General features: G+C 45.2%; 41 protein-coding genes and 1 riboswitch (1 of these 42 running past the window's edge). Of the genes, 15 read left to right on the top strand and 26 right to left on the bottom strand.

From position 1 onward, the window contains the following. Positions 1-671 carry the 3' portion of a 3-deoxy-7-phosphoheptulonate synthase gene (aroF, locus tag E5S67_RS02795; RefSeq protein WP_281363513.1) on the top strand. The gene continues 223 nt to the left of window position 1, outside the view, so only the last 671 of its 894 coding nucleotides appear in the window; its start codon lies off the left edge, out of view; it ends in the stop codon at positions 669-671. Between the two features lie 147 nt (positions 672-818). Beyond that, positions 819-1,019 carry a heavy-metal-associated domain-containing protein gene (locus tag E5S67_RS02790; RefSeq protein WP_172185257.1) on the top strand — a complete coding sequence of 67 codons (201 nt, stop codon included), beginning with the start codon at positions 819-821 and terminating at the stop codon, positions 1,017-1,019. 2 nt (positions 1,020-1,021) lie between these two features. Here E5S67_RS02790 and E5S67_RS02785 read toward each other — a convergent pair whose 3' ends face one another. Further along, the gene (locus E5S67_RS02785) at positions 1,022-1,429 is read right to left on the bottom strand and encodes an ArsR/SmtB family transcription factor (protein ID WP_172185255.1); all 408 of its coding nucleotides are present in this window, start codon (positions 1,427-1,429) and stop codon (positions 1,022-1,024) included. Between the two features lie 145 nt (positions 1,430-1,574). Between E5S67_RS02785 and E5S67_RS02780 the strand changes: the two genes are divergently transcribed. Together E5S67_RS02780 and E5S67_RS02775 are read left to right on the top strand one after the other, a co-directional pair. Further along, complete coding sequence (locus E5S67_RS02780) at positions 1,575-1,742, top strand: metallothionein (RefSeq protein ID WP_172185253.1); 168 nt, start codon at positions 1,575-1,577, stop codon at positions 1,740-1,742. 289 nt (positions 1,743-2,031) lie between these two features. Then, on the top strand, positions 2,032-2,292 hold the full coding sequence (locus E5S67_RS02775; protein WP_172185251.1) for a DUF7219 family protein: 261 nt from the start codon (positions 2,032-2,034) through the stop codon (positions 2,290-2,292). A 109-nt stretch (positions 2,293-2,401) separates the two neighbouring features. On the opposite strand, the gene E5S67_RS02770 is transcribed toward E5S67_RS02775, so the two are convergent. Beyond that, a complete protein-coding gene (locus E5S67_RS02770; RefSeq protein ID WP_172185249.1) occupies positions 2,402-3,451 on the bottom strand; it encodes a metal ABC transporter solute-binding protein, Zn/Mn family in 1,050 nt (349 codons plus the stop codon). Between the two features lie 90 nt (positions 3,452-3,541). On the opposite strand from E5S67_RS02770, the gene E5S67_RS02765 reads away from it, so the two are divergent. Both E5S67_RS02765 and E5S67_RS02760 read left to right on the top strand, forming a co-directional pair. Further along, positions 3,542-4,261 (top strand): metal ABC transporter ATP-binding protein, encoded by a 720-nt coding sequence (locus E5S67_RS02765; protein ID WP_172185247.1) that lies wholly within the window; start codon positions 3,542-3,544, stop codon positions 4,259-4,261. Between the two features lie 96 nt (positions 4,262-4,357). Then, a complete protein-coding gene (locus tag E5S67_RS02760) occupies positions 4,358-5,194 on the top strand; it encodes a metal ABC transporter permease (RefSeq protein ID WP_172185245.1) in 837 nt (278 codons plus the stop codon). Between the two features lie 268 nt (positions 5,195-5,462). Here the strand turns inward: E5S67_RS02760 and E5S67_RS02755 are convergent, their stop codons facing one another. The 4 genes from E5S67_RS02755 to E5S67_RS02740 form a co-directional block, all read right to left on the bottom strand. Beyond that, the gene (locus E5S67_RS02755) at positions 5,463-6,545 is read right to left on the bottom strand and encodes a WD40 repeat domain-containing protein (RefSeq protein WP_172185243.1); all 1,083 of its coding nucleotides are present in this window, start codon (positions 6,543-6,545) and stop codon (positions 5,463-5,465) included. Continuing rightward, positions 6,533-7,504 carry a CobW family GTP-binding protein gene (locus tag E5S67_RS02750; RefSeq protein WP_172185241.1) on the bottom strand — a complete coding sequence of 324 codons (972 nt, stop codon included), beginning with the start codon at positions 7,502-7,504 and terminating at the stop codon, positions 6,533-6,535. Before E5S67_RS02750 ends, E5S67_RS02755 begins: the two co-directional genes overlap by 13 nt. Before the next feature lie 182 nt (positions 7,505-7,686). Beyond that, positions 7,687-8,721, bottom strand: a complete 1,035-nt coding sequence (cobW, locus tag E5S67_RS02745) for a cobalamin biosynthesis protein CobW (RefSeq protein ID WP_172185239.1) — start codon at positions 8,719-8,721, stop codon at positions 7,687-7,689. Positions 8,722-8,911: 190 nt separating this feature from the next. Further along, the gene (locus tag E5S67_RS02740) at positions 8,912-9,322 is read right to left on the bottom strand and encodes a DUF1636 family protein (RefSeq protein ID WP_339382891.1); all 411 of its coding nucleotides are present in this window, start codon (positions 9,320-9,322) and stop codon (positions 8,912-8,914) included. A gap of 22 nt (positions 9,323-9,344) precedes the next feature. After that, a riboswitch (cobalamin riboswitch) is annotated at positions 9,345-9,491 on the bottom strand. Positions 9,492-9,756: 265 nt separating this feature from the next. Between E5S67_RS02740 and E5S67_RS02735 the strand changes: the two genes are divergently transcribed. Further along, the gene (locus E5S67_RS02735) at positions 9,757-11,802 is read left to right on the top strand and encodes a serine/threonine protein kinase (protein ID WP_172185237.1); all 2,046 of its coding nucleotides are present in this window, start codon (positions 9,757-9,759) and stop codon (positions 11,800-11,802) included. 323 nt (positions 11,803-12,125) lie between these two features. Beyond that, the gene (locus E5S67_RS02730) at positions 12,126-13,400 is read left to right on the top strand and encodes a serine/threonine protein kinase (protein WP_172185235.1); all 1,275 of its coding nucleotides are present in this window, start codon (positions 12,126-12,128) and stop codon (positions 13,398-13,400) included. A gap of 19 nt (positions 13,401-13,419) precedes the next feature. Here E5S67_RS02730 and E5S67_RS02725 read toward each other — a convergent pair whose 3' ends face one another. The 3 genes from E5S67_RS02725 to cynS form a co-directional block, all read right to left on the bottom strand. Further along, on the bottom strand, positions 13,420-14,010 hold the full coding sequence (locus E5S67_RS02725) for a type IV pilin-like G/H family protein (protein WP_246276597.1): 591 nt from the start codon (positions 14,008-14,010) through the stop codon (positions 13,420-13,422). Between the two features lie 70 nt (positions 14,011-14,080). Then, positions 14,081-15,463, bottom strand: coding sequence for an ATP-dependent protease ATP-binding subunit ClpX (clpX, locus tag E5S67_RS02720; RefSeq protein ID WP_172185233.1), 1,383 nt, complete (start codon positions 15,461-15,463; stop codon positions 14,081-14,083). Between the two features lie 375 nt (positions 15,464-15,838). Further along, positions 15,839-16,282 (bottom strand): cyanase, encoded by a 444-nt coding sequence (cynS, locus tag E5S67_RS02715; protein ID WP_172185231.1) that lies wholly within the window; start codon positions 16,280-16,282, stop codon positions 15,839-15,841. A gap of 434 nt (positions 16,283-16,716) precedes the next feature. Here cynS and E5S67_RS02710 point away from each other — a divergent pair, with 434 nt between their 5' ends. The 4 genes from E5S67_RS02710 (at position 16,717) to E5S67_RS02695 (ending at position 22,839) form a co-directional block, all read left to right on the top strand. Further along, positions 16,717-17,061 (top strand): slr1659 superfamily regulator, encoded by a 345-nt coding sequence (locus E5S67_RS02710; protein ID WP_172185229.1) that lies wholly within the window; start codon positions 16,717-16,719, stop codon positions 17,059-17,061. A 150-nt stretch (positions 17,062-17,211) separates the two neighbouring features. Continuing rightward, positions 17,212-19,350 carry a PAS domain-containing sensor histidine kinase gene (locus E5S67_RS02705; RefSeq protein ID WP_172185227.1) on the top strand — a complete coding sequence of 713 codons (2,139 nt, stop codon included), beginning with the start codon at positions 17,212-17,214 and terminating at the stop codon, positions 19,348-19,350. Positions 19,351-19,847: 497 nt separating this feature from the next. Next, positions 19,848-20,123 (top strand): hypothetical protein, encoded by a 276-nt coding sequence (locus tag E5S67_RS32185; protein ID WP_216670154.1) that lies wholly within the window; start codon positions 19,848-19,850, stop codon positions 20,121-20,123. Positions 20,124-20,253: 130 nt separating this feature from the next. After that, positions 20,254-22,839, top strand: coding sequence for a PAS domain S-box protein (locus E5S67_RS02695; RefSeq protein ID WP_172185223.1), 2,586 nt, complete (start codon positions 20,254-20,256; stop codon positions 22,837-22,839). 93 nt (positions 22,840-22,932) lie between these two features. Here the strand turns inward: E5S67_RS02695 and E5S67_RS02690 are convergent, their stop codons facing one another. Next, positions 22,933-23,394: a VOC family protein gene (locus E5S67_RS02690; RefSeq protein ID WP_172185221.1), complete on the bottom strand. Its 462-nt coding sequence runs from the start codon at positions 23,392-23,394 to the stop codon at positions 22,933-22,935. 200 nt (positions 23,395-23,594) lie between these two features. On the opposite strand from E5S67_RS02690, the gene E5S67_RS02685 reads away from it, so the two are divergent. Next, positions 23,595-23,822, top strand: coding sequence for a hypothetical protein (locus E5S67_RS02685; protein WP_172185219.1), 228 nt, complete (start codon positions 23,595-23,597; stop codon positions 23,820-23,822). Positions 23,823-23,876: 54 nt separating this feature from the next. On the opposite strand, the gene E5S67_RS02680 is transcribed toward E5S67_RS02685, so the two are convergent. From E5S67_RS02680 to E5S67_RS02630, 11 genes are all read right to left on the bottom strand, one after another. After that, on the bottom strand, positions 23,877-24,362 hold the full coding sequence (locus tag E5S67_RS02680) for a glutathione peroxidase (protein ID WP_172185217.1): 486 nt from the start codon (positions 24,360-24,362) through the stop codon (positions 23,877-23,879). A gap of 291 nt (positions 24,363-24,653) precedes the next feature. Then, complete coding sequence (locus E5S67_RS02675; protein WP_172185215.1) at positions 24,654-25,547, bottom strand: PRC-barrel domain-containing protein; 894 nt, start codon at positions 25,545-25,547, stop codon at positions 24,654-24,656. A gap of 213 nt (positions 25,548-25,760) precedes the next feature. Next, positions 25,761-26,615 carry a DUF2382 domain-containing protein gene (locus tag E5S67_RS02670; protein WP_172185213.1) on the bottom strand — a complete coding sequence of 285 codons (855 nt, stop codon included), beginning with the start codon at positions 26,613-26,615 and terminating at the stop codon, positions 25,761-25,763. A gap of 457 nt (positions 26,616-27,072) precedes the next feature. Then, a complete protein-coding gene (locus E5S67_RS02665) occupies positions 27,073-27,531 on the bottom strand; it encodes a DUF1499 domain-containing protein (RefSeq protein WP_246276596.1) in 459 nt (152 codons plus the stop codon). A gap of 125 nt (positions 27,532-27,656) precedes the next feature. Continuing rightward, positions 27,657-29,315, bottom strand: coding sequence for an adenylate/guanylate cyclase domain-containing protein (locus tag E5S67_RS02660; RefSeq protein ID WP_172185211.1), 1,659 nt, complete (start codon positions 29,313-29,315; stop codon positions 27,657-27,659). Beyond that, positions 29,290-31,860, bottom strand: a complete 2,571-nt coding sequence (locus tag E5S67_RS02655; RefSeq protein ID WP_172185209.1) for a response regulator — start codon at positions 31,858-31,860, stop codon at positions 29,290-29,292. Before E5S67_RS02655 ends, E5S67_RS02660 begins: the two co-directional genes overlap by 26 nt. Further along, positions 31,857-32,249, bottom strand: a complete 393-nt coding sequence (locus E5S67_RS02650) for a response regulator (protein ID WP_172185207.1) — start codon at positions 32,247-32,249, stop codon at positions 31,857-31,859. The genes E5S67_RS02655 and E5S67_RS02650 overlap by 4 nt, the downstream gene beginning before the upstream one ends. A 311-nt stretch (positions 32,250-32,560) precedes the next feature. Further along, a complete protein-coding gene (locus tag E5S67_RS02645; protein WP_172185205.1) occupies positions 32,561-33,985 on the bottom strand; it encodes a hybrid sensor histidine kinase/response regulator in 1,425 nt (474 codons plus the stop codon). Between the two features lie 7 nt (positions 33,986-33,992). Continuing rightward, positions 33,993-37,937, bottom strand: coding sequence for a PAS domain S-box protein (locus E5S67_RS02640; RefSeq protein ID WP_172185203.1), 3,945 nt, complete (start codon positions 37,935-37,937; stop codon positions 33,993-33,995). Between the two features lie 561 nt (positions 37,938-38,498). Further along, positions 38,499-41,267 (bottom strand): family 10 glycosylhydrolase, encoded by a 2,769-nt coding sequence (locus tag E5S67_RS02635; RefSeq protein WP_216670152.1) that lies wholly within the window; start codon positions 41,265-41,267, stop codon positions 38,499-38,501. Positions 41,268-41,616: 349 nt separating this feature from the next. After that, positions 41,617-44,355, bottom strand: coding sequence for a DEAD/DEAH box helicase (locus E5S67_RS02630; protein WP_172185201.1), 2,739 nt, complete (start codon positions 44,353-44,355; stop codon positions 41,617-41,619). On the opposite strand from E5S67_RS02630, the gene E5S67_RS02625 reads away from it, so the two are divergent. Together E5S67_RS02625 and E5S67_RS02620 are read left to right on the top strand one after the other, a co-directional pair. Continuing rightward, entirely contained in the window at positions 44,345-44,506 is a 162-nt protein-coding gene (locus E5S67_RS02625) for a hypothetical protein (RefSeq protein WP_172185199.1), read from the top strand. The genes E5S67_RS02630 and E5S67_RS02625 overlap by 11 nt on opposite strands. Before the next feature lie 71 nt (positions 44,507-44,577). Continuing rightward, positions 44,578-45,711 carry a succinylglutamate desuccinylase/aspartoacylase family protein gene (locus tag E5S67_RS02620; protein ID WP_172185197.1) on the top strand — a complete coding sequence of 378 codons (1,134 nt, stop codon included), beginning with the start codon at positions 44,578-44,580 and terminating at the stop codon, positions 45,709-45,711. A 69-nt stretch (positions 45,712-45,780) separates the two neighbouring features. On the opposite strand, the gene E5S67_RS02615 is transcribed toward E5S67_RS02620, so the two are convergent. From E5S67_RS02615 to E5S67_RS02595, 5 genes are all read right to left on the bottom strand, one after another. Then, complete coding sequence (locus tag E5S67_RS02615; RefSeq protein WP_172185194.1) at positions 45,781-45,993, bottom strand: protein kinase family protein; 213 nt, start codon at positions 45,991-45,993, stop codon at positions 45,781-45,783. Between the two features lie 197 nt (positions 45,994-46,190). Further along, on the bottom strand, positions 46,191-46,589 hold the full coding sequence (locus E5S67_RS02610; RefSeq protein ID WP_172185192.1) for an endonuclease domain-containing protein: 399 nt from the start codon (positions 46,587-46,589) through the stop codon (positions 46,191-46,193). 107 nt (positions 46,590-46,696) lie between these two features. After that, the gene (locus tag E5S67_RS02605) at positions 46,697-48,829 is read right to left on the bottom strand and encodes a phosphodiester glycosidase family protein (protein ID WP_172185190.1); all 2,133 of its coding nucleotides are present in this window, start codon (positions 48,827-48,829) and stop codon (positions 46,697-46,699) included. A 115-nt stretch (positions 48,830-48,944) separates the two neighbouring features. Continuing rightward, positions 48,945-54,401, bottom strand: coding sequence for a trifunctional serine/threonine-protein kinase/ATP-binding protein/sensor histidine kinase (locus tag E5S67_RS02600; protein ID WP_172185188.1), 5,457 nt, complete (start codon positions 54,399-54,401; stop codon positions 48,945-48,947). A gap of 325 nt (positions 54,402-54,726) precedes the next feature. Then, positions 54,727-57,671: ATP-binding protein (locus tag E5S67_RS02595; protein WP_172185186.1), on the bottom strand; the 2,945-nt coding region annotated here is incomplete at its 5' end.

The following is a 57,671-nucleotide window of genomic DNA, read 5'->3' as shown; positions in this document are numbered from 1 at the left end:
TGCGGGGCGGAGTTTACAAACCCCGCACTTCTCCCTATTCTTTCCAAGGCATGGGAATTGAGGGACTCGAAATTTTAGCCGATGTCAGCCGGCGTTACGGTTTACCGGTGGTGACAGAGGTAATGTCGATCGCCCAAATCGAGCCAGTTGTCACCTATGCTGATATGCTGCAAATAGGCAGTCGCAATATGCAAAACTTCGAGTTACTAAAGGCGATCGGTCAAGCCGGAAAACCAGTCCTGCTAAAACGCGGCTTGTCAGCCACAATTGAAGAATTTGTGATGGCCGCCGAATACATTCTCAGTCACGGAAATCCTGATGTAGTTCTGTGCGAAAGAGGCATCCGCAGCTTCGACAATTACACCCGGAATGTATTAGATTTGGGTGCAGTCGCAGCGCTGAAACAGTTAACTCACTTGCCAGTAATTGTAGACCCTTCTCACGCAGTCGGCAAGCGAGAATTAGTCGCACCACTAGCCAAAGCAGCGGTTGCTTGCGGTGCTGACGGATTAATTGTTGAGTGTCACCCGCAACCGGAAAAATCGGTTTCTGACGCGCGGCAAGCTCTTTCTTTAGCGGATATGGTAGATTTAGTTGTTAGTTTGCGACCTGTAGCCGCCGCCGTTGGGCGGTGCGTACCGGATACTAAGTCATTAGTCATCAGTCATTAGTCATCAGTCATTAATCATTAGTCTGCGCCTGAGGAGTTACTTTTTGTAGCGTCAGAATTTATTCTGGCGCACTTTTGCTTGGAAAGCGAAATTAGATTAAAATAAAAGCACAATCAATACTGTCATCTACAATATTTGGCTTTTATTATGGCACTCCTACTCAAAGTTCCGTCGATCGTCTGTACTGGCTGCGGTGATACAATTACCAAAGCCATCCAAACTGTTGAATCCGATGCTTCTGTCAAGGTGGATATAGCGGCTAAAACTGTCAGCGTTGAAGCCAAAGCTTCTGATGAGTCTATTAAACAAGCTGTTGTCGCTACGGGCCACACCATCGAAGGAGAATAATATTAGGCTTCGTCTAAGTGTTCGGCGACTGCTTGGTAAAGTTCCAAAACGTGGCGATCGAGTAAACTATAAAAAACTTGTCTCCCAACCTTGCGGTAACTTACCAACCGCATCGCCCGCAATGCCCGCAACTGGTGCGATACTGCTGACTCGCTCATACTCAACGCCGCAGCCAAGTCGCACACGCACAGTTCTTGTTTTGCCAATACCGACAGCAGCCGCAGGCGGTTCGCATCTCCCAAAAGACTGAAAAACTCTGCCATCCGCTGCGCTTTTGCAGTGTTGAGAACGTGTTCTTGGATGTCCCCGGCGCGCAAACAGTCAACTAGGTGCGGTCGATCGCACGTTGGTGTATCGTTTTGTTCGTGAGACTGAGTTATCGCTCCGTTAACAGCAGAGTTGGGTGACATCTTTTCCAGGCTTGTTTTAATTCTCATTTTCATTTTAGTGCGATGGCAAACGTTTTGTAACAAAACTTTTACATTTCCTATACTTATATCTGAATATGTGTTCATATATAAGTATAGACAAACAACCCCACCAGGAGAATCTAAAATGACTACTGCCACCCAAACAAAATGTGCCTGTCCTTCTTGCCTGTGCGTTGTCAACCTCAGTGACGCCATTGAAAAAGACGCCAAACAATACTGTTCCAGTGCTTGCGCTGACGGCCACCCCAACGGCAGCGGCTGCGGCCACACCGGCTGCGAGTGCCACAAATAAATATTCGGCTTCAGAAAAGGTTAATCAACCGCTCTAAAATCTATCTAAAGGGAGATGCGAACCTCGCATTTCCCAATTTTTTGGCTGTTAGGTTAAAGAAAAGTTAAAATAAAGCTAGCTTAAGGTTAAGACTGTATTAATAGACTAAATACAGAGCGAAAAAGCACAATTGCTACTTACGCAATACAATAGAAGCAAGTTAAAGCCGCGATACTAAGTACAAATAGTGCTATTAACAGCAGAGACCGAAACAAAAGTTGCATACCAAAAGTTAAATTAGGAGGGGGCAATGAAAGAGCGGGAAGATTTTTTACATCCTCGCAATCGCTACTACGGTGATTTCACGCCAGAAAACTTGGCGTTTAATGCCAACTTGCAGGAGTTTGCTCAAAAAATCACTTATATTTGCTCGCTAGAAACTGGGGGAAAAATTAGTTCTGAGAAAGCCTATAAAGATATTAAGGCGCTTTGGAAAGACTTAAAATCCTCTAAGAAGCAATTGGGAATTGGGCAAAAACCCCCCAGCACCGATGGGGAAGATTCACCTTAAAGTCATCGAAGCAAACGCAGCGATCGCCATCGAAAACCCCTGCGAGGGCGAGTGCTGCATTGTGCTGCGTACCCAGTAAATGTAAGGTGCTTGCTGCACCCTACGAAGTCTATGGTTTGGGAGTTGGTGTTGCTTGTCCTGAGAAGGGAGTACAATTGCCGCCGAGGCCAGAAGTAATCGCGCAAGTATTAGTTTTTAGCATTCCCTCATAGGTATCAGCACCGGTGCCGGAGCCTCCCAACTCGTCGCTGTAAAGTTCCTTGTCCGAAATTTTGACATTTGCCTCCCTCGCCACAGTCTCCATCAACTTATGATTAGTTGTGGTTTCGACAAAAATTGTCGGCACTCCTGCAGTCTTCATTTCTGAGGACAATTCCGCAATTCTGGCGGCTGTGGGCTGTTCCTCTGTTGTCACACCCTGCAAAGCTCCAGCAATCTCCAAACCGTAAGCATCGGCATAGTAAGTCAGAGCATCGTGAGTTGTTACTAACTTGCGTTTTTGAGCTGGAATTGTCGCAATTTGAGCTTTTATCCAAGTATCTATTTTTTGCAACTCATCTGTTAAGCTTGCTGCATTTTTGGTATAAAGTTGAGCATTGCTGGGGGAAACTTTCCTCAATTCATCCCGAATTGTTTCTACCATACGGATGCCATTTTGAGGGTTATGCCAAACGTGAGGGTCAGGAATTTTTTCGCCTTCTGCATGGGATTTGTTTTCCGCTTTCTCTTCACCGTGTTCGTGCTCGTGTTCGCCCGTCAGCGGTTTGGGAACTGCGAGTTCGTGTACGGCGATTTTGGGCGCGGAATTACTGCTGGATTGAATTAACTTAATGATGCTGGGTTCGTGGTTGTAGCCGCCGTATAAAATCAGATTTGCTGTTTCAATCGCTTTGCGGTCTTCCGGCTTGGTTTGATAGGCGTGGGGGTCGTCTCCCGGCTTGATGAGACAGATGGTGTCGATCGAACTTTGAGCAATTTCTTTAGTTATGTCGCAGATAACGCCAGTCGTGGCGACGACTTTGGGCAAGTTGGCGGCGGGACTCTGTGGCCTGCCATTGCTTGCGTTCTGCTCTCCACTGCACCCAACCAGTCCGCAGCCGATTGCCAAAACAGTCGCACCGCACAATCTGCTGGTTTTTCCAGCCAACTTCTTTAACATTTTTACCTTTGGAACGATAATCGTTATTGCTTTTTCGAGTTATCCTATTCTAGTAGCTACGAACAAGAATCGTTCTCAAAATCTCGAATTATGCTAGAAGTGCAAGACTTGGCTGTCAATTATCGCGGAATTTCGGCCCTCAACAGCGTGAATTTCCATTTAGAATCCGGGCAATTAACTGGTGTGTTCGGCCCCAACGGCGCGGGAAAAAGCACGATGGTGAAAGCGATGCTGGGATTGATCCCGGCCTGTCGGGGTTTGGTGAAATATCAGGGGCGGCTGCTGAAGCAACAGTTGTCGCGGGTGGCTTATGTGCCGCAGCGATCGCAAATTGACTGGGATTATCCGATTACGGTGTGGAATGCGGTGATGATGGCGCGAACTGTCCAGACTGGTTGGTTTCGCAGTCCCTCGAAGCAGTCGCAAGAATTGGTCAAAGCTGCTTTGCTGCGGGTGGGAATGTGGGATTTGCGCGATCGGCAAATTGGCGAACTGTCTGGCGGACAGCAGCAGCGGATTTTCTTAGCAAGGTCGATCGCCCAACAAGCCGATTTATTCTTCTTCGACGAGCCTTTTAACGCGATCGACAAAGCAACAGAAGAAATTATTTTCGATATTTTTGCCGAACTCAAAGCCGAAAATAAAACATTGCTAGTAATCAGCCACGATTTAGGCGAAACTTTAAAACAGTACGACAATTTATTATTGCTCAACAAGCAGTTAATTGCCACGGGTTCCTGCCGGGAAGTGCTCACCGCAGCCAATATTCAAAAAGCCTATGGATACGATTTAAGTTTAGTGGCTGCCTAAGCAAAAAAAGATTTATCTTTAAAGCTGATTGTGGCACAGGCGTCCCGCCTGTGCAGTTGATTGTGCTTTAAAAAATCCTATTATTGATGTAATTCAATGTTAAACCTACTAATTGAGCCACTACAATTCGAGTTCATGCGAAATGCGATCGCCGTCGGCGTTTTGCTAGGAATTCTCTGCGCCGTTGTCGGCTCTTATTTAATTGTACAGCAAATGGGAATGATGGTTGACATGATTGCCCATTCAGTATTAGCAGGATTGCCAGTAGCTTTTTCTTTAGGTTTCAATATTTCGATCGGCGCGTTTATATCGGGAATTATCAGCGCGGTAATTATGGCGTGGATTCAATCGCAATCGCGCCTCAAAATTGATGCCGTCATGGCATTAATTCTATCTACATTTTTAGCAATTAGCATCACCTTGATTAGCCTCTTGCGAACCACCAAATTAGACCTAGACGGTTTTCTGTTCGGAAATATCTTGTCAGTTGCACCTGCTGACGTGCAGCAGACTTTTGTCATAACTTTGGTAATTTTGGTGGCGGTTAAACTCCTTTATAAAGAACTGCTATTCTATACTTTTGACCCGCTGGGGGCGCAAGCGTCCGGTTTGCCTGTAAACTGGATTTATTTCGGGATGATTTCGGCAATTACGCTGACGATTGTTGCGAGTTTGCAAACTGTGGGGGCGCTGTTAGTAATTTCGCTGTTAATCGGACCCGGAATTACGGCGTATTTGTTGGTAAAAGAGCTGCATTTAATGATGGGATTGGGATCAATTATTGGGATTACAGCTAGCGTAACTGGTATGTATTTCAGCTATTATTTGAATATGCCATCTGGTGCGGCAATTGTATTAGTTGTTTTTGGGTTGTTTTTAGTGGCTTTGCTGTTCAGTCCCAGTCAAGGGATTTTGACAAGAAAGAGAGGATAACACCCCTGGATGCACACACTCTATTTGTTGTGGGTTTTTTACGCTTACTTACCCAAAAAGTAATTTAACGCCCTACTTATAGTAATCTAGGATTTTGTAAAGAGCAAGTTCAGTCCTGGACGCACTTCGACGCTTAGAAACCGGGTTTTTTACTTGATGCGGTCTGCAACGAAGTAGACGCTCGAAAAACCCGGTTTCTGGGCATCCGTGGGTAAGTCCTAAAGTTTTCAATTGTATATGTTTTGGTCAAACGGGTGCGTATGCGAACTTAGCGCCGCCCGAAGCCTTTGCCGCGCATAGACTTTGACCAAACAAGCAATTCGCCACCACCACCGCCAGCGGCGAGAAACTGACCATCGGGATGCCATGCGAGACAGGAAAAACCGCCCTCTGCACCTTCTAGAATTTGCAGCAATTGTTCTGCTTCGTCCCACAAACAAACTTGACCGTCTGCGGCTGCGGAAGCTAATAAAAATGTGGAAGGTTGAAAGGCGATCGCATTTACAACTTTTTCATGCACCTCTAACCCCCAAGAATCCCAACCGATACTTTCATCAGCGTGTTTTTCCCACACTGAAATACCTTCAGAACTCGCAGCTGCTAACAAAGGCGCACCCAAGGAATTAGTTTTATCCGACCAAGCTAACTGCCGAACTTTCCCCGGAAAACCCTGCATTACCCAGGGTTCAAAATTGCCCCATTCATTAACAATTAGAGTATTGTCCATATTGCCGCAAGCTAAAAATTCCCCTTGTGGCGACCAAGCAATTGCACCTGTTGCAGAGGGTACTGATAAAATTTCCGGGTCTTCGTCCCAGTCTTCGCCATGCCAAACTTTGACCCCTTGATAGCCGCTAACTGCCAGATATTGAACCATAGGGTGCCATGCTAAATCGAGGATAGATGATGAGTCGAAATTCAGCGTTACTTCAACAACATTATCCTCAGCATTCCATACTTGAACGTAGCGGCCCATACTGAAAGCTAACTGATTGCAGTTGGGACTCCAAGCTAACTTATCAACCCAGACGCGCTGGTTATCCAAATCAGCAATTAATTCCCCAGAATTAACGCGCCAAATTCGCACTTTTCCATCTTGTCCGCTAGCAGCTAGAAATTGACTGTCACGGGAAAAAGACAAGCAATCGGCTGATTTACCCGTGGCAGTTTGTAGCGTTTGCAAGGACAATTCATTAACTGCCCCTACTGCCGCCAGCACCACTTCGCCCGCAGCAGAACAGATTGCTAAAGTTGTGCCATCCGGCGACCAAGTAACAGCAGTTACGTAGTCAGACAGCATGGCTTCGGCATGAAACTCCAGGGTTAGTTCGCTACTTTTTAAACCAGACATTTACGAAAATCCTCTCGCAATTGATTTTCGTTTAAAGTGCGACCGATGAATACAAGCTCGTTTTTCGGAGTTTCGGTGGCTTTCCAAGGTCTATCCGGTCTGCCATCAAACACCATGTGTACTCCTTGGAAAACAAATCGCTTGTTGTCTCCGGCGACATTCAAAATGCCTTTTGTCCGAAAGATATTCGGCCCTTGAGTCCGCAACAATTCCTCAATCCAATCGCTGAATTTGTTGCGGTCAATAGCGCCGGATTCTACTATGGCTACGGAAGTAACTGTTTCGTCGTGTTCGTGAGTGTGTTCGCCCAAAAAGTCTGGTTCGATTTCTAATGCCCGGTTCAAATCAAAGGCTTTGACGCCCAACAAAGCCTCCATTGCTAATTCAGCGTTGCGGGTGCGGTAAATTTTTGCCATTGCATTCATCGCGCGAATTCGCTTTTCTAATTCTGCCAATTCTTCCTCAGTCACCAAATCAGTTTTGTTGAGTAAAACTACATCAGCGAAGGCAATTTGTTCTTGAGCTTCGTCTGCGTCCCAGTGCTGCCAGATGTGCTTGGCATCGACTACGGTGACAACTGCGTCTAGCAGCAATTTGTCCCGCATATCTTCGTCTACAAAAAATGTTTGAATTACGGGTGCTGGGTCGGCTAAACCAGTGGTTTCGATGACTATGTGATCGAATTTGTCGCGCCGCTTCATTAAGTTACCGATAATCCGAATTAAATCGCCTCGGACTGTACAGCAAATGCAGCCGTTGTTCATCTCAAAAATTTCTTCGTCGGCATCAATTATCAGTTGGTTGTCGATGCCTACTTCGCCGAATTCGTTGACAATGACTGCAACTTTTTTGCCGTGTTCCTCTGTTAAAATCCGGTTGAGTAGCGTAGTTTTGCCTGCACCCAGATAGCCTGTGAGAACGGTAACAGGAACTGATTCGATCGCCCCAGCAGTCACCATACTTGACCTCGATTATTGTACAATGATAACCATTATCGCTATTCTATACCAAACTTGCTGGCAGCGGTCACAATATTAAATAATGTTAATAAATTGTTCGTGAGAGCTTGGAGGAGCGAGTTTTACCAATAATATTTGCTGCAATTCAAAATATCCATCAACCCGCCCCTCTGAGATGACAATTAATTGTTAATCATAGCTGCAATTCGATCGCGCTCTAACTCTCGACCGATCAACACTAATTTAGTTTGGCGGAGTTCGGAAGGTTGCCAAGGACGATCGTAAAAATATTCTATCCGCGAACCCACACCTTGCAACACCATCCTCATCGGTTTCTTGGGAACTGCCACAAACCCTTTAATCCGATAGATTTCTTCCTGCTGCATCAAGGATTGCAGTTTTTTCACCAAAGCTTCAGGTTCAAATTCGCGATCGGCAATAAAGAAAGTCGAGTTAATATCATCATCATGTTCGTGTTCCTCCTCAGTGTCGTGGTGACTCGGGCGAGACTCCAAATCATCCTCAACCGCCGCATTAAATCCCATTAGCACATCGGGGTTAATTTCGCCACCTTTGCAGGGCACAATTTTCACACTCGGACGCAACTCTTGTTGCAACCAGCTTTGGACTTTCTTGTGAGTTTCCGCATCTACGCGATCGACCTTCGTTAAAAGTACCATATCGGCACAGGCTAACTGGTCTTCAAACAATTCCTCGATCGGAGTTTCATGATCTAAACTAGAATCAGCTTGTCGCTGTGCCATCAAAGCATCGATATCACCGACAAAAGTACCGCTAGCAACAGCTTCGCAATCGACAACAGCAACTACACCGTCCACTGTAGCACCGGTGCGAATTTCCGGCCAGCGAAAAGCTTGAATTAAAGGTTTAGGAAGTGCGAGGCCCGAAGTCTCAATTAAGATACAATCAATTTGTTCTCTGCGCTTCAACAGTTCCTGCATAGTCGGCAAGAATTCCTCTTGAACAGTGCAGCAAAGACAACCATTTGTTAGTTCTACAATATTGCTGCTGACATTTTCTTCTTCGTCGCAAACTTGGCAATCGCGCAGCAGTTCTCCGTCAATTCCGATTTCGCCAAATTCGTTAACCAGAACAGCAATGCGGCGACCTTGATTATTTTGCAATAAGTGGCGAATTAAGGTAGTTTTGCCGCTACCTAGAAAACCAGTGATGACAGTAACAGGAATTTTGTGCATTGATAATTTTGTGCTTATTTGGTGATGGGATATCTCGTTCCCAGGCCGAGCCTGGGAATACCGATCTATAAGCTCTGCCTCGTTGGAATAAAGGAGCGCTTTTAATACGAGGCAGAGCTTTTGCGTATGCGTTACCAGGCAAAGCCTAGGAACGAGAAGGGAAAAACTAAAGTCCTTACTACAAACCTATCTAATTTGGTAGTGGTGGAATCTTTGCTAAAACGCCTTTTTTCAGAGCTTGAGGACGCTCAGACCAAGGCAACAAACCGTCCGGTTTGGCATAGTATTGACCCGCGCATTCGAGTACCGCCTCGACGCTTTCCGACTCATTTGCTGGTAAATCGCCAAACAGATAAGTGTACTTTCCAACAGCAGCAAAAGACACCGCACAAGAGTGACTGCAAGCACTCATGCACTCAACTTCCAGAATGTCAAACTCATCGCAAAATTCCCAATCTTTAGCGAGTTTCGATAAGTCTTCCATAAATTGTTGACCGCCGCTTTTGCCTTCGCGTTTGCCGTTTTTCCAAACACTAGCGCAAGCAGTGCAAACAAACAGACTGTGCTTTGTGCGTACAGCCCTGTTAATTCCATCCATCATCCGTACCTCGCAGATGCGTTCAAAAGTGAGTTAGATATCGGCGGGCATTCTGACTTGAGAAACCACAAGGGTTTCATTACAGTTGCGGGACAGCGCCGGACTTGCACCGAACTTTCCCCGTTTCCTCTAGCGGCTGCTCCCCGCTAAAACCGATCGCGAAATCACATCATACCGCACTTGCCGCCTTTTTGGAAAAAAGTTATTTTGGTAATGTCGATCCATCCGAAAAAAAATAACTCTTTGTGGAACAGGCATCTTGCCTGTTGCTGACAGGATATAACCCACAAAAAAATAACTCTTTGTGGAACAGGCAAGATGCCTGTTGCTGACAGGATAGAAACCCATAAAAAAAAAATCACTGTTTGTGGAACAGGCATCTTGCCTGTTAATGACGGGCTAGAAGCCCATCCCACAAAAACATTACTACAAACTATATGAACGCCTTCCCCGATTTTTCCACTCACGGCTATCAAATTGAAAAAGAACTCGGACACAACAGTCTCGGCGGCCGAGTTACGTACTTAGCGAAAAATACGAATACTCAAAAATTAGTTGTAATTAAGCAATTTCAATTTGCCAAATTAGGTGCTAGCTGGGCAGAATACGAAGCTTACGAACAAGAAATTAAAGTTTTGCAAAAACTGGATTTTCCTGGCATTCCCCGCTATCTCGATTCTTTTCAAACTGACAGCGGTTTCTGCATGGTGCAGGAATACAAAAATGCCGAATCTGCTGTCGCGCGGACTTTTTCGCCGCCGGATATCAAGCAAATTGCGATCGCAACTTTAGAGATTTTAGTTAACCTGCAATCTCAGAAACCGCCGATAATTCACCGCGACATTAAGCCAGAAAACTTGTTAATAGATGACGAACTCAATGTTTATTTAGTAGACTTCGGTTTTGCTCGGCTAGGAGGTGGAAATATCGCGGCTAGCAGCGTCGTCAAAGGCACGATGGGATTCATGCCGCCGGAACAAATGTTCAACCGAAAATTAACCAAAGCATCCGACCTTTACGGCTTGGGGATAACGCTGATTTGCTTGTTAACTGGTACGAAATCTGCGGATGTCGGTAATTTAGTCGATGCCAATTATGGCATTCATTTCCGGCATTTAGTACCGCCATTGCAGCAGGGTTGGATGAATTGGTTGGAGAGGATGGTAGCGCCGAGATTGCAAGACAGATATCCATCGGCTGCGGATGCTTTAACTGCGCTACAATCTTTGGATGTCAGCAGTTTGCCGAAAGTGAGAATTGAGCGCGATCGCATTCAATTCACAGCTACTGAATATGGAGAAATCTTAACACAAACTATTGCAATTAGCAACCCAATTCCCGATACAATGCTTTGTGGCAGGTGGGAAGTAGCCCCGCATCCGAACGATCCGCCCCACACGCCCTACGACCACTCTTGGATCTCCTTTGAACCCGAGGCATTTGAAAGCAATAATATCGAGTGTACAATCGCCGTCGATACGAGCAAATTGCTGGAAAGTCAAACTTACAACCGCCAAATCATCTTGCGCGCAAATTCTGAACCAGAAACTCATACAATAGAATTGCAAGTCACAACAGCCCCGCTGCCCGTACCGCAGAAAACTAATTTTTTGTCGGTATTCAGGCTGACTTTTATGTGGTGTTTGATTTTACCACCAACTTGTATGTACGGTTTGCTGTTAATAGTTTTGATACTTTTCTTGAGTGAAATTCCTAATTTCCTCTCTTCGCCGGGTGGCTTCTTTTGGCATTTTGGGACTACTACTATCATGCTTCCCATCAGTGTTACGAGTGGCTTCTTAGGATTTTCAGTCGCCGAAATCGCCATTGCAGCCAAATTAAACAAATATGATTTTAATTGGTTTTTAGCTTTATGTGGAGGGTTAATAGGATTGATATTTTATAGTGTTATTAGCAGCAGATTAACCAGTATTCTTTTTGATATCGCGCAGGGTACGATCGATTATAAATTAATGAGCTTTGTGTATGCTGGGTCAGTGCTGGCTTCGCTCGCAGTAACTTTATTGGGAGCCTTAATACTAGGAAGGATTACAAATGTGACGCTCAAAAAGGTTACGATAGTAGCAGTTATTATGCTGCTTTTATCATTTTCATTGTATGCTGATAGCTTCATAGTCTTCTGGATTCTAACGCTGGCATTCCTGATTTACAAGATAGTCAATTCGGTATTTAACAAGCTGATTGACCAGCAGATAGCCAGACAAATTCTTGAAGTAGATGCTACCAAAAGAGCTTTTCTTACTGCCGGATTTTGTATGAGTTTGTCAGTAGCATTTCTAAACTTTTTAAACTTAGAATCTGAATTAGCATGGGTTGAACCCAGAGAAATATTAGTTGTAGGAGGAACGATAATGACATCTCTAGCCGTCACTGGAATTCCGTTAATTGACTCGCTCGTTTTTAAACCAAAAAGAATGCTTGCCAAATATCGCAAATCCCGACCAAATTTAATTAAACCGTAAAAACTTGTTCGCAGCAAGGACTTTCAACCTCAATGACTGAAGCCCTCACTAAAAACCTTACCAAACATTAAGAGTCTGCATTCCTGCCTGTTGTTTGCGGATTGTTTCGAGAGTTCGCTTTAAATCCAACTCTTAAAAACCTCGCTATTAACTACCACAATTCTCAACCACTAACTATAGCAATCCTAAATCATTTGTGTAATTATTGTAGGGGCAAACCCCCCGTGGTTGCCCCATAAGGCCGGGGTAGGCACGGGGGCACTACCCCTACATCTTTTTACGACTCATTTAGGATTGCTATATCAACTATCAACTATTTACCTATGAATGCTTTTCCTGACTTTTCCAACTACGGCTATCAAATAACCCGCGAACTCGGACACAATCGCGCTGGCGGTAGAGTTACTTATCTTGCTACCGAAATTAATACCAAACGTTCCGTCGCCGTCAAACAATTTCAATTTGCCCAAACAGGCGCTAATTGGGCTCAATATCAAGCGTGCGAACAAGAAATTCAGATTTTGCGAGAACTCGACTATCCTAGCATTCCCCGCTATTTAGATTCCTTCCCAACTGCATCGGGTTTCTGCATGGTGCAAGAATACAAAAATGCCCCTTCCTTGGCAAATTCTAACCGCTGGAAGCCCCAACAAATCAAGCAAATTGCTATCTCTGTTTTAGAAATACTCAAATACCTGCAAAATCGGGTTCCGCCAGTCATCCACAGAGATTTAAAACCCGAAAATATCTTAGTAAATGACCGGATGAATGTCAGCCTTGTCGATTTCGGATTTGCTAGAATCGGCGGGGGAGAAGTGGCCGCCAGCAGCGTTGTTAAAGGCACTTTGGGCTTTATGCCGCCAGAACAAATGTTCAACCGCCAGCTAACTGTTGCATCGGATTTATACAGTCTCGGCGCGACGCTAATTTGCTTGCTAATCGGCATCAATTCTACCGAAATTGGCAGTTTGATGGACGATACCGGGCGGATTAATTTTAAACATCGCTTGCCGCAGCTAACTCCAGAGTTTCTTGACTGGCTGCAAAAAATGGTGGAACCTAATTTCAAACACCGCTATCCTTCGGCGGATGCTGCCCTCAATGCTTTGATTCCCCTAGAGGTAGTTCAGCAGCGTAACAAGTCAAAACTCGCACTGATATCAGTCGGATTATTAACAGCAATTGCTGCTATTTTTATTCCTTTGCTCTGGAAATTTCCCCAACCTCAAACAGCAGTCGATCTCCAACCAGTAATCAACGCAAAAAAGTTAAATCCTCAGACTCAAGTGATGTTAACTGACGAACTAGAATCGACAAAAACTAGATATTTTTGGTCTTTGAAGCAAAACAAAAAAGTCTATTTTGCTGTAAGTGCTGCTAACTTGCCAGAAGGAGAATATAGAACTTATTGTAAGGTTGTCAACCCTCAAGGACTGTTCGCAGCCCAGAGTCAATCTTATTTAAAAACGACGGGCGAGCGATTAAATACTTGGTGCTGGTACAATTTTAAACAAGATGACAAACCTGGCAATTGGCAGTTTCAATTTTACTTAGACGGTCAAAAAGTGACGCAAAATAGTTTCAAGGTCTTACCTTAACCTTGTTCCGGGCTGGCAGTTAATTTTTTAGCCATAACCTTGTTCCGGGCTGGCAGTGAATTTTTTTGCCGTCAAAAGTTGGCGAACTCCAAATTTCTGCATAACTTGCGTTCTTCCGATCGCTCTCGCATATAGCACTAATAGTTCTTATTAGATTGCTACCCTTTTCTTTGTAAGCAAATACTGCGCCAGTGTAGGATTTCCCGGGGGGGCTCCTGTCAGTAGGTTTGGCGAGCGCGAGCGCGAGCGCGCTTTCAAATTGTGCTGGTTGGCGGTGATTGTGCCTAGTTTGAACCGGGCCCATTGATGAGACGATCGTGTAATGATAGTTCTTGGTGTGTTCTTTCATTCCAAGACCCAATTCTGCAATGGAATCGCTAAATTGACCGTACTCTGCATAGTAATGGAGCTGCACTTTATTGATGGCACTAATATATTGTGGGTTTTCTGAATATTTATTATCGCTTGACGGGGCGATCATATTGAGTTTGAAATCGTAAAAACACGCTATTATGCCAGCCATAACCGCGCTGTAAATTCCAATCCTCGGCAGCAAACTGGATACTGGCAATCTCGATTTTTTACTGGCTTTAGCTACATTGACTGACATTTTTTAAGCTGCCATAAAGTAAATTTGCCAAGCTTGTAGGGTGCGCCACAAGCACCCTACAGATTACAAATTATGCAGTTTCGTGCTGTTTGTGCCAAGCGGGATGCCACAGCAATTCAGCAGTCGATCGCTTCTCGACCATTTCAGGAGTAATCATACAGTGAGCCACATCCTTGCGAGAAGGCAACTCGTACATCACATCGAGCATTAACTCCTCTAAAATGCTGCGGAGAGCTCGGGCGCCAGTTTTGCGGCGGTAGGCTTCCTGGGCGATCGCCCGCAGAGCTTCCGGCTGGAATTCTAATTCCACGCTGTCCATCTTCAACAGCTTTTGATACTGCTTCACCAGCGCATTCCGGGGCTCGGTCAATATCTGCATCAAAGCTGCTTCATCCAGCGGCGAAATCACCGTCACCACCGGAATCCGCCCGACAAACTCAGGAATCAAACCAAACTTGACTAAATCGTCAGGCTGTACCTGCTGCAAAATATCAGCAGCCCGCTTATCCTTAGCCGGCAAAGTTGAGTTGCTGTCGCTTTCTGTTGGCTGAATAAAGCCCAAGGATTTTTTACCCAAACGCTGTTCAACTATTTTTTCCAAACCGACAAAAGCACCGCCGCAAATAAATAGAATTTTGCTCGTGTCAACTTGAATAAAATCTTGGTAAGGATGTTTGCGGCCTCCTTGCGGGGGCACGTTAACCACCGTTCCTTCCAACATTTTTAGCAGCGCTTGCTGCACTCCTTCTCCTGATACATCCCTGGTAATCGAAGTATTTTCGCTTTTGCGAGCAATCTTGTCAATTTCATCAATATAAATAATGCCGCGCTGCGCCGATTCGACATCAAAATCCGACATTTGCAACAGCCGCAGCAAAATATTTTCTACATCGTCGCCGACATATCCAGCTTCTGTCAGCGTCGTCGCATCGGCTACCGCAAACGGGACTTCCAGCATTTGCGCCAAACTTTGCGCTAACAAAGTTTTGCCACAACCTGTCGGCCCGACTAGCAGGATGTTGGATTTTTGCAGTTCTACATCGCTGTCAGGGGAAGACTTGTCGCTATCTTTAGCTTGGTCAACGCTCAAGCGCTTGTAGTGGTTGTAAACTGCTACAGAAAGGACTTTTTTTGCTGAATGCTGGCCGATAACGTGGTTGTCTAAATGCTGCTTGATTTCTGTCGGTTTCGGAATTTGACCTAAAACAATTTTCGATTTATTCGATCGACCCGGACGCCGCGTTCCTTGTCCCTGAGACTCTCGCACCTCTGATTGGGGAATCTGTTGACCAATTGTTTTACTGGAGTCAAAGAACTCCTCCTCTAAAATTTCATTGCACAGTTCCACGCATTCATCGCAAATGTAGACCCCGGGCCCAGCTATTAACTTGCGGACGTACTCTTGCGACTTGCCGCAAAAGGAGCATCTCAGATGGGAGTCATATTTTGACATATTTGCCTCTTACTTTACGGTTGCGGTTGCTTGTTTCTACTGGGGAAGTTGCCGCGGGATCGACCTTAGCTCTGCCCTAGAAAGGTTTCCCGATCGGACACCCAAGCCAGTCAGTCGATTTTAGATTTTAGATTTTAGATTTTAGATTTACTCCACAGATGAATTTTGGAGCTGAACTATGGTCTAAAATTTGGGGCTCTGCACGACTTAAGTCGGGGGCTTGTCTCCGTTTTTTTGGCGGAGTCAAGCTTCGCGATCTCTATTTCTAAGTTAACACTTTTGAGGCCTTAGTCATTAGTCATTAGTCATTAGTCATTAGTCATTCGACCAAATGTTGATTTTTTAATTTTCACTTGAAGGTAAAGCAAGACTGGCTTACCATTTTTTGTATGCCAAAAATTTTCCCGACATAATTATTTTCACTCGATCGCCTTTTGGGTCTGCTTCTTTCTCGACATCCAATGTAAAGTCGATCGCGCTCATAATCCCGTCACCAAATTTTTCCTGTATCACTGCTTTGAGCGGCATCCCGTAAACCTGCATAATTTCATAGAAACGATAAATCAGAGGATCGACCGGAACCGAGGCCTCCAAAGAACCTTTTAACGGAGGTTCGCAGAGAACCGCAGCCGTCTCGCCATCTAGTCCCAAAGCCGAGACAATTTTCTCTGCTTCATCTTCAGATGTGGTTGCTTGACGGTAAATAACCGCGGCAATCCAAACTTCGTCGCGCCCCAAAAGTTTTTCCAAATCTGCAAAACTAATTCCCTTAGCTTTTTTAGCAGCCAAAAGCTTTTCTGTAATTTGTGAAATTGCCATTAAATATTCTCCTACTCACTGCTGGGTTAGATGTGAAATTTTTCTCACATTTTGGTAAATTTGTCAATACTAAATTGAGAAAAAGAACAGAATTGATAACTCGGAACTTCAGCAAAAGCTGGTTTCCTACAGCCCCACAACTCCTAAAATTTTAGATTGAATAATTGAATAATTGGCAATGACTAATGACTACCAGGGTAGAGAGCTAGTCAACAGTTGCATTCTTTTTTCCAACTGGTATCACAACTGATAAATCCCAAAATAACTCATAACTGCCCTGTGGCAATGCTACAGTTAGCAGTATATGTAATACAAGTTACACCAGCAAAGGCATTCGGCAAACGGCCGAATTTTTATCGTGCTAGCCTGAACATCAATCCTCGCTCCCGCAGCCAAAGCCCCTTTACCGCTAACAACCCACAACCGAGAAAAGTATGGAGATTAAGACCAAAGATTACACGCTCAGCTACGATGGCGATACCCAAACAGTGACCTGCAGCGGCTCGTTCCGACTCAGCCAGGTGGAAGAATACGCGCCGATCGTCGATCTGCTCAACGAAGTGGCTGAATCCTCGCCAAACACTGTTACTCTAGACTTGCGAAAGCTAGAATTTTTAAATAGTTCGGGAATTAATATTGTCTCAAAATTTATTATCAAAGTGCGCCAGCAAAAAAATATTCAAATCGCCATAAAAGGCTCTAAACAGATCCACTGGCAGAAAAAATCCCTGAAGAACTTGCAACGGCTGATGCCTTCCTTGCACTTAGAATTGGAATAGTATAGAAAAAGGTAAAAAAGATGAACCCCAAGCTAAGTCCGGGAACCAGGATGAGGGTGGCTGAAGTTAATGGGAATAAGTCATAGTTAAGCTAGCACAAAACCGTAAAAGAATTCAAAATAAACTAAAAATTACCAATTTTCAATTGCTATGCAGGAAGAACCATCGACAGAACAGCTACTTTTTGACGTTCAGCGGCTGAGTGCAGAACTTGAAAACTTGAAGCGCGAAAAGACTGACCTAGAAATTATGCTGGAGACTACCACCGAACATTCGGATACGATGGAAGCTCACTTGCTGAGCAAAGCTGAGTTGGCACTGCGTTCAAGCGAAGAGCAGTTTCGGACGATCGCCTCGGCAACTCCCGTTCCGGTATTGGTTTCTCGCCTCTGTGACGGCTTAATTCTGTATGCGAACCCTCAATTGGCTTCTCTCCTGAACCTACCCCTAGAAAAATTGATCGGTAGCAGCACTCTAGACTTTTACTTAAACCCCAGCGATCGCCCAAAGGTACTTGAGGCAATTGCTAAAGACGGACACCTCCAAAACTACGAACTGCACTGCAAAAAGTCAGACGGCACCCCTTTCTGGGTGATGATCTCGGTTGAGCCGCTGCTGTTTAACGGTCAGCAGACGGCATTGTGCGCCTTGTACGACCTCACCCAGCGCAAGGAAGCAGAACAAACTCTCCAAGAGAGCGAAAAGCGGCTCCGCCGCCAGAGTTTGGCTTTGTTGCAGCTAGGTCGGCAGAGGACTCTCAACAGCGGTGCGCTGAATGTGGGAATTCGCGAAATTACTGAGGCTGCCGCCCGCACTTTGGATGTGGAAAAAGTCAGCGTCTGGCTTTACAACCCTGGAAGATTTGGAACTCGCTACCCGATCGATCCTCAGCTAAATTTTACCGAGAGATCGCTCGCCCACAACCAAACAGAATCAACCGATACAGAGACTGCCGCCCCAGAGGAAAACGAGTCGGTCAATCGTTCTAAATTTACAATCCCCAACCTCAAATTAGTTTGTCTGGACTTGTACGATCGCACCCGCGAGAATCATTTGAGCCACCAGTCCATATCGGCAAGCGATTTAAAATTTTCAACTTTAGATGTTGAAGGCGACGCACCGGGCGAAAATGTGCGATCGGACAAAGCTTTAGAACCTCTGCCAAAGACTCAAAACTCTCTAAAAACAAATTTCTCCCACTTATCTTCGGTAGCCGAACATTCCGCTGTGGTGCCAGATGCCAGCAAGCCAAATTCATCCATCTTAAATGTAGCAATTAGGCTCGGCGGCCAGATCGTCGGTATCCTCTCTCTCGAACATATCGGCGCGCCCCGCCAGTGGGCTCTGGAGGAGCGCACATTCGCCGATTCTTTGGCAAATTTGGTAGCGCTGGCGATCGAAGGATTTGAGCGCCAGCGGGCTCAGGAAGCACTCTCCAAAGCCAAAGCGCAGCTAGAAATGACCGTCGATCAGCGTACCGCTCAACTCACCGCCGCCAATAAACTGCTCCGCATCGAAATTGCAGAGCGCAAAAGAACCGAAATAGCTTTGCAAGAAGCCTTACACAAAGCTGAAGCAGCTTCGAGAGCTAAAAGCACTTTTTTAGCCAATATGAGCCACGAGCTACGGACGCCGCTCAACGCGATTATCGGTTACAGCGAAATGCTACAAGAAGAAGCACTGGAATCGGGACTCGAAGAGATACTTCCGGATACCCAAAAAATTTATAACGCCGGCAAACACTTGCTGACTTTAATTAACGATATTCTCGACCTTTCTAAGATCGAAGCGGGTCGGATGGAGCTTTACTTAGAAAATTTTGACCTCGGCAATTTAATAGAAGAAGTCGTTGCAACTTTGCACCCTTTGGTCGAAAAAAATCACAATGAATTGCAAGTTTCTTGCTCTCCCAATTTGGGAGTGATGTATGCAGATTTGACTAAAGTCCGGCAAATTCTGTTCAATTTGCTCTCGAATGCCTTGAAGTTTACCGAAGGTGGAACCGTGCTGTTGAGCGCGACTCGCGAATCAGCAGGCGGCAGCGATTCGGTTTATTTGCAGGTATCCGATACGGGGATTGGGATGTCGGCAGAACAGCAGCATGGTTTGTTTCAACCTTTTATTCAAGGGGATGCTTCGACTACTCGCAAGTACGGCGGCACCGGTTTAGGATTAGCCATTAGCCGCTTGTTTTGCCAGATGATGGGCGGCGATATCACTGTTGAGAGTCAGTTTGGTGTTGGCTCTACTTTTACTGTTCAATTAAAGGCAAAAGTTAATATTAGTTAGAATGAAGTTATACAACGGATTGTGTACGGGATTTAACCGATTTAAGGAAAGGAAGAGATGGAATAATTCCCGATTACTAATTCCCTCATTATCAATTCGCCATTACCAATTACCAATTCCCTTTTTAATTGTGACACAGATCGCGATCGACGTCTGTTGCCGATCACACAGTAACATTTTTTCCCAGCCTAGAATACCTGTATTATCCCAAAGTTTTCCCGCAGGCAGGATCTCGCGCCTCGCTGCATTCACAAGTCGCACCTCAACCTGATTAAGGGGGTGAGGGGTTGCTTGCAGAAAGGCATTTTGGTAAAAGTAATGCTATGGTCGGCAACCAGTAGAAGGCAAAAGTTAACAGGAAATCAGGAATTATCAAAAGTCTCTGGGCACAGAAACACAATTCTGGTTTTTGCCTTCATACTGCTGTTTATACTGGCGAGATAGCACTGCTGCTGAAAGCAGTGCGCAAGTTCTGAGAATCAAAGGAGTGCATCTACATGATTAAACCTTGCAGTCAACCGCTAAAAATAAATCCTTTCACTTGTTATCGCGATCCCGTTACAGGCAGGTGGACTACTGTAGTTACAAATGTTCAGAATGCTTGCGAAACAGACTCTAGTTTGACAGCAAAAGCCGAAGGCGAAAACGAAGGTAAAGCACAAAGGCTCGTTTCTGGTTCTCCTGCTGTCTCGCTGCCGAAAAAAGGCATTTCCTTCTCCTTGTCTCCGTTTAAAAACCGTTCAAAAAAATCTGCTGTTACTCTCAGCAGGTAGGTATAGCAGGGGTCTAATCTAGTTTCCACGGTTAGTCCCCGGCGATCGCCAAACAAAAAAAACGAACTTATCCCTAGCCTAAATTGCCAAAAAGCGATATACTGCCAGCAAACTTTCTTCTTCAACATCCGTGAAGTATTTGCTCGATCGCTGCGTCCAATTTGTATGGACAGACCGACCAATTCGCCAGCGGGGAACAGTCATCGTTACTATCCCCGTGATTTGTCTGTTTGCTTCGCTGATAGCAATTGCATGGCTCCGGGATAGCAGCCTACAGATCAGAAAGCGAGCAAATATTAATAAGGAAATACTTGAAGAAACTAACCGCTTGTTAACAATCGTGGTGGATGCAGAAACGGGCATTCGGGGTTACGGGTTGACAAAGCGCCGCGAATTTATATCACCCTACTTAGAAGCAAAGAAGAGTTTGCCTCTGCTGCTGGCTAAACTCGAGGTTATGGTTCGAGACAATCAACTGCAAGCTCAGCGATTTAAAGAAATTAAACAAAGTACCCAACAGCAAATAAATGTCTTGCAAAACACTTTGAATAAGCTCGACAGTTCGGCAACAAGGGTGCAGTCGCCGGAAACAATTCAGGTGTTCGTTCAAGGTAAATTGAAGATGGATCGACTGCGCGAAAAAATTAATGCGTTTGCTGATGCGCGCGAAGCCTACCAGAAATCTTTAGAGGGGCAAATACGGGAGTTGATAGATTGCACTAATTTCGTGCAATTAGCTGGTTTGGTTTTCGGCTGTTTGGGTGCAGGGGCTTCTTGGTATTTATTTGATAGTTTAGAGAAGGAATTGAGGAAGCGGCAAGCTGGCTTGGAAGAAAGTAAAAGTCGCATTCAAGCTGTGGTAGACAATGCGGCTGACGGTATTATTACTTTGGACGCACAGGGAAATATTGAGTCTTTTAATAAGGCAGCAGAAAAAATTTTTGGGGAGAAAGCCGATCGCATAATTGGCTCGAACCTTCGGCGGCTGATAGCTCAACCGGAGCCGGACAGCAGCGCGGGGGATTATTCGATCGAATATTTTGTGTTAAATCCCGATACTAAGCTGAAGACTTACCAGCAAGAAACAGTTGGACTTCGCAGCGACGGAACCAAGTTTCCGATGGAGTTGGCTGTCAGCGAAATGCGTCTGGAAAATCAATACTTGTTTATTGCGGTTTGCCGCGATGCCAGAGGAAGGAAAGAAGCTGAGGAAACTCTGCGCAAGCAAGCGCAAATGCTGGATTTAGCGAACGATACGATCGCGGTGCTCGACTTGAACGGCGCGATTTCTTATTGGAATTTGGGAGCGAAGTGGCTCTACGGGTGGCGGAAGTCGCAAGCAGTAGGAAAAAATATTCACGAGCTTTTGCAAACAGAATGGACGCAACCTTTCGAGGCAATTCAAAAAGTGTTTTTCGAGCGGGGTTCTTGGCAAGGGGAACTGGTACGCACCAAGGCAGACGGGACAAAAATAACCGTGGCCAGCCGGTGGACTTTGCAGCGCGACGATCGAGATAAACCTGTGGCTATTTTGGAAATCAGCAACGATATTAGCGATCGCAAGCGCTCAGAAATTGCTTTAGCCCAAAGCGCCCAGCGGTTTCGCGCTACTTTTGAGCAGGCGGCAGTCGGCATGGCCCAAAAGACTGTCGAAGGCAAATTTCTGTTAGTCAATCAAAAACTTTGCGAGATTTTGGGCTACACCCGCCAAGAATTGATGGAAAAAAGATTTCAGGAGATTACTTGGCCGGAGGATTTGGCAAGCGAACTGGAAATTTTGCGCCAATTGTTAGCAGGAGAAGTTGAACATTATGGTATGGAAAAGCGCTACGTCCGCAAAGATGGAGAGTTGGTGTGGACAAACTTAACGGTTTCGGTGCTGCGAGAACAAGATGGCAGTCCATTTCTGATGGGTGTGGTAGAAGATATTAGGGAACGCAAACAAGCTGAGGAATCGCTGCGGTTGCGCGCTGAAGAATTGACTTGGACGGCGCAGATGCTGGCTAAAACGACGAATGTTTTGAGAAAGCGGAATCAAGAATTAGACCAGTTTGCTTATGTAGTTTCTCACGATTTGAAAGCGCCGCTGAGGGCGATCGCAAATCTCAGCAGTTGGATAGAAGAAGACCTCAGCGACTCGATGACAGAGGATACTCTGCACCAAATGAACCTGCTGCGCGGCAGAGTTCACCGCATGGAAGGTTTGATTGAGGGACTGCTGCAATATTCCCGCGTCGGACGCATTCAAGTGTCTTCAGAAATTGTACAAGTTGAAAAGTTATTAGCAGAAATTATTGATTCGTTGGCGCCGCCGCCTGGATTTGAGGTTAAAATTGAACCGGGAATGCCAATTTTTGTGACCGAAAAATTGCCGTTACAGCAGGTTTTTTCTAATTTAATTAGCAACGCCATCAAGCACAATCGATGTGAATCCGGTCACGTAAAAATATCGGTTAAAGAGTTAGATGATTTTTACGAGTTTTCTGTAGAGGATGACGGGCCGGGGATTGCTCCTGAATATCACGATAAAGTTTTTGTAATTTTTCAGACCTTGGAAGCTCGGGATAAAGTTGAAAATACTGGCATTGGTTTGTCGCTGGTGAAGAAAATTGTCGAAGGTCAAGGGGGTACTATTTCCCTAGAATCTGCCGAAGGTAAAGGAGCAACTTTTCGGTTTACTTGGCCGAAGCAATCTATTAGCAAAGACGGAAAATAAAACAACTCTAAACCTAGGCTGCGCGCGGAACACCCCGATCGAAATAGTAAATGTATGGTGCGCACGGCTCACCGCCAGCCCGATAGCGACTGTTTAAGCTGCATCACAACGGATTTCAATGATAAATCCATCAGGATCGTAAAAGTAAATGCCGCGTCCTGTAGCGCGAGTGACGGGGCCGCTGTCGATCGCAATTTGATTTGACTTTAGCACTTCCAGAGCGCGATCGAACAAATCCGGCTCGATATCGAAGGCTAAGTGGTTGGCGCGAGTAAAAGCCTTCTCCGGGTCAGGGTTTGGCGGTTCCAAGTCTGGCTGCCAAAATAGGTCAATCACAGTGCCGTCTGGGGTGACGAAATTAGCGACTTTACCAGCGGCTACCATTTCTGTTAAAGTTGCGGGGATTTCTGCACCTGTGAGTTCGTGCAAACCGAGAATTGTACCGTAGAAGTAGCGGGAAGCTTTCATGTCGCGCACGTTTAAAGCGATATGGTGAACGCGCCGCAAGTTCCCCGGCTTCAGGACAATTTTGACGGTGTTTTCGGTAGTTTGCATGATAGTCAATTGCGAATGTTAAAATTGAATGCTGTTATATTTATTCAGATCGTGTCCTGAAAAATAACGGTTTTAAGTTGGTAGTTAGGACTTCATTCCTCAGATTTCTATGAGGACTTCACTCCTCACTACAAACACTTTTATTATGTGCGATCGCACATAATATCAATTCTGGTTATTTTTCTTTAGGGAACGATGCCATGCCTACAAATAGCATTGCCAACCCGCCTGCAAGAATTGCAAAGGCAAGTAAACCTACAACTAAATCTAATCCCGATGTATTTTCCATTAAATTAAACCGTTCTCCAATTAAATCCAATCATGGGTATTTGTTAATTGCTGAGTGCTTCCAAACAATGGGGAAGAGAAGAAAAAAAGAAGCTCTAAACTTAGAAAAGAAGCATATTAAGTTTTTCCCTCTTCCCTAAACATCCATCCGTTAAATCCGTTAAATCCTATAGACTGCTTCGTCGCCGAACTTCTTATTTTGCCAATTCTCGCTCGATCGCAGCGATCAATTCTGGCGAATCTGGGCCCACGCTGCTGCGGAATCTGGCAACCACTTCACCCTCTTTGCTAACTAAGAATTTCTCAAAATTCCAGGAAACCTCACCCTTGGGTTCGACTGCACTCGTAAGCTTGGCGTACAGCGGGTGCTGCTGACTGCCTTTAGCGCGTACCTTGTCAAATAATTCAAAGCTGACGCCGTATTTTGTAGTACAGAAATTGACGATTTCTGAATTACTTCCCGGTTCTTGAGCTCCGAAGTCGTTGCAGGGAAATCCTAAAACGCGGAGTCCAGCCGCGCCGTACTTCTGGCTCAATTCTTCGAGTCCTTTGTATTGAGGTGTATAGCCACATTGGGAAGCTACGTTAACTATCAAGAGTACCTTGCCAGCGTACTCTCCTAGCTGCTTGTCTGCGCCTGCGATCGTTTTTACTTGAATGTCGGAGATTGTGCTGGGCATTTTCAAATACTTTTAAATTTGACCAGCATAATTTTACCGCAATTGGGTACAATTTTGTCTGGATGCCGATCGCTAAAAATTTAAATATCCCGGCCGGGCCGAGTTTACGGATCTCGGGCTTAATATTATAGATATTGGTGAACCCGCCCCTACCAAAATTACGGTTAATTTACCGAACACGATCTTAGTAGATGCGGGAAAAATTTGTCCGCAGAAACGATCGCCACAATCCGCTATGAGATTTAAGTTTCTCGCTAATAGCTAAAATCCACACCGAAAAGGACGAATAGTTTAACTCTCTGAGTGGTGTTCCGTCATCCATTTTTGGTAAGTATCCTCAAGTTGCTTGTCTTCCAGAACGAGTTCTAGGCGGACTTTGACGCAACCGTGGCGGGGTTGAGAGGCGATCGAATTTAAGATTTTGCTAGCTTTCTGCACAGAGGTAAATTCAGCCTTAACTGTCGGTTCCTGGCGATCGCTCTTAATCTCCGTCAAATCTATACCGGTGATGTTTCCCTCGCCCAAATCTATTTCTGCCAACACCTTCGGATCGTCGCCGACTTGTTCGACAATCAGCTTTTCCCACTGGATAGGCACTTGTACCATCCGAGTTTCAATTTCTTTGCGCACGATGACTTCGCCGACTTTCCGCTTGCTGCGATTGATCACCAATCGTTCTTCTAGCAGGCGAATTACTTCTCGATCGACAATATCCAAGTTTTCCTCATCCTCAGCGATCTCCAAATTTTCATCTGTGCGATCGGCATCTGTTAGATTCGACATAACTGTTGAGGGATTCGTTAACTCGCTGTTGTTAAATTCATTATGCGATTCTGAGGCATTTTCTAAAGACTCGCGTCCGCCATTTGCCGAAGCAGGCGGCAGCATATCGACTTGATCCGAATTAATACTTACAAACAGCGCTTTTTGGTGATAATCTACTTTTTTTAGCAGCTTAATACTTAGTAAAAAAGTGCGCGTATTTTCGCTGCCTAGCCCTGCTACCACAAAGTTCAACTGACCGTTAGGATCAAAATAGACATCTTTAACTTTGCCTACCAAGTGACCTTGGTTGTCTTTGACTGTAAAACTTTTTAGCTTAGTTCTGACTTTTTCCGGAACCCGGTTGAGACGGGCAATTGATTTGGCCGCTGCTATCTTTTCTGCTGAGGCTTGACCGTTCATTTTTTAAAATTTCCTGAAACTTTTCTGCTTGGGGATTTCTCTTAGGAATTGCTCAAGGCGGGAAAAGTGCATAAAGTTTGCCAAAACTAGACAATTTTTGTACTCCACCCGCCCCGTTCTATAGGAATTGCGCGATGCCACAAATCTCACCTGCGCAGTGCCAGAATTATGTGATTCATGCGCAATTCCTATGCAATACCTGTTGCGGTTGGTTTAGATATCTTTATTATCTACAACCGCAGTTCCGTCGCTCTTAACGTCTAATTCTTCACGACGCAAGGTTTCTTCGCCCTCAACCGTGCTGCGAACCACTTCTTTTCTGACGTTGACTTCTTCCCGCACGAAAGCTTCCTTGTGAATGTCGGCGGTTTCTTCGTAGACTTCCATGCGTGCAACTTCCCCTGATTGGAAGTCAGCGTCACCGACTGAAACTACTCGACCCGCTTCTACGGGCGTTACTCGCTCGATTACCACTCGTTCTTTTTCAACTGGTACTGAAGCTCGCGCTGTTTCAGTTTCCACGCGCTTGCCAACTGCTACTTCGCCTGTCTTTGCGCGGTGTTTGTTAGCAATCAAGCGTTCTTCATAAAGCTTGAGATTTTGGTGCTGCTGTTCGTTGGTTTCGTAGAGGGGGCGGTCGATATCGTAGCTGTAGCTGCTGCGATCGTAGCTAGCAGGAGTTGCAGTGCTTGCAGCGGTAGTATCTTGATTGCGGTAAACGCCTCTTACCTGTTCTTCGCGATCGTAATCTACTGCTTCTAATTCATTGTAAGCCGGCAATTGTTCTGCTTGAGCTTTGCTCCGAAGGCCTGTTGCGTACACGCGACGGGCTCCGTAGTCGAAGCGAGCAGAGCCGATTGGCAGCAATACTTTTTTGCCAAAAATCCAAATACCGGTATCAATTACCAGATAGCGGAAACGCCCCGTGTCATCAACCAAAGCGTCATAAACGGTGCCTACTTTTTCATCAGAGTCGCCAGCATAAACATCAAATCCTTTGATGTCGTCTCCCGCAAAGATTTCTTCCTGATAATTAGGATAAAATTCTGCTAATCTTTGAAGTGCCATGTGTTTTTTCCTCTTCGCTCTACTTAAATTAATAGTAGAAATTAATTCGTTCAGTTCCCTCTCCCTAAAGTCAGAAGTGTATAATTTAGGGCCTTTAATACTATAGGAATACTACGGCATCTCTTTTTCTGTGCTAGCGCGCTCAGCTATTTTTAAGGTTGTAAATTCCTCTAGATGCAAATAGTAGCTGTTGGCAGACTCAGCATTACAGCAGTTTACATTAAACATGACTGACGCAGAAAACAGGTTTCTTATACCAATTCTGACAAGTAGTGCTACATATAGATGGTACGCGAGCATCTGTAGGGACATAGCAATAGGGTGTCCCGATCGCGAGCTGCTACTGTTAATAATTGTTAAGTAGATGGTTACAAATGAACATTACATAATGAGCTACAAAAATCAAAGCCCCTCATCTTGCAGGAGAGGGGCTTCGGGAAAGCTAAAAATTTGAAGTTCAGAGGTGATTTAGTTGAGTTCTGATAGTTTCTATCCTTTTGCGGTTAACTCCTAAATCTGACTCTCCCAGACGCGAAGCCGATCGCACGTGGATGACTTTTGCTGCATCATCTACCAAAAATTCAACGTCATCAACAAACCCCATCAAAGCACTGGTGAACTCCGCATAGAGGTAATTATCCGTTGCCGTGATAATTTTAGTTTTTCCCAAAGACTCGATCGCCCCTTTGAGCTTGGCCATCGCTTCAGCAGGGGACGAAGTGTATGCCAAAGGCTCAATTTTGTGTTCCGCATCTTGACTGAAGCTGCTGACGCAGTTGGGGGAACTCGGACACGCTGCAAGTTTTCCTGACACAATCCCGATATTGGCAGGTCTTTTTCCAGCAAACACTGTTTTTTCTCCGGGTATAGCGATAAAAGTAGCGATCGACAGTACCGCTACTGCTAGCAATGACATTAAAATAACTAGGACTCTTTTCAATGCTGTCGGCGATTTTGTTTCAACTCTTTGCAAAGGATTAGCCCTCCTGAAAGTGCAAATTTAATTTAATTTAGATATTAATTGAAATTAACCTCTAAAAATCACAAAAATTTACTTTGTGCTTCAATCAACCAGTAAGTCAGAATTCTTCCTTTACCTTTAACCGGGATATGACCCCGTTCTTCAAAAACAAACTGCTCTTTCAAGCGCTCGTAAGTCTGCACCGTCACTTGAATTTTACCCGGCAATCCGTTCGACTCCATCCGCGAAGCAACATTAACAGTATCCCCCCACAAATCATAGCTAAATTTGCTAATCCCAATAATCCCCGCCACCACCGAACCGCTGTGAATTCCAATCCGCAATTGAAAATTTTCTCCCATTTTGACATTAAACCTCCTCAAAGCTGCCTGCATCTCCAAAGCTAAAAGTGCGATCGCCTCAGAGTGATCTTCCCGCGGCGTCGGCAAACCCCCAACCACCATGTAAGCATCCCCAATAGTCTTAATCTTTTCCAACCCGTGCAACTCCGACAACCGATCGAATTCCGAGAAAATTCCGTTCAAAATTTCTACCAACTGGGTCGGACTTTTGTGAGAAGAAAACTCTGTAAAACCCACCAAATCAGCAAACAATACGCTCACCTCATCAAAATGATCGGCTATCAACTTTCGCTCTTTTTGCAAGCGCTCGGCAATAGGTTTAGGTAAAATATTCAGCAGCAATTTCTCTGTTTGCTCTTGCTGCAATTTCAGCGCTGCCTCAGCTTGTTTCCGCTGAATCAGCGAACCGAGCTGCGTAGCAACCGCGCTCACTAATTCCAACAACCGCGGCTGACCTTTCAGAACTTTCTCGCGATAAAAAATCAAAATAGCTAACACTTGGTTGTCCGCCAAAATCGGCACTCCAAAAGCCGCTTTTAATCCCACATTCACCGCGATTTCCGATCGCAAAAAAACTTGTTCCGGTGCAGTAGAAACATCCTCGATCCATTCACACTGCTGCGACTGCCAAATCCTCCCCGGGAGTCCCACACCGGGAGCAAAAATTAACTGCCAACTTTTTTCTCGGAATTCCGCAAAACTCAAGTCGCTGATGTACCTGCCTGTAGCGCATTTTAAAAAGCCGTCACTGCAAGGAATCCAAGCTTCGCCCAGATTCCATTCAATAGTTTTGCAAATTAAACCTAAAATCACATCTATAGCAGACTCAAAATCCTCAGATTTGCTAATAGCTTGAGTAGCCTTCAGCAGCAATCTTGTTTCCATTTCAACCTGGCGGCGCTCAGCGATTTCCTGGTGCAACTGGAAGTTTTGATCGGTCAATTTTTGATTTTTTTCTTGCAATTGCATTTGCAATGAACGCACAGTAAGTTGATTGCTCACTCGCGCCAATACTTCTTTCACCTGAAAAGGTTTTGTGATATAATCTGCTCCGCCGACTTCAAAAGCTTTTGCCTTATTTATTCCTTCTTCTAGCGCGCTGAGAAAAATGATGGGAATTTCCCTAAATTGCGGATCTGATTTTAGTTTTTGACAGAGTTCGTAGCCGTCAATATCCGGCATCATAATATCTAGTAAAATCAAATCGGGTGCGCTAGATTCAATCGCATCTAGGGCAGAAAAACCATTAGTAACAGGTCGAACTTTATAGCCGTTTTTTTGCAGAATTCTAATCAACAAACGCAGATTATCTGGCGTATCGTCAACTACTAAAATATCTGCTTGATAGTTTTCAGTTTGTTCCGCCTCGATCTGCATTATCTGATTCCTCCGTCTCGGTAATTACATTGAAAATTTTCTGGTAATCAAAATTATCGAGATGACCCTGGAGGATTTCGGCAAATTCAGGATGAGCATCCCTTATTCCCTCGATTGTCCTGGAAATTAAGTCAAAATCAGCACTGCGGATTACCTGCTTAATGTTGTTTATCCATTCTGCGGGAAGTTTGGGCAAACAAGCAAGCCCAGCATTAGAGGGGGAAGCAGATAGATTATTTCGATCGCCTGTTGAGATAAAGTCCGTTGAGTTAGAGTAGACATACTTCACCCCCAAATGCTTGTTGAGGGTATCAAATATATCTTTTTTGCAGAAAGGTTTGCTAATAAAATCGTCGCAGCCGACCAATAAAGCAAACGATCGCCTTCCTTCAATTGTACTAGCTGTCAAAGCAATAATCTTGGGAATTGGGGATTCAGGATCGGAAATATTCATTTCCCCATTTTTTTGCAGTTCTTGCTCTCTCTGCTGTATACTCGCCTTAATTTTTTTAGTAGCTTCATAGCCGTCCATTACTGGCATTCGCACATCCATCAAAATTAAGTGCGGGTGCCAATTTCCCCACATTTCTATTGCTTCGCGGCCGTTAGTGGCTTGTTGCAGCCCGAAACCCAAGGGAGAAAGCATTTTGACTAAAAGTTGGCGGTTGTCTTCGCGATCGTCCACAATTAAAATCCGGTAGCACGGTTGATTAGGTTCCAACCCAGTAACTTCGCGGTTAATTTGCAGGGCTGGAATATCAGCATCATAAACCGCATCGACTGGAATTTCAAATTTAAAAGTAGTGCCGAGTTCCAGTTGACTCTCTACGACGATTTCTCCTCCCATCAGGCGGACAAATTGACGGCTTATATTTAATCCTAAACCCGTGCCTTTATGATTTTTTTGACCGGAAGCTGTTTGCACAAATGCCTTAAAAATATTGTCCAGTTCTTCCGGAGCAATGCCAACTCCTGTATCTTCTATTTTAAACTGAAGGAAAAAACCCGGACCAGTTAAATCCTCAGCCTCTTCCTTCAAATCAACTGTTTCACAATTACTCCGAGTTCTCGAAAAATCGCGAATACTTATTGTGGTGTCAAAGCAAGCTATGGGAGTTTCTAATAAATTAATAAATTCCGAATTCTCTAACTTTGTAACTTTTAAAATAATTTTGCCTGATTGCGTAAATTGAATCGCATTACTGAGAAGATTAATCAGCACTTGCCGCAGTTTAATATCATCGGTTCGCACGTACTGGGGAACGTCTGGATCGCGCTGGAAAAGCAACTGCAATTCTTGATTTTGTGCCCGCAGTTGAAACATATCTTGCAAATCCTCAAGCAAGCGGTAGAGATCGAAAATTTTCGGGTCGATCGTCATCCGCCCCGCTTCGATTTTTGACAAGTCTAAGACTTCATTAATCAATGTCAGCAAGTGTTCGCCACTACGGCGAATAATTCTCATATTTTCTCGGTTTTCGAGAGTAAGATTCGGGCTGGGCTCCATGATTTGCGCAAAGCCGAGTATGGAATTGAGAGGTGTGCGCAACTCGTGGCTCATATTGGCAAGAAACGTGCTTTTAGCTGTGTTTGCGGCTTCAGCAGCTTGTTTTGCTTGTTGCAGTTGTTCTGTGCGTTCGTCAATTTGAGCTTCTAAGGTGCGCTGGTAATCTGCTAGTATTTTTTCGGCTTGTTTGCGATCGCTAATATCTTGAAAAGCTGCGATCGCATAAGCAACATTTCCGCTAGCGTCAAAAATCGGCGTGGTATTGATCTCGATCGCAATTATTTTGCCATCTTGACGGATTTCTACATCGTCAACCTTGACAAATTCTCCTTTCAGTGCGCGCAAAATTGGCAGATTATCCGGCGGGTAAAGCTCATCAGTATTGGCAACATAAAGTTGATAAGTTGCAGCTAATTGTTCCGCAGTGCTTTCCGCGATAGTGTTTGCACCCAGCAATTCCTGCGCTGTCTGGTTGAAATAGGCGATCGAGCCGTCGGGATTGTAAACAGATACCCCCACTGGCAAAGCTTCTAAAAATTGACTCAGGCGGCTTTCACTCGCAGACAGGGCCTCATTTACTAGCTTTAACTCCTCGTTTACTGCTTGCCGTTTCAGAATTTCATCTGTTAACTTTTGGTCTTGCAAGTAACTGTGAACTGCTTCTACTACCGTTAATTTTAAGTCCTCATTTTGCCAAGGTTTAGGGATATAACGGTACAATTTAGCATACTTGATAGCATTGCTCAAAGCTTCCAAATCTGCTTGTCCTGTCAGCATAATCGTCAGCGTCTCCGGCGAGCTTTCGTGAATTTTTCGGAGCAGTTCGTCCCCTTTAATATCCGGCATGATATAATCGGAAAGCACCAAAGCAATCTCGTATTCATCCGCCTGCAAATCTGCCAGCAACTCTAAAGCATCAGCGCCCCCTTCAGCCGTTTCAATAATACACCGATCGCCGATCGCCTTTTTTAGTTCAATCTTTAAACTGTTCAAAACATCAGGTTCATCATCAATACAAACAATCACAGGTTTTTTCATAACTTAGCCAGCCCAGATTTTATAATCTTTATTAAGTCTTTGCTTTGCCACGGCTTGTACAAACAACAGTATAAATCTGCTTCTTCTACTGCCCGCTGAAGTGCCGCTGCATCAGCTTGTCCCGTCAACATCACCTTAATAATTTTAGGATATTTTTGGTGAACTTTAATTAAAAGTTCGTCACCTTTAATTCCGGGCATCAGCCAATCAGAAACAACCACAATTACTTGAGCTTCTTCTTGAAAATCATCAAGTAAATCTAAAGCTTCATCACCGCTTTCAGCTAATTCATAAAAGTAATCATTTTTAAATTCATTTTTTAGCTGCATCTTGAGAGTATTCAAGATATCTGGTTCATCGTCAACGCAAAGAATTACAGGCTTATTCATCTTTTCCTCTCTGCTTTAATTTTAGTGGTTTACCGACATGACTTGCTTCTACCTTATTGATTTCGGGCGAGGATAGAGGATATCTGTCACCTATCTTATACCATTTTAGATTTTAGATTTTAGATTTTAGATGCGGAACGACTAATTTCATAAGGGTTGGGAACTTGCCTACAGTTACATTTTTTTTTAAAGTGATATTATTTTAATAGGACTTCCGAACAGAAACTCGGTTTATCGCCCTAAATCTTATCTTTGCCAGAGAGACAGCCAGGAGTTTCATCGGGAATCAGCCCACTACAAATAATTTTTGTTTAATAGATAGGCAGCGAGACTGTAAAAGTTGTCTGCCCCGGTACAGAAGCTACAGCAATTGTGCCTTCGTGTTTTTCAACAATTTTTCTCACAATATCCAATCCCAAACCGCTACCTTCGCCCGCAGATTTAGTCGTAAAAAATGGCTGAAAAATTTTGGGAATAACTTCGGGGGGAATGCCTTTGCCGTTATCAGTAAATTTGAGGAAAATATTTGCCTCTTCCTGCTGAGTTTTAATTGTCAAAATACCTTTATAATCCATCGCTTGCAGGGCATTGTGAACGAGATTTGTCCAAACTTGATTTAAGTCATCTGGATAGCACATAATTTTGGGTAAATCTCCATAATTTTTAACTACTTCTATACCGTGTTTCAGTTGATTTTGATAAAGCGTTAACACAGTTTCAATGCCGTCGTGCAAGTTCGCCTGGACTTTTTCTTGTTTGCTATCGAAATGAGCGTAGGTTTTCAAGGCAAATACTACTTTGCCCGACTTTGCTGTCGCTCTTTGGATCAGGCTAATACTTTTTTTAAAGCTAGCAAACTGGTAAGCAGTATTTAAAACTACTTCCCAATCCGGCAATTTAAAAAGTGGCAACAAGTTTTCTATGTTTTCGTAGATTTCCATGTCAACTAAAGTATCGGCAATGTCTTCGGGGTTTTCAACAGATTCTGCCATCAGAACCCCCGTCAACTTCTGCTTGAATTTCCGTTTCTCTTTGCTGGTAAATAAAGTTTCTTGATGGGTAGCTCTATACAGCAAAGTTAAAAAATAAGCTTGGCTTCCTTCAGAAAGGTTTTGAAAAATTTGAGGCATTTTTTCTAAAAAATCGTCTCCAAAATTAGCTATGTTATTAATAGACGAACCTATAATGCCCAGTGGGGTATTGATTTCGTGGGCAATGCCGGCAATCAGTTGTCCGAGTGCAGCCATTTTTTCCGATTGAACCAAATGCTCTTGGGTGGCTTGCAATTGGTGGAGCGCAATTGCTAAATCTTGATTTTTTTCTTGCAAAGTTTGTTGCAGCGAACAAATTTTTAAATGAGTTTCTATTCTGGCTAAAACTTCTTCAACCTGAAACGGTTTAGTAATAAAGTCAACTCCGCCAACGCCAAAAGCTTTAACTTTATCCATCACGTCGTTAATGGCACTGATGAAAATCACCGGAACGTCTTTTGTGACTTCAGAATCTTTGAGCTGCTGACAAACTTCATAACCGTCCATCTCCGGCATCATAATATCCAGCAGCACTATATCCGGGGGTATTTTTTGGGCTGCAGACAATGCTAGCTTGCCGTTGGGAACCGGGCGAACTTGATAGCCTTTTTCGCTCAAAATCCCTGTCAGCAGCCGCAGGTTTTCTGGAGTGTCGTCCACTACTAAAATATTAGCTCGATTGGTGTTCGGTAAAGTAGAAGTCATCGGGTATTTACTGGTTCTCGCTGATCTCGATTATGTTCAAAATTCTGTCATATTCAAAATTATTAATGCAATCTTGAAGCGTGTCCGCAAGAGAGGAGTTGACAGTGCGGATTTGTGCGATCGAACTGGCGATCGCGTCCATGTCCACACTCAAAATATTTTGCTTTAATTGGGCTATCCAGTCTGGAGAAAGAGAGGCAAAAGCCTCCGGTGTCAGCACCTCCTGACTTGACTCCCCTATACCTGCCCCACTGACTACGCTTGGATCTTCATAAATATAGCGTACTCCTAAATGTTTTCCCATTGCCACAAAAATATCCTCCTCTCGGAATGGTTTCCGCATAAAATCATCGCAACCAGCCGAAAGAATCACCGCCCGTTCTTCCTCCAAAACGCTAGCAGTCAGGGCAACAATCGCCGTTGCTTGCCCGCCAGTTGTAGTTTTAATTTGTTTCGTTGCCTCGTAGCCATCCATCACGGGCATTCTCATGTCCATCCAAATCAGATGCGGTTCCCACTCCATAAAAATATCCACCGCTTCTTTACCGTTATTAGCTTCTCTTAACTCAAATCCTAGTGGACTGAGAAGTTTTACCAACAGTTGGCGGTTCAAAGGTTTGTCGTCCACAATTAGCAAGCGATAACTTGGCTGATCCGGTTCGAGGGCAACGACTCGACGTTGAGTTTTTTTGCTTTCAATATCACCAGCTTCAACCAGATGAACTTGGATATCAAACTGAAATACTGCACCCTTTCCGAGGTTGCTGGCAACAGTAATTTCACCTCCCATTAATTGCACGAACTGGCGGCTAATCGCTAAACCTAAACCCGTTCCTTCCTGAGAATCTTTACCTGTTTTTGTCTGCACGAATGCTTCAAACAACTGATGGATTTCATCAGGAGCAATGCCTGCACCCGTATCTTGAACTTCAAAATGTAGCGAGTAGCGATCGGGCAATCGATCGCGGCTATTTTTGTCTACACCCCGCCTTCCTCCTTTGATTTGCACCGAGACTCCGCCTTGTGAAGTGAATTTAATTGCATTGTTGAGCAAATTAATTAAAACTTGGCGCAATTTCACTTCATCGGTACAAATATAATGGGGCACTTCCGCGCCTCGCTCGAACACTAATTGCAAGCCTTTTTCCTCAGATTTGAGAGCAAACATATCTTCTAAATCGTCGAGCAGTCTGTACAAATCGAAGTTTTTTTCATAGAGAGTAGTGCGTCCAGCTTCGATTTTTGACAAATCTAAAACTTGGTTAATTAAAGCCAGCAAATGTTCGCCGCTGCGCAGGATAATTGCGACATCTTCTTGATTTTCAGGAGACAGAGTTTTACTGCGCATCATGACTTGAGCAAAGCCGATGACCGCGTTCAGGGGCGATCGCAATTCGTGGCTCATATTGGCGAGAAACGTACTCTTAGCTTTGTTTGCTGCTTCCGCCGCTTCTTTCGCCTGCTGCATTTTGATTTCCGCTTGTTTGTTATCAGTAATGTCTTTAATAAAACCTTCGTAGTAAAGTAGATTTCCTGCTTCATCGCAGACAGCGCGACAATTTTCGGAAATCCAGATTATGCTGCCATTTTTGCGGTAGATTTCCGATTCAAAGTTTGATAGTATCCCGTACTCGTCGATCAGCGCTGCAAATTCGTCGCGGCGGTTGGGCTTCACGTAAAGCTGGTTCTTGAAATTGGGCTGTGCTGCTATTAATTCTGCGGGCGATTCGTAACCGTAAAGCTGAGCTAAACCGGGGTTAGCGCTGATGTATTTCCCGTCACTAGCAGTTTGAAAGATTCCATTCAAAGCATTTTCATAAATGTTGCGGTACTTTTCTTCTGCTTCCCGGAGGGCAGTTTCTGCTTGTTGGCGATCGGTAATATCGCTAGAAATCGACAAAAAACAAGCTTCTCCGTCAATATCGATGGTTTCTATCGACAGCAGCGCCGTTCTTTCTGTACCCTTTCTATTGCGAAACCTCAGTTCGTAATTGTGAATTGCTGTTTTGTCTTTTAACATTTGAATCATGCGATCGCGCTCTCCCAAACTCGCCCAGAAATTGAGCTGCACCGCTGTTTTACCGATAATTTCTTCCTGACTGTAGCCCATCATCCGGCAAAAACTATCATTAACTTCTAAGTGGCAGCCGTCACAGATTCTCGTGATCGTAATCGCATTCGGACTAGAACGAAAAGCTTTAGAAAATTTTTCTTTTGCTTTGGCAAGATCGGCGGTGCGTTCCGCAACTTGCACGGCTAAATTGTGGTTGTATTCCCTTAATAATTTCTCCGCTAGTTTGCGTTTTGTAATATCTTGGAAAGCGCACATTCCGTAAATAATATTTCCTTGGGCGTCGTAAATAGGAGTTCCCCAAATTTGCAGGGGAACAGTTTTGTTATTGGATGAGATTTCAATGTCATCAACAGTGACACTTTGGCCCTGCAAAGCATTTAAAATTGGGTCGCGTTCCGCCGGGTAAATTTCCTGAGTTCCAGCTAAATAAACTCGGTATAATTGGCGCAAGCTTTCGGCATCGGCTGCCACAATTCCTTGAGATAAAAGTTTTTCTCCTGTAGGGTTAATGTAGTGAGGTTGACCGTTTGGCTCTGCAATAAAAATGCCTAGCGGTACTGCATCGAGAAATTGTTTAACTCGGCTTTCGCTTTCCGATAGGGAAGTAAATGAATGCTGCAATTGCTCTGCCATGCTGTTAAAAGCAGCAGCAAGTTCTCCGAGTTCATCTTCGCGACTCAGAGCGAGCTTTGTATCCCATTCATTCCGCGCCAAAGCTTTCGCCGCCGCATTCAATCTTAAAATCGGCTGAACTACCCATTTAGCAGTAAAAATTCCCAGAATTGCCGCTCCAATCAAAGCTGCAACCGACAACAAAAAAGTCGTGCGCGTGTTGAGGTTAATTTGCTCCATAAAATCGGACTCGGGTACAACTACTACAATCAGCCAATCCAACCCTCGATCGTCTTTAAAAGGAGCTACCTGAATAAAATTTTTCTTGCCGTCAACATCAAAAGTAAGCTGTTGAGAATTAGAGATTTTAGCTAAGTTATCGTAGGATTTCTCTAAATACTGTGTGGTTTGGCGAATTACCGGATTCTCGCTTTTTGAAGCTTTGATGCGTCTTGTTTCTTTACCTTCCACCACGAATTCTTGACTCGCCGTTGAAGTGGCAATTAACATCCCCGATCGCTCCATCACAAAAGTTTGCCCCGACTTGCCAATTTTGAGGCTGACGAGAAATTCTTTGATTCGGGAAAACAGCAAATCGCTGCCAGCTACTCCTAACAATTTGCCACCGTCATCGTAGATAGGCAAAGCAGCAGTAATTGCCAGTTCCCTCGTCAAAAAATCCGTATAAATTTGACTCCAAATAGGTTTTTTTGCCGCTGCCGCTGCTATGTACCAAGGGCGAACTCGCGGGTCGTAAATATCGGGTGAAATTTCCACTAATTGAACGCGGTTTCCCTGAGAATCAGCAGTATATCGAGCTAATTTATTGCCAGTAGAGCTGTCAGCAGCCGATATCAAAATCTGGGCTTTAGTGCGGATTGCTCCCGAGTGGTCTCCATTTTCTGTGGCTGTGTAAATGATGCTGATCGAATCAAAATATTGAATTTGTTGGAGGAAATGATGTTCTAGTTTTTGCTTTTCTTCTAGGTTCAACTGTCCCAATTTTATCGCTTGAAGGTTCAGGTGATTGACAATATGGGGAATTGACATATAATTTTCAATACGGTCTTTGATGCGATCGCTAATTTCTCCCCGCAACTGAGCGGCCACATCGTTGACCGCCCGCTGACCGTTTTGGAACGACAGCCAACCTACAACTCCTACGATGCCGACAATTTGCACTAAAAAAGGAACTACTAGCACAGTTTGTAATGGAACTTTGCCGATAATTCTGGTAACAAAGCGATTGAGCTGTGTAGGAAACATATTCATTCTATGGCAATTATCAAGTGAGTGAGGTACAGATTTGTAATCGTAACTGGTAATTAGTAATTGGTAATTGATAAGTGTTAAAAGGCGGAGTTTATTTGTTTGGAGTGCGTGACCTCAGAAACCCGGTTTCTTTCTGGATTTCTCGTTATTTAACCAGAACTTTTTCGTAGAAACCGGGTTCATAGCCCAAGTTTATTAGGCTTATTGCATAAATTTTTGGTATTGAAAAATAAAGCGCAGATCCAACGCAGATGCAACGCAGAGGCATTTCAAGATAGGAGAGCGCATACCTGCAATTCAAGTCTATTGTGGTTGTTCGAGCGGACATGATAAAGCGCTTCCCTGAAAAGTGCTTGATCGTGTACACCGCCTACTTATTCCAGGCAAGGGAAATTACTATGAGCGCAGGACTGAGATTGTAAGTTACTGACAACAGTACAGGTATGAATTTAAATTACTATAGCGTATTTCTGCGGAAAGGGAGAGTACGTGAAGCGAAGCTATCCCGTAGGGAATCGCCCTATCCACAGCCGCGCGCACCATAAAAACCTGCATTTACCTGCGATTCAACTCCATCCTTTCGCCGTAACGTAACAGCATATCCAAACTCTCCAAACGATTTTGCCAAGTTTGAACTTGATAGCTATTTTCTGCAGAATGCAAGCGCATCGAAGATTGAAATTGAGATTGAAAACTTCTTAACAATCTTTTAGCAGTTGCTAAACTTTCCGTTGAAGGATTTGCCGCCAATTTGCTCAAAGCTTGCGCCAATTCATCCGATCGACTTTCCAAAACTTTCAGTTCAGATTCCGACACCCGCAACTGATTGTTCGCCAACAAAAAACTCCATTCCTGCTTGAGAGCAGTATAGCGCGAAGCCGCCGCCGCAAACGGCTGCCGGTAAGGAATCGGCTCCGCAGCAGAAGTGGAACGCACCGGCCGGCCTTGAGTGCGGTTAAAAAACCCCTGCATCGCGCTGCTGATACTTTCCACCGCAAAAATAGCATAACCCCCAGTCGGCAAATCGCGTAAAGCTTGAATTTGGTCGATCGCCACAACTTCCGGGAGAGTCAATAACTTAACCGACGGAGAAATCAAAGCCGAACCGAGAATTTGTTCCTTTACCAGCGGTTCGGTGATGCGCTGAAGTCGGTTCGTATCCAAAGCATAAGTCATCGGCACAATCAAATCTACAATGCCCTGACGAGCCCAAACTTCCCAATTTTGCTGAATTTTGTAAATCCGCTGACTTTCCGGGTGCGGAAACACCGCCACCGACAGAATTGTGCGCGGATAATTCTGCCGCAAAAGCTGAGAAACTTCAGCTACAAAAGTATTAATTTGATTAGTTTTAAACTCAACCCACTGCCGCCACAAACTGCCGTCCCTGGGGGAAATATTCACCGGATCGGCACCAGTCAACTGCCTAAATTGCTGCCTCGCCGCAATACCGTAACCGTAAGTAAAATTCGCATTGTCATCTTGAAAAGGATAGCGAATATAGTCTAATTGTACCCCATCTACTTTGTAGTTGTTGGCAATTTCGCTGACAATTTGCAGCACATAATTCCGCGCTTCCGGGTTAGCAGGATCGAGATAAAATTTACCATCGTTAGGATGTTGCGTGCGTCCTTTATTGTCAATATTGGCCCACTGTGGATGAGCGGAAAGCACCGGCCCGGGATAAGAACTAGGCTTGCCAATTAAAGTATTGTGGCGCTTATTTCCTGTAGCAAAAACCCAAACCCAAGCGTGCAGTTCCATGCCTCGCTCGTGGGCTAATTTAACTGCAGATGCCAGCGGGTCCCAGCCAACAGTCAGGGGATTTTGTTGCGGTGCAACTTGACTCGGATAAATCGTATATCCGGCATTCAAAGTTTCAAAGAAAACGGTGTTGATACCGGCGGCGGCGAGCCGATCGAACACTGCGGCCAAACCCTGCTCAGATCGCGCTGCGACGATCGTACCGCGATCGAGCCAAACCGCCCGAATTTCAGCCCCAACGCGCTGCCCTTCCTTCGGGTAATTTTGCCACAGCAACTGTCGCGCTTCCACCCACTGCTTTCTAGCCTCCGCATAGTTTTGCTCTTGCAGCAGTTGGTCAAAAGTTTGCAAAACCTGCCGCGCTTGGGCGATCGCCCGCGCCGTTGCCCCTTGCAGAACAGGCGGGCGGCTGGCTGCCGGGCCGCCGGCACTGTTGCTTGCAGCCACCAGTTGAGGGGGGGTAGCAGCATTGAGATTGACGGCGGTATTGGCTGAATTAGCTGCTGTCAGGGCGCTTTCAAACCTGCCGAGGAGGTTGGTGAGTTCTTGGCGCATCAAATAGGCTTCAATGCTGACGATCGGCTTATTGGAATTTGCCTGCACGTCCAAACCCGCCGGCGCAGATTGATCGGAAGGGTCTGTAAAAGTTGCAGGTACTGGATCGGAAAGCGCACCCGAGGGAGAAAGTCCGCTCAGCGGGATACTGCGCGGCGAACCAGGCGTGTTTCTAGTGACTCTGGAGGGGGGATTTGGTAGCGGAGTCGCGGCAGCAGTGGGCGGCGCTACAGGCTGCGAAGCGATTGTGCCTCCCCAGCGGGCGATCGAGGCTTGCAGCCAAGCCTTATCTACATTTGCCGAACCGTCGCTACCCCAGCGCCAGCCGAGATATGTAGCGCGATCCGTGGCGATGGCTGCGGAGGAACCGGAACTATCTTTCCAAGTAGCAATAGTTTGACTGTTCGCATCGGCAGGAATCAAGACACCGCCTTGGACTGAGGCATTTTTTTGTTCTGGTGGCACCCAACTGCTAGAAGTAGTACAAGCCAGATCCCGACAGCGGCTGCGCGGTTGCGGGGTCGCCGGTTGGGTTAACGGAAAAGCCCAATAGGCCCCGAGGAGCGATCGCAAAGATTGGCGCACCAAGGCCGGGGAACTGCGGCCGACGGGGCCCGAAGCAATCAAGCGGCCGCCCTGGGAGGCCCAAGCTTCTAAAACTTTAATTTGTGCCGGAGTCAAAGTTTCAATGTTGGGCAAAAACAGCACGTTAACGCCTGCTAAATCCGCCGCATTTTTGATTTCTTCGAGATTGATTGGTTTGTAAGCAATGCCGCTTTCCCAGAGGCGCGTGGTAATCTTCACCCAGTCGGGAGAATTCTCGGAACTGCGAACAACGCCCAGAACTACTTCTGCGAAACTCGGAGAGGGAAATAGGATAAAGAGATTGAGTAATGTACTAGCTAGAGTTCCAATTAAGACTCTTTGCAAGAAAGTGAAAAAGCGAATTTTTTGAACCTGGGAGCAGGCATCAGGCAGTTGTTCGGGCTTATTGATTTGTTGCATAAATATGAGAATTACTCACCACACCGCTAAATAAAAATTCAATAACAATTAAGAGCGATCGAGCGATTTTAGATTTTAGATTTTAGATTTTAGATTTGGGATTTGGGATTTGGGATTTAAATCTGGGTCTATTCCTCATGACAGTTGACAGGTGACTGTTTGGAAATTTGAACAATACCGATGTAACCGGAAACGATTTTAGATTAAAACCTGGGTGCATTTGGGTTGAAAAACCCCAAATACAATTTAGATGCCGCACAGCTTACAGCCAACAGTCAACTGTCAACTGTCAACAGCCAACTGTCAACAGCCAACTGTCAACTGTCAACTGTCAACTGTCAACACTTTTCTAAGTTGCAGCTTCATTCACCGGAAATCTATCGATTAACTGCATCGCCCGACAAGCATTCCTCCGCAAAGAATCCGAAACATGAGGAACATGAGGAATCTGAGACAAGAAATCCAAAGTCCGGCGCAAAATCCGCACCACATCCCCTTCATCCAAACTCGTATGGCTAATCAGTTCCAGCCATTCAACCCCCAGAGCCCACTGCTCGACCAAAGTCACTAAATCCCGTTCCAGCCAAATCGGGATTACAGCTTCGTGGCGGTACTGAACTTGAAACAATCGGCGGCGCAGGCCTTTTTGCAGATTGTCCAAAGGTGCCAAAACTTCCGGCGACAGCGAGTAGTGAGTCCAACTGTCCGGCCTGGAAACTTCTGTAACTAAGGCCGCGCAAGCAGCAGCGAGGTGGTGGGGGTCGAGTTCGTCAAACTCCGCAGACATCAGGGACAAACCCAGCCACAGTTCGTTATCGCCGCGAATGGCGGCGCAAGCTTGGCCCAAGATTGTGGGTACCAACCTGTCGGAGGATTCATCTCGGTTTCCAGTTGCCGAAACTACTCTTTCCAAGCAGCCGAAATTCAGCAAGATGTCGATTAAGTTGAGAAATTGCTCCCAGTAGCGAGCTCGCTGCTTTTCTAACTCTTGTTCGCTTTTGCGGATTTCTTTTTTCAATTCTTCCCGGCGGCGCTGGCGTTTGAGCAAAGTACCGGGATTGCCCCATTCTAGAACCGGGTGAATTTCTAGCTGAGCTTCTAGGGCTGCGATTTTCTGCTGTTGCTCGATCGCCTCTGGGCTCGGTTCCGGTGTCGGCAATTCTGGGATCGATGCAGCAATTGAAGCAGTTTCTTCATTTGCCAAGCGGCACTGGCCGAGTCTCAGGGGCATTTCCGACGGCGGGTTCAAGGTATCTGCAACGGTCAAGCGGGGTAATTCGGCGTGCAGGGTAGCGACATCGCTAATGGCGACGACATACCAGCGGTTATCTTTGCCCAAACACACCAAATTTGGTGCTTGGCCGGAACCTGCGATTTTGGCAACCAATACGGCGGGTACAGGATTTGTGTGCGATCGTTTGGCTGTCGGAACGTGCTTGCCTTTGAGACTCATAACAGTGCCGAGCACTGCAAAAGCCACAGCTACGGACATCTCCTTAAATCTGGCTTCTTCAGCTTGCTGCAATAAAGTTTTCAGCAAACGTTTATCTTCTTTGAGTCTTCCCTGCAATTTTTCGTAATGGGCGAGGTGTTTTTCTAGGGTGGAGACATTTCCTCCGGCCGCCAGGGACTCTTCCAGCACCTCCAATTCTGTTTGCAATCGGTCTAATTCTTCTTGCTGCGGCTGCAAGTACAAGGTAGATAGGTATTGACCGAAACTCCGCTCTACCAACTCTTGAGCTTCGTCGAGAGTGTGAGTTTGCAGCAAATTCAGCACCATGCCGTAGCTGGGAGTAAACTGACTGGCGAGGGGGTCGGCTTTGGCTGTTGCCAAATACGAGGCTTCTTTTGCGCCTTCAAAGCGCGTCTGAACTGCGACGACGTGCCCCAGCTTGTCCATGCCCCGCCGACCCGCCCGACCGGCCATTTGCAGGAATTCTGAAGCGTTGAGCAGTCGGTGTCCCTTGTCGGTGCGCTTGGACAGGGTGGAAATGACTGTGGTGCGGGCGGGCATATTAATCCCGGCTGCTAGGGTTTCGGTGGCAAATACGACTTTAATCAAACCTCTGCCAAAGAGTTCTTCTACTAAGCCTTTCCAAGCGGGCAAAATGCCTGCGTGGTGGGCGGCGATGCCTTTTAAAAGTGCTTCTTTTTGACCGAAGCGTTCTGCTTCTGGGTTTCGCTGTAAAAAATCGTCAATGATGCGTTTGAGTTCGGCTGTTTCGGCTTCGTTAACCAGGGAGAAATTGCCGACTTCTGCGACTGCTTGGTCGCACCCGCGACGGCTGAAGATGAAGTAAATTGCTGGTAGCATATCTCGATCGTCCAACCGGGCCAAAACATCGGTCAAACTCGGAGTGGGGATGCTGCCTCTTTCTACTTTTTGCTGCTTCTTTTTGGGGACTAACCGGACATTCGCTCTTTTGCCAGTCTCGTCTAGCAGGGGAAATATCCCTTTTTGGTTGGCGAAGTGGAATTGCAGCGGCACTGGCCGAAAGTCTGAGTAGACGAGCTCTGTGGGCCCGTGGACTTTGTTAATCCAGTCTGTGAGTTGCTCGCTATTGGCAACGGTTGCTGAGAGGGCGAGCAGTTGAATTTCGCTCGAACAGTAGATGATCGATTCTTCCCAGACGGTACCGCGCTGGCGATCGTTCATGTAGTGACACTCGTCGAGCACCACGGTTTCGACTCCGGTGAGGGAAGTGCCGACTTCTCCGATCGGCGTACCGTAGAGCATATTCCGAAATATTTCGGTAGTCATCACCAAAATCGGCGCATCTCGATTGACGGAGATGTCGCCCGTGAGCAAACCTACGTTGTTGTCTCCAAATTGATTGCGGAAGTCGCGCAGCTTTTGGTTAGAGAGAGCTTTGAGGGGAGTGGTGTAGAAGACGCGCCGCCTCCTGGAGAGTGCTTGATGGATGGCGTATTCCCCGATTAACGTTTTCCCAGAGCCTGTGGGAGCGCACACGACAACGGATTTACCTGCATCGAGGGCGGCGATCGCCTCTCTCTGAAAGTTATCTAGCTCGAAGGGAAATATGGTCTTCAGATCCAGCTCTGGGCGGTTCTGGGCAGTGTCTGGCACAAGGATTATTATCAGGTTTCAGGGTAAGTATGCTGAAATCTTGCTAAAAGCAAATCAGCAGAGGACTGTACTGATTTTAAACCTTCGCCACCAAATCGGCTATGAAGGAATAAGTCTGTTGGCAGTTGGCAGTTGGCAGTTGGCAGAATAAAGAAAAAATTTTTGCCTTCTTCCCTCTTGCTTCTTCTCTCTTCCTCCTTCCTTTTTCCCTCTTCCTTCTCTATGATTCCAGTTATTTCGACTATTCCTGTGGTGCAGCTTGCTTCGGGCGATCGGCTTTCACTGCAAGTCTATCAGTTCCAAGGTGCGATTCCGGGCAAAAAAGCTTATCTCCAATCTAACCTCCACGGCGCTGAGATTAGCGGTAATGCGGTGATTTACCAATTAATTGAGTTTTTAATGTCTTTGGACAGCAGCCAGTTAAGCGGGGAAATTTGGCTGGTTCCTGTTTGCAATCCTGTGGGTGTCAGTCAGCGATCGCACCATTTTTCCCCTGGTCGCTACAATCTTTATGATGGGGTAAATTGGAACCGGATTTTCTGGGATTTTGAAAAGCAAGGTGAAGATATTCTGGGTTTTGCTAAGTCTCACCTCCATCTCGATGCCGATACTGTCAAAGCTAATTACAGAAAAGCGATTGCTTTGAGTTTTGCGAAAGAGTTGGCAAAAATTAACGCTCCTAGCTGCCGCCCCTACAGCGAACTTTACCGATATCAGCTACAATCTTTGTATTTGGATGCTGACTATGTGCTGGACTTGCACAGTTCTACGAATCAAAGTTTAGATTACCTTTACTGTTTTAATTCCCGCGAGGATAGTGCGAAAGCTTTTTTGCTCGATCGCGCAATCTTGATGAACGAGTACGACGGCGATGCTTTTGACGAGGCGTTTCTCAAGCCTTGGCTGGCTTTGGAGAAGGTTTTGGCAGAATTGGGAAGTGCGCTCAAATTTGACGTGGAAGCTTGGACTTTAGAATTAGGTTCGGGGATGGAAATGAATCCCGAGTCGGTGGCGAATGGCTTGCGGGGCATCAAAAATTACTTAGCAAGTAAGGGTTTATTGAAAATAGATGGATTTCCCCTCCCGGAATCTGCGAATCATCAAGTTATTTTCACCCCAAAGAATTCGGTAATAAAATACTACGCGCCGGCGGGTGGGATGATTCAAAATCGAGTGCAATTGGGGAGTTATGTCAAAAAGGACGATCGGCTTTATCAAATTATCAGCTTTAATAAGAATGGAGAATTTCCGAGTTTGGTTGATGTTTGTGCTGAGTCGGATGTTTTCATTTTTGATGTTTCGACAAATCAGTCAGTAAATCAAGGAGAGTATGTGTTGTCTGTGATGGCAGAGTGAGAATACCAAGAAACCGGGTTTCTTCAAGAAACCCGGTTTCTGAAAACCTATTGCTAGTCGAACCATAATTTACGATATACTATTGAATAGGGCTTGTTTAAATTGCGCTGCACTTTTATAATAAATTTCAGGATTGTCAATTAAAGCGCGATCGATAACTTTGGCTAGCGGTTGAGGAATGGCAGAAGTGCGATCGTCCACAGGAACCCCATCATTTTGTAAAACCGTCAAAAACTGGTCTTGACCCTGCAAATTGCGCGGGGAATATCCCGTTATCATCACATACAAACAAGCCGCTAGATTTGGGATTATAGAAACTTTTACTCCCCCCCTGAGCAAGAAGGGGCTAACTCTTACTCCCCCCTGAGCAAGGGGCTAACTCTTACTCCCCCCCTTAGCAAGGGGGGGCTGGGGGGGGTAAAATACCCGATGTTCTCAACGATTGAATCTAATCTACCTTTCTAACTCTTACTCCCCCCTTAGCAAGGGGGGGTGGGGGGTAAAACACCCGAAGTTCTTAGCGATTTAATCCCCTCTACAATAAGCTCTAAAACCCCATCCAAATTATGATAAACATCCTCATTAGTAAACCTCAAAAATTTAATTCTTGCCGACTCAATAAAGGCCTGCCTTTCTGCATCATATTCTACAGCGCCCTCCACAAAATGGCTGTCACCATCAACTTCTAATGCTAACTTGATTTCCGGTGAGTAGAAATCTAGCACAAATGCTGCTACACTATATTGTCTGCGAAATTTACAATTTTCAAGCCGTCTGTTTCTAATGTGTTCCCATAGTCGCTTTTCAGCTTCTGTCATTTCTGTGCGAAGCTTCTGTCGCTTGAATTTTTCTGAGGTTATGTTGTAGAGCTTTGTCATTGTTATATAGGATTTTTTTGTTGGTCTTTTGGTTCTTTAACCCCCCCAACCCCCCCTTGCTAAGGGGGGGCTAAGAGTTTTTTGAGTTTGTTCGGTGGTGGTACGGTTTATGGTTGAATGAAAATACCGATCGCATTATGAACTCTCGCAGCAGTTGACGGAGGCCGATCGAGCAAACTACCTCCCAAATACAAACTCGTCGAACTTCCCCCATCCAAATTTAAAGCCTCCACAGCACCCATTTGCTGCAATATCTGCGCCAGTTCTGCGAAATTTGGCCCGGCCCCGCCCGCGCGATTGTGCACCGCTACAATCAGCAAATTTCCCGCAGCATTTCGCCCGATCGCACTTCTAATTGCTGTCTGTCTAACATACGCATCGCTAAACCCTTCCGCCTTCGCATCCAGCACAACTCGACTGTTTTGTACCAACACCGGCCCGCCGCCGAGAATGTACGGAAAACGGTTGAAATCAGCAGGAAAAGTGTTAGTTTCTAAACGCAATAAAGTGCCGATGGATAGTTCAGATGCAGGGAAAACATCGGAACGTAAAACCAAAATATAACCGTTAGCTGGAATGGGAAAAGTTATTGTTCCCGCCGCACCTCCGGGGGATTGGCTGGCAACTCTATCGCCCGCAACTGTCACAACTATTTCATTGCCAGACAACGGAGTATAAGTTGTTCCCCAATCAGAATTGTAGCGACCGATGCCCGGTTGTACGTAGGCACTATTGAGATGAGAAACGGGCAAAGGTTGATTTGCCGGAGTGATCACAGTTTCTTGCAAAGTTAAACGATCGATCGCAAATTCTCCCCGATCGTTCCAGGCGATCGCCCCCCGGTTCAAAATCGGCCCGGAAAGCCATTTATTGTCCCGCCGAATTGCCCCTAAAGATAACCGATTAATTCGATTGAAAAAACCTGCATTAATTGCAGCAGCCGCACCCGACACTTCTGCTGTTTGCAATAAAGGTGCAGTGCCTTGCTCGGCAGGCGGATTGCTGAGAATTGGTCGAAGTTTTACACCGGATTGACGCGGATTCACTTCTAGCCAAACTACTGGAAAACGAGCCGTTCCTAAATTTTGATACTGCTGCCGCCACTGCACACCGGGCGCCCAAATAATGTTTTTTTCTACTAACGAATCTGGTCGAATGTCGATAACTAATCGATTCGGATTTCCCAGGCTGAAAACTTGCGGCCGCCAACCTAAAGGAATCCTCACTTTGACTCGGGTTTGAGCGCCCTCAGGTTCGACTTTTAGTGATAGCAATTGTTTGCTGGTTGAGAAAGTCTGCTGAATTATGGCGGGTGCGACTTTGGCATCGATCGCGATCGACCATTCTTGACCGGCGATCGGCGCTGCGGGCGTTATTTGCAGTGGCAGGGCGGGTTTGGTCGGGTCGTCTGGTGTTTCGATGTTTGGCCCTGTGCGGAGGTTTGGCAGTGGGATAGCGGGCTTTGTGGGGTCGTCGGGGGAGTTGGGTGCGGGTGTCGGCGACGGGCTTGGTTTATCGACAAAGTTGACTTGCCACGGAGTCGGTCGATCGAGATCTACAACAATGCGATCGCCCCATTCTTTTTCTGCTTGCTCAATTCCGGTAACACTTGCAGTTTGAGAAGTAATTTTTAGAATATTCCCATCAGCAGATATCTCCCAGCCCGCAAGTCTAGCAAAATCGGTAACATCTAAGTAACGATACGACCCCGTTGCCCGCGCTGCTAAGCTTTGAGCGTCAGTTAAAGATACCGAAAACCACTGCACCGGTTGTTTGGCACTGTCGGCGCTGTTGAGCAAATCCACTCCCGCACTTTGCATCAATCCAACATCAGCAATCCAAGTTCGGAAATTCGCAGAAGTGCTGTTTTCCGCCTGCTGAGTCCAAGCTAGGGGAAGGATGCGGCCGTTTAGAGACACTTGGCGGCCTTGTCTAATTATCGAAGAGGGCGGTACAGATTGAGGCAAAAGCCTATAGTCCGACAGGGGTTTCAACCCCTGTCTCATAGCTGAAGTCCTCTGAACAGGATTATAGGTCAATATTTCAGTCGGTTTTAACCGACTTTCGCTATCAGCCAGGGAATTCATTCCCTGGCGGGCTCTCGAAGCATGAATCAACCCAGCCCTCTCCCCCTCTTGTGCTATTCCGGGTTGATTCCAGAGCAAAGACGGGGCGATCGCCAGTACGGGTAAAATCGAGGCTGACAATATTGGACGCCAATAGGAAAAATTACGTTTCACAGCTTACAACTCACAATTTCATTCCTAAACGCATGGGGATATAGAAACCCGGAATATCCGTATGTTTCTTCTTACTAAGCAGCGCTAATTGCCCTAAAGACCTACTAGCAACTGCTCACCCAGGAATACAAATCACAAACTCCGAACCCTCTCCGATGCAGGAATTCACGAGTAACGTACCTCCATGTTTTTCCACCACAATTTGGCGGGCTATAGACAATCCTAATCCGGTTCCTTGACCCACAGACTTGGTTGTGAATAAGTGGTTAAAGATGTTTTCCTTGATTTCGTTCGACATCCCCACTCCATTATCCTTAATCCGAATCAAAACCTGATTGTTGGATTCGCTCAGAGCAGTTTGAACCGTAATTTGGTTGGGTTGGGCTTTAATTTCACTAAAACTGCGTTCCTTATTTGACTCCTCCAAAGCGTCAATGGCATTGGCCAGTACATTCATAAATACCTGGTTCAACTGTCCGGGAAAGCATTTGACTAGGGGCAAATTGCCATAGTCTTTCACAACTTCAATGGCAGGGCGGAACTCGCTGGCTTTTAAACGGTGCTTGAGAATCAGCAGAGTGCTTTCGAGTCCGTCGTGAATATTAAAAGCAATTGGTCGATCGCTATCTGCCCTCGAAAACGTTCTCAAACTCGTACTGATATTGCGGATGCGATCGACTCCCTCCTGCATCGAGCCAATCAATTTCGGCAAATCTTCTCGCAAATACTCCAAGTCTATATCCTCAATTTTTTCTTCAACTTTAGCTCCTGGCTTGGGAAAACTATCTTGATATACATCGATTAGCTCGAACAAATCTTGTACATATTCTTGAGCTGGTTGTAAGTTGCCGGCAATAAAACCTACGGGATTGTTAATTTCGTGGGCTACCCCTGCCACGAGATTGCCGAGTGCAGACATCTTCTCACCCTGCACCAGTTGCAGTTGCATCTGTTTGAGATCGTGAAGATAAAGCTCTAGTTTTTGGGCATATTCCTGGGATTGCTGATACAGTCGGGCGTTCTGTAGGGAAATTGCTGCTTGCGAGCACAGGATGTTGAGGATGGTGACGCGATCGCTCGTGAATGCTCCCGTTGTTAAATTATTTTCTAGATATAAAATGCCTATTAACTTACCTTGATGCAAAATCGGGTTACACAAAATACTCTTGGGTTGCTGATTAATGATATATGGATCGTTAGCTAAAGTCGGCTCGGCACTCAAATCAATTAGCACAGTAGTCTGCTGGTTATGCTTGACTTTGTAGATTAGTTTTAAGGGAAGATCCTGACTGTTTTCAATGGGAAGGTGTTGCAACACGACTGGCTCTGTCCCCAGAGTAATCGACCCTTTAATTAACAGTCGATCGTCTTGCAAGAGCATTAACACGCACTTATCGGCTCCTGCATTTTCGATGGCGATCGAAAGCAACGATGTCAGTAGTTTTTTGAGGTCTATTTCACGGGATATTGCTTGGGAAGCTTTGAGAATAGTAGCTAAATCTAAAGCCACAGAAACACTACTACTGGATGTGGCCGAATTGGTGGAGGTGACACTACCCAATGTCAAGAGAATTTCGTGAGCGGAGAGAGGAGAACGGGTTGGCTCTAATATAGGTGTAAGTAGTTGAGGATAGCGAGCTTCTAAGTCAGCGACTTTGGCTTTTGCACCCCAACGAGCGTAGGCATAGTAGGCTTGGGTCATGTATTCCCCAGCTATGCGCTCTTTGCCCCAATCTAGGTAGAACTTTGCTGCCAGTTCGTTAGCAAGTGCTTCTTCTTGCATATATTGGTTGGCTTTGGCAAGAGAAATCGCCTTGTCGTAAAACTCAGTTGCTTTGACTTTTTGTCCTAACACTCGACATTTTTCCGCCTCTACTAAATCAACCTTATGTTGATAATTCATGGGTGCATGATACGCCCATTGCTGTAACTTTGTTTGGTTTTCTATTACACCATCCAATGCTTCTGATGCTGCATCTAACTGTGGATTTAATTGTGCCAAAGTTAACAGAGAATCATAAAGATAAAATACTGGTTCGGTGACTAATCCCGCACCAGCCATAAAATAGCGCCTGACTTCAATAGCATGATTTTTCGCTGGCTCAATTTCTCCAAATAAGAAACAAAGCATCAGTTTATACAAATGGAAAATATACAATCCATATCCATCATTGGCAGACTCTAGCTGCTGAAGAAATTCTGTTTCTTCAAGGGCTTTCCCAGACAAAAGGGTGGTATGTTCTGCAAAACCCAGCAGATTTAAAACAGGTTGCCAATAAATCCGGCAATAATTTGCGGTTGTCAATTGATTTAATTGCATCAAACTATGGCAGTAGGCGCAAATATCCTGCTCTAAAGTAGCCAGGGATTGACTGCACCAAAAAGAATTGAGACAAAAAGTGTGCCCATTATATCCAGCAAGTACCAGATTTCCAAATTCTAGGGCACTGGTGTAACCCTCTTGCAAGAGGGGTAGTGTTTCTTTAATGTGAGATTTGCGGGGTACAATAAATATCCCCAAGATCATCAAAACATCTGTTTTACTTGCTTTGGCATCGAGTTTTGAAATAATCTGGAGTGCCAGGGAACCAAACTGCGATCCTGTATCTATTTGTAAGAAATTGCAGAGAATATTGCCATAGGTTGCATAGCCTAAAGCAGAAGTCGATGTGTTACCGTACTGAATTGATAATTTAACGGACAAACTATTCAGCAATGGGTACAGCGCAGAGCCAGTGAGGTAAGCGGCTGGGATAATGATATTGATAATTTTAAGAGTACCGAGTTTTTCTGCATCTGTCATTTCAGGCAAGTGAACCAAATCAGCGATTTCCCGCTCTCCAATGAGTTCCTCAATCTGTTGGATTTCCTGTTGAATATCTGATGGTGTCGGTGTTTCAGGAAAGGTGACACCAAGCTGTTGTAAGACTGGTTGGGCGATCGCGATCGCTGATGTCAGTTTACTTTGGGAAATATGAGATTGAATTCTAATACAGTAAACATTGACCTTTTTAGGTAAGGAGCGTGCCTGTTGAATGACAATATCAATGAACTGTTCCATCGCCTCAAAGTTACCGTTTAGCATTGCTACTTCCGCAGCTAATTCATATAAGGCGAGGGTCATTTCATACTGCTGCTGCCAAGTATTTTCCCCTAAAAGAGACAGTCCCACTGTCGCATATTCATGCGCTGCTTGATAGGCGGTTGAAGTTTTAGCTTTGCGACAGGCAATTAAATTGAGTTGGGCTAATTCTTGTCGTTGAGTTGGTTGGGTAATTAAAGCAGTTCCGTGATTTAATTGATTGACGATTTCAAAAATACGGTCTTCTCTTGCTTCTGCGGAAATCTGTTGCAGCAGCAGTTGTCCGATTTGGTAATGAGTCGCCTGTTTTTGGTCATCGGGAATTAGGGAATAGGCTGCTTGTTGAACGCGATCGTGTAAAAACTTGTATTTGGGTAATTGGTCGTGGGTAATTGATAAGTGGTCAAATTCCTGACCATTCCCGATTACAGATTCGCTATTCCCCTCTGCTTGATAAAACTTATAAATTTCACTAATGGGTAAAATTAGCCCTTCTTGCAGCGCCTTCCATAAAGCGGATGCGGTTTCTACTGGCGAATTTTCATCAACAATTGCTAAGGTCGCCAAATCGAACTGATTGCCAATACAAGCAGCTAACTTTAAAACGGACTGTGTTTTACTTGGCAACTTTCGCAACTGAAGTGCCATGAATTCTACTACATCATCCGTTAGTGCCAAGGTGCGCACTCTAGAAATATCGCACTGCCAATACCGAGCTTCACAATTAAATTCAATTAGCCCATCTTCATGCAAAGATTTGAGGAATTGTGTGCTGAAAAATGGATTGCCTTTAGTTTTCTGATAAACCAGTTCTGTCAAAGGTAGAGCCAAGGCTGTAGAACAAGTTAGAGTATCGGCAACTAAACTATTTACGTCGGTTCGAGCGAGGGGAGCTAAGGTAATAGTATTCACCTTTGCTTCAGTTTTTTGAATCTCTGATAAAGTCAGCATTAATGGATGCGCTGGAAATACTTCGTTATCCCGATAAGCTCCAATTAATAAGAGATAGCGGTGTTCTGTAGCACTCATCAGTAGTTGAATTAATTTTAACGATGCTGAGTCTGCCCATTGCAAATCGTCCAAGAATATCACTAAAGGATGTTCTTTTGTTGTGAAGACTTTAATAAACTTTTCAAACAACAAATTAAAGCGATTTTGAGCGGCACTGCCAGAAAGTTCTGGGACTGGCGGTTGCGGCCCGATAATACGTTCGAGTTCGGGAATGACTTCAATTATTGCCCCAACGCTATCGCCCAAAGCTGCCAATATTTCTAACCTGCATTGTTCAACTTTAGCATCGGTTTCCGATAGCAATTGTCCCATTAAATCGCGAAAAGCTTGGACAAACGCACTAAAGGGCAGGTTGCGTTGGAATTGGTCAAATTTGCCTTTAATAAAGTAGCCGCGCTGCCGAACTATGGGTTTGTGAACTTCGTTAACAACAGCGGTTTTACCAATGCCGGAGAAACCTGCAACGAGCATCATTTCGGTGCTACCTGCACTCACGCGGTCAAACGCCGCTAGCAGGGAGAATACTTCGCTTTCTCTACCGTATAATTTTTCGGGGATGATGAAGCGATCGCACAAATCTCGCTGCCCTATTTTAAAGTTAGTCAGCGCCCCTGTCTCTTGCCACTGGGATAAGCAAGTTTCTAAGTCGTACTTGAGTCCCAGCGCGCTTTGATAGCGACCTTCAGCATTCTTCGCCATCAATTTGCTGACAATCTCAGACAGCACCGATGGAACGCTATTGTTAACTCTTGAGGCTGCCAGTGGCTGTTTGGCGAGGTGGCAGTGTACCAAATCCATTGGATCGTCTGTTTGGAACGGTAACTTTCCTGTTAGTAATTCGTAGAATGTTACTCCTAGCGAGTAGAAATCTGTGCGGTAATCAATGCCTCGGTTCATTCGCCCAGTTTGTTCGGGAGATATGTAAGGTAAAGTGCCTTCGAGGACGTTGGGATTTTGAATTTCTTGGGTTTCGCGAGGCAGCAGGGAAGCGATGCTGAAGTCAATTAACTTGACTTCTTTGCTGACCGGGTTAATCAGAATGTTGGCGGGCTTGAGGTCTTTATGGATGACTCGGTGGCGATAAAGTCCGTCAAGGGCGTTGGCAATTTGAATTGCCACGGGCAGAAATTCGTTAACGGGCAAGCCTTCTAGAGGTTCGTTGCTAGCGGATGCTAGATTAGCGAGGTAGCTACTTAAAGAAATTCCGCCAAAGTCTTCCATCACCAGAGCATAGTGGTTCTGGTACGTTTCCAGGCTGTATGCCTTCACACTTCCGGGGAGCTCTAAGTTTTTAGCAATGATGTACTGGTTGCGGAAATGAACCAGTTCGTTGAAGCGGGGAAAGTCATTTCGCAGCAGTTTGATTGCGACGGGTTGCCCATTTTCCGTGCGAATGCCGCGATAAACTAAAGTTCGATTGCCTGCGTATATTTGCTCGTTAATGTGATATCCTAGGAAAAGCTTTGCGATCTTAGTCATATCTACGTATTCCTACTACTTCTGTCAACCCGGAAGTTTCTGAGAGTTGATATCTACTATTTTCGCTCTATCTGTCATGCTATTCATTAATTACATTTTTCTTAACATATTGTGGAGAGCACATTATGAAACAGCGATTTGAGAAACCAGACTTAATGTTTTAGGTAAGAGCTGTTGATACTTCAGTTGAAACTAAGTAAAAAATGACGAGGCGAACCCTGATTGAACGACAGCAGTTCATGGCAGAGTAACTTAATCAGCTAATCTCGTAGTTGCGAGGCGGCGCTAATTGCGCTAATTGCCCTAAAGACCTACTAGCAACTGCTCACCCCGGAATAGAAATTACAAACTCCGAACCCTGTCCGATGGAGGAATTCACAAGTAACGTACCTCCATGTTTTTCCACCACAATTTGGTGGGCTATAGACAATCCTAATCCGGTTCCTTGACCTACAGACTTGGTTGTGAATAAGTGGTTAAAGATGTTTTCCTTGATTTCGTTCGACATCCCCACTCCATTATCCTTAATCCGAATCAAAACCTGATTGTTGGATTCGCTCAGAGCAGTTTGAATCGTAATTTGATTGGGTCGGGCTTTAATTTCACTAAAAATGCGCCCCTTATTTGACTCCTCCAGAGCATCAATGGCATTGGCCAGTACATTCATAAATACCTGGTTCAACTGTCCGGGAAAGCATTTTACTAGGGGCAAGTTACCATAATCTTTCACAACTTCAATCGCAGGGCGGAACTCGCTGGCTTTTAAACGGTGCTTGAGAATCAGCAGAGTGCTTTCGAGTCCGTCGTGAATATTGAAAGAAACTGGTCGATCGCTATCTGCCCTCGAAAACGTTCTCAAGCTCGTACTGATATTGCGGATGCGATCGACTCCCTCGTTCATTGAGCTAATCAATTTCGGCAAATCTTCTCGCACATACTCCAAGTCCATCTCCTCAATTTCTGCTTCAATTTCTACTCCCGGATTGGGAAATTTTTCTTGATAGAGCTCGATCAAGTTGAACAAATCCCCCACGTAGTCTTGAGCCGGTTGCAAGTTACCGGCGATAAAGCCTACGGGATTGTTAATTTCGTGGGCTACCCCTGCGACGAGATTGCCGAGAGCAGACATCTTCTCATTCTGTACCAGTTGCAGTTGCATCTGTTTGAGATCGTTGAGATAAAACTCTAGTTTTTGCGCATACTCCTGGGATTGCTGATACAGTCGGGCGTTCTGTAAGGAAATTGCTGCTTGGGTACAGAGGAGATTGAGGATTTCAACGCGATCGCTGGTAAAAGCACCGATAGCAAGGTTGTTCTCCAGATAGAGTACGCCTAGCAGTTTTCCCTGATGGAGAATCGGCGCACACAGCAGGCTCTTGGGCTGCTGGCGGATGATGTAAGGATCTGCCATCAGCGAAGAATGAGTGATTGCATGACTAATCACTAACGGTTGTAAGGTTCGTTTAACCCTCTGGATTAGCGTAATGGGAAGCTCCTGACTTTCCTCAAGCGGAATTGATAGCAGCACAGTCGAGCAGGAAGCGAATGTACTCATTGCTTCAACGATTAATCTATTCCCTTTGAGCAATAACAAGGCAGATTTGTCAGCGCCGGCATTTTCAATGACCACTTGCAGCAGCGTCGAGAGTAATCGCTCTAGATGAATTTCACTAGAGAGGGTTTGGGAAGCTTTGAGAACAGTTTTTATATCTAATACAGCAGATATGTTACGGCTGCTAGAACTGGACGATCTGTTAATCGTATGGGATATAAAGGTATTCGTTTCATGGAGCGTTATTTCTGATGCGAGCTGTAATTCATCCGGTTGCAAAATTAATGCTAAGAGTTCAGGATAGGATTGCTCCAGCTCGCTCACCTTAGCGGCGGCTCCCCAACGAGCGTAGCTATAGTAAGCATCGTGCAGGTAGTCTCTAGCAATGCGGGGTTTTCCCCACTCTAAACAGAATTTGGCTGCTAATTCATTTGCTAGGGCAACTTCTTGGAGATATTCGTTTTCTGTCGCTCCAGCGATCGCGCGATCGTAGAATTCCAATGCTTCTGATTTGTGGCCTAATACTCGGTACCGTTCGGCTTCAACTAAATAAAATTTGTGCAGGTAATTGGCTGGATCGTGGTCAGCCCAAGTTTTCATTTTTTCTTGGTTTTTAGCCACCCGATCCATAATGCATTGCTGTTGTGTCTCGGAAACCCGAACATAAATTGCTAGATGGGCTAGAGAATCATAAGTGTAGCAGAGCGGAACGATGAATAAGCCTGTAGCCCCACCTATATAATTTTCGGCGGCAATTGCTGCTTCCACCGCCAACTCAAACTTGCCAAACAGGTAACACAGATTCAGTTCGGTGGCATAGAAATAGTACAGCGCAGTTAGATGGTCCAATCGCTCCAGGACTGGCAAGATTTCCTGGCGATCGAAGGCATCTCCAGTCAGTTGCCAAGGTTCGGCAGAATTGCCTACCAGATTCAAAATTGCTTGCTGAAAAACAGTCAAATGGCTGGTAAGCCCTTCTTGGTTGAGGAGTCTGAGTTGCTCTCGGAAAGCAGCGCTCTCTTGGCTGAGATCGCTTAGTTCTCGACCTATAAACCAACAGTATGAGATGTAAATAAATCCGCAAATGGCAGCCGATTCTAAATCTCCCGTTTCCAATCCAACTTCGTAGCCTTCCCGGAGAAACGCTAAGGAGTTCTTGAGCGGCTCTTTCCAATGCCACACGCTACAGTAAATTCCGACATAGACTCTCGATTTCAGTTCTTTGGCATTGAAATGTTCGAGCAACTTCAGTGCTAGTTTTGCACACTGATAGCCAAAGTCAATCTCTCCTGTCATGCCACAAAGTATCAGTCCATAGTAGGCATAACCAATTGCAGAAAATGAAGTATTGCCATATAGAACGGATAAATTGACCTGTTCGAGGACAATAAACGGTAACAGCGCTGGAGTAACAACAAAGGCAGCAGCAGAAACAGCGGCAAGAATCCGTACAACTGCTAACTTGTTAGGATCTCTCATCTGCGGCAGAGTCATTAAGTCCAGAGGTTTTCTTCCAGCCAAGATGGATTTAGTCGCCCCGAATGCCTTTACAATATCTAATTGACTGGGTTGCTCTGGAAGACTGGTTCCTAGACCCTCCACAATCTTCAGGGCAATCTGTACGGCTTCTAGAAATTGATGTTGGGCTTGAGCAGCTTGAATTTGAATTTCATAGACCTTAATCGTATCCAACAGAGTTCTAGAGCGTTCTGCAATGA

Source organism: Microcoleus asticus IPMA8 (assembly GCF_013179805.1).
Taxonomy (GTDB): Bacteria; Cyanobacteriota; Cyanobacteriia; order Cyanobacteriales; family Microcoleaceae; genus Microcoleus; species Microcoleus asticus.
This window is presented reverse-complemented; position numbering and strand designations above follow the sequence as displayed.

Excerpts from the sequence above, each read along its gene's own strand:
- E5S67_RS02790 (WP_172185257.1), top strand. The coding sequence starts at position 819 with ATGGCACTCCTACTCAAAGTTCCGTCGATCGTCTGTACTGGCTGCGGT.
- E5S67_RS02785 (WP_172185255.1), bottom strand. The coding sequence starts at position 1,429 with ATGTCACCCAACTCTGCTGTTAACGGAGCGATAACTCAGTCTCACGAA.
- E5S67_RS02780 (WP_172185253.1), top strand. The coding sequence starts at position 1,575 with ATGACTACTGCCACCCAAACAAAATGTGCCTGTCCTTCTTGCCTGTGC.
- E5S67_RS02775 (WP_172185251.1), top strand. The coding sequence starts at position 2,032 with ATGAAAGAGCGGGAAGATTTTTTACATCCTCGCAATCGCTACTACGGT.
- E5S67_RS02770 (WP_172185249.1), bottom strand. The coding sequence starts at position 3,451 with ATGTTAAAGAAGTTGGCTGGAAAAACCAGCAGATTGTGCGGTGCGACT.
- E5S67_RS02765 (WP_172185247.1), top strand. The coding sequence starts at position 3,542 with ATGCTAGAAGTGCAAGACTTGGCTGTCAATTATCGCGGAATTTCGGCC.
- E5S67_RS02760 (WP_172185245.1), top strand. The coding sequence starts at position 4,358 with ATGTTAAACCTACTAATTGAGCCACTACAATTCGAGTTCATGCGAAAT.
- E5S67_RS02755 (WP_172185243.1), bottom strand. The coding sequence starts at position 6,545 with ATGTCTGGTTTAAAAAGTAGCGAACTAACCCTGGAGTTTCATGCCGAA.
- E5S67_RS02750 (WP_172185241.1), bottom strand. The coding sequence starts at position 7,504 with ATGGTGACTGCTGGGGCGATCGAATCAGTTCCTGTTACCGTTCTCACA.
- cobW (WP_172185239.1), bottom strand. The coding sequence starts at position 8,721 with ATGCACAAAATTCCTGTTACTGTCATCACTGGTTTTCTAGGTAGCGGC.
- E5S67_RS02740 (WP_339382891.1), bottom strand. The coding sequence starts at position 9,322 with ATGATGGATGGAATTAACAGGGCTGTACGCACAAAGCACAGTCTGTTT.
- E5S67_RS02735 (WP_172185237.1), top strand. The coding sequence starts at position 9,757 with ATGAACGCCTTCCCCGATTTTTCCACTCACGGCTATCAAATTGAAAAA.
- E5S67_RS02730 (WP_172185235.1), top strand. The coding sequence starts at position 12,126 with ATGAATGCTTTTCCTGACTTTTCCAACTACGGCTATCAAATAACCCGC.
- E5S67_RS02725 (WP_246276597.1), bottom strand. The coding sequence starts at position 14,010 with ATGTCAGTCAATGTAGCTAAAGCCAGTAAAAAATCGAGATTGCCAGTA.
- clpX (WP_172185233.1), bottom strand. The coding sequence starts at position 15,463 with ATGTCAAAATATGACTCCCATCTGAGATGCTCCTTTTGCGGCAAGTCG.
- cynS (WP_172185231.1), bottom strand. The coding sequence starts at position 16,282 with ATGGCAATTTCACAAATTACAGAAAAGCTTTTGGCTGCTAAAAAAGCT.
- E5S67_RS02710 (WP_172185229.1), top strand. The coding sequence starts at position 16,717 with ATGGAGATTAAGACCAAAGATTACACGCTCAGCTACGATGGCGATACC.
- E5S67_RS02705 (WP_172185227.1), top strand. The coding sequence starts at position 17,212 with ATGCAGGAAGAACCATCGACAGAACAGCTACTTTTTGACGTTCAGCGG.
- E5S67_RS32185 (WP_216670154.1), top strand. The coding sequence starts at position 19,848 with ATGATTAAACCTTGCAGTCAACCGCTAAAAATAAATCCTTTCACTTGT.
- E5S67_RS02690 (WP_172185221.1), bottom strand. The coding sequence starts at position 23,394 with ATGCAAACTACCGAAAACACCGTCAAAATTGTCCTGAAGCCGGGGAAC.
- E5S67_RS02685 (WP_172185219.1), top strand. The coding sequence starts at position 23,595 with ATGCCTACAAATAGCATTGCCAACCCGCCTGCAAGAATTGCAAAGGCA.
- E5S67_RS02680 (WP_172185217.1), bottom strand. The coding sequence starts at position 24,362 with ATGCCCAGCACAATCTCCGACATTCAAGTAAAAACGATCGCAGGCGCA.
- E5S67_RS02675 (WP_172185215.1), bottom strand. The coding sequence starts at position 25,547 with ATGAACGGTCAAGCCTCAGCAGAAAAGATAGCAGCGGCCAAATCAATT.
- E5S67_RS02670 (WP_172185213.1), bottom strand. The coding sequence starts at position 26,615 with ATGGCACTTCAAAGATTAGCAGAATTTTATCCTAATTATCAGGAAGAA.
- E5S67_RS02665 (WP_246276596.1), bottom strand. The coding sequence starts at position 27,531 with ATGTCATTGCTAGCAGTAGCGGTACTGTCGATCGCTACTTTTATCGCT.
- E5S67_RS02660 (WP_172185211.1), bottom strand. The coding sequence starts at position 29,315 with ATGCAGATCGAGGCGGAACAAACTGAAAACTATCAAGCAGATATTTTA.
- E5S67_RS02655 (WP_172185209.1), bottom strand. The coding sequence starts at position 31,860 with ATGAAAAAACCTGTGATTGTTTGTATTGATGATGAACCTGATGTTTTG.
- E5S67_RS02650 (WP_172185207.1), bottom strand. The coding sequence starts at position 32,249 with ATGAATAAGCCTGTAATTCTTTGCGTTGACGATGAACCAGATATCTTG.
- E5S67_RS02645 (WP_172185205.1), bottom strand. The coding sequence starts at position 33,985 with ATGACTTCTACTTTACCGAACACCAATCGAGCTAATATTTTAGTAGTG.
- E5S67_RS02640 (WP_172185203.1), bottom strand. The coding sequence starts at position 37,937 with ATGTTTCCTACACAGCTCAATCGCTTTGTTACCAGAATTATCGGCAAA.
- E5S67_RS02635 (WP_216670152.1), bottom strand. The coding sequence starts at position 41,267 with ATGCAACAAATCAATAAGCCCGAACAACTGCCTGATGCCTGCTCCCAG.
- E5S67_RS02620 (WP_172185197.1), top strand. The coding sequence starts at position 44,578 with ATGATTCCAGTTATTTCGACTATTCCTGTGGTGCAGCTTGCTTCGGGC.
- E5S67_RS02610 (WP_172185192.1), bottom strand. The coding sequence starts at position 46,589 with ATGACAAAGCTCTACAACATAACCTCAGAAAAATTCAAGCGACAGAAG.
- E5S67_RS02600 (WP_172185188.1), bottom strand. The coding sequence starts at position 54,401 with ATGACTAAGATCGCAAAGCTTTTCCTAGGATATCACATTAACGAGCAA.